The sequence below is a fragment of the Nocardioides deserti genome, assembly GCF_014266025.1.
GTDB classification, from domain to species: Bacteria; Actinomycetota; Actinomycetes; order Propionibacteriales; family Nocardioidaceae; genus Nocardioides; species Nocardioides deserti.
Window position 1 is genome coordinate 114,038 of record NZ_JACMYC010000008.1, and the last position, 56,219, is coordinate 170,256.

56 protein-coding genes and 1 pseudogene (2 of these 57 running past the window's edge) are annotated in these 56,219 nt (G+C 73.6%); 43 read left to right on the top strand and 14 right to left on the bottom strand.

Annotation, left to right across the window (positions count from 1 at the left end; genetic code table 11):
* The 5 genes from H7344_RS14550 to H7344_RS14570 form a co-directional block, all read left to right on the top strand.
* Window positions 1–491 carry the 3' portion of an acetoin utilization protein AcuC gene (locus tag H7344_RS14550; protein WP_186346726.1) on the top strand. Its footprint begins 706 nt before the window's first position, so the window shows 491 of its 1,197 coding nt (coding positions 707–1,197); the start codon falls outside the window, past its left edge; it ends in the stop codon at window positions 489–491.
* 149 nt (window positions 492–640) lie between these two features.
* Entirely contained in the window at window positions 641–847 is a 207-nt protein-coding gene (locus H7344_RS14555) for a helix-turn-helix domain-containing protein (RefSeq protein ID WP_154612902.1), read from the top strand.
* Between the two features lie 157 nt (window positions 848–1,004).
* A complete protein-coding gene (locus H7344_RS20770) occupies window positions 1,005–1,106 on the top strand; it encodes a 30S ribosomal protein bS22 (protein WP_008356322.1) in 102 nt (33 codons plus the stop codon).
* A 16-nt stretch (window positions 1,107–1,122) separates the two neighbouring features.
* Window positions 1,123–2,178, top strand: coding sequence for an NAD-dependent epimerase/dehydratase family protein (locus H7344_RS14565; protein WP_186346727.1), 1,056 nt, complete (start codon window positions 1,123–1,125; stop codon window positions 2,176–2,178).
* Window positions 2,171–3,322 (top strand): lysophospholipid acyltransferase family protein, encoded by a 1,152-nt coding sequence (locus tag H7344_RS14570; RefSeq protein WP_186346728.1) that lies wholly within the window; start codon window positions 2,171–2,173, stop codon window positions 3,320–3,322. The genes H7344_RS14565 and H7344_RS14570 overlap by 8 nt, the downstream gene beginning before the upstream one ends.
* Window positions 3,323–3,610: 288 nt before the next feature.
* On the opposite strand, the gene H7344_RS14575 is transcribed toward H7344_RS14570, so the two are convergent.
* The 3 genes from H7344_RS14575 to H7344_RS14585 all read right to left on the bottom strand — a co-directional run bounded on the left by H7344_RS14575 (window position 3,611) and on the right by H7344_RS14585 (window position 6,800).
* The gene (locus tag H7344_RS14575) at window positions 3,611–4,882 is read right to left on the bottom strand and encodes a DUF5667 domain-containing protein (RefSeq protein WP_186346729.1); all 1,272 of its coding nucleotides are present in this window, start codon (window positions 4,880–4,882) and stop codon (window positions 3,611–3,613) included.
* 141 nt (window positions 4,883–5,023) lie between these two features.
* Window positions 5,024–5,809 (bottom strand): sigma-70 family RNA polymerase sigma factor, encoded by a 786-nt coding sequence (locus H7344_RS14580; RefSeq protein ID WP_186346730.1) that lies wholly within the window; start codon window positions 5,807–5,809, stop codon window positions 5,024–5,026.
* Between the two features lie 106 nt (window positions 5,810–5,915).
* Entirely contained in the window at window positions 5,916–6,800 is an 885-nt protein-coding gene (locus H7344_RS14585; RefSeq protein WP_186346731.1) for an HAD family hydrolase, read from the bottom strand.
* Between the two features lie 51 nt (window positions 6,801–6,851).
* Between H7344_RS14585 and H7344_RS14590 the strand changes: the two genes are divergently transcribed.
* The 8 genes from H7344_RS14590 to H7344_RS14625 all read left to right on the top strand — a co-directional run bounded on the left by H7344_RS14590 (window position 6,852) and on the right by H7344_RS14625 (window position 15,022).
* Window positions 6,852–8,405, top strand: a complete 1,554-nt coding sequence (locus tag H7344_RS14590) for a class I adenylate-forming enzyme family protein (RefSeq protein ID WP_186346732.1) — start codon at window positions 6,852–6,854, stop codon at window positions 8,403–8,405.
* A 37-nt stretch (window positions 8,406–8,442) separates the two neighbouring features.
* Entirely contained in the window at window positions 8,443–8,712 is a 270-nt protein-coding gene (locus H7344_RS14595) for a glutaredoxin family protein (RefSeq protein ID WP_166192921.1), read from the top strand.
* Between the two features lie 182 nt (window positions 8,713–8,894).
* Window positions 8,895–9,560: a redox-sensing transcriptional repressor Rex gene (locus tag H7344_RS14600; RefSeq protein ID WP_186346733.1), complete on the top strand. Its 666-nt coding sequence runs from the start codon at window positions 8,895–8,897 to the stop codon at window positions 9,558–9,560.
* On the top strand, window positions 9,557–10,888 hold the full coding sequence (locus H7344_RS14605; protein ID WP_186346734.1) for a glutamyl-tRNA reductase: 1,332 nt from the start codon (window positions 9,557–9,559) through the stop codon (window positions 10,886–10,888). Before H7344_RS14600 ends, H7344_RS14605 begins: the two co-directional genes overlap by 4 nt.
* Window positions 10,885–11,877, top strand: a complete 993-nt coding sequence (gene hemC / locus H7344_RS14610) for a hydroxymethylbilane synthase (protein ID WP_229707176.1) — start codon at window positions 10,885–10,887, stop codon at window positions 11,875–11,877. The genes H7344_RS14605 and hemC overlap by 4 nt, the downstream gene beginning before the upstream one ends.
* Window positions 11,874–13,526, top strand: coding sequence for a bifunctional uroporphyrinogen-III C-methyltransferase/uroporphyrinogen-III synthase (locus tag H7344_RS14615; protein WP_186346735.1), 1,653 nt, complete (start codon window positions 11,874–11,876; stop codon window positions 13,524–13,526). The genes hemC and H7344_RS14615 overlap by 4 nt, the downstream gene beginning before the upstream one ends.
* Window positions 13,523–14,533 (top strand): porphobilinogen synthase, encoded by a 1,011-nt coding sequence (hemB, locus tag H7344_RS14620; protein ID WP_268238556.1) that lies wholly within the window; start codon window positions 13,523–13,525, stop codon window positions 14,531–14,533. The genes H7344_RS14615 and hemB overlap by 4 nt, the downstream gene beginning before the upstream one ends.
* A gap of 273 nt (window positions 14,534–14,806) precedes the next feature.
* The gene (locus H7344_RS14625; RefSeq protein ID WP_186346736.1) at window positions 14,807–15,022 is read left to right on the top strand and encodes a hypothetical protein; all 216 of its coding nucleotides are present in this window, start codon (window positions 14,807–14,809) and stop codon (window positions 15,020–15,022) included.
* Window positions 15,023–15,073: 51 nt separating this feature from the next.
* Here H7344_RS14625 and H7344_RS14630 read toward each other — a convergent pair whose 3' ends face one another.
* A complete protein-coding gene (locus tag H7344_RS14630; protein ID WP_186346737.1) occupies window positions 15,074–15,583 on the bottom strand; it encodes a DUF5956 family protein in 510 nt (169 codons plus the stop codon).
* A 427-nt stretch (window positions 15,584–16,010) separates the two neighbouring features.
* On the bottom strand, window positions 16,011–17,144 hold the full coding sequence (locus H7344_RS14635) for a lytic transglycosylase domain-containing protein (protein ID WP_313960338.1): 1,134 nt from the start codon (window positions 17,142–17,144) through the stop codon (window positions 16,011–16,013).
* Between the two features lie 335 nt (window positions 17,145–17,479).
* Here H7344_RS14635 and hemL point away from each other — a divergent pair, with 335 nt between their 5' ends.
* From hemL to ccsB, 6 genes are read left to right on the top strand one after another with little or no spacing between them, the layout of a single operon-like run.
* A complete protein-coding gene (gene hemL, locus H7344_RS14640) occupies window positions 17,480–18,799 on the top strand; it encodes a glutamate-1-semialdehyde 2,1-aminomutase (protein ID WP_186346739.1) in 1,320 nt (439 codons plus the stop codon).
* On the top strand, window positions 18,799–19,482 hold the full coding sequence (locus H7344_RS14645) for a histidine phosphatase family protein (protein WP_186346740.1): 684 nt from the start codon (window positions 18,799–18,801) through the stop codon (window positions 19,480–19,482). The genes hemL and H7344_RS14645 overlap by 1 nt, the downstream gene beginning before the upstream one ends.
* Entirely contained in the window at window positions 19,479–20,066 is a 588-nt protein-coding gene (locus H7344_RS14650; RefSeq protein WP_186346741.1) for a TlpA family protein disulfide reductase, read from the top strand. The genes H7344_RS14645 and H7344_RS14650 overlap by 4 nt, the downstream gene beginning before the upstream one ends.
* Window positions 20,059–20,820: a cytochrome c biogenesis CcdA family protein gene (locus tag H7344_RS14655; RefSeq protein WP_186346742.1), complete on the top strand. Its 762-nt coding sequence runs from the start codon at window positions 20,059–20,061 to the stop codon at window positions 20,818–20,820. Before H7344_RS14650 ends, H7344_RS14655 begins: the two co-directional genes overlap by 8 nt.
* Window positions 20,817–22,436 carry a cytochrome c biogenesis protein ResB gene (gene resB, locus H7344_RS14660; protein WP_229707175.1) on the top strand — a complete coding sequence of 540 codons (1,620 nt, stop codon included), beginning with the start codon at window positions 20,817–20,819 and terminating at the stop codon, window positions 22,434–22,436. Before H7344_RS14655 ends, resB begins: the two co-directional genes overlap by 4 nt.
* Window positions 22,433–23,473 carry a c-type cytochrome biogenesis protein CcsB gene (ccsB, locus tag H7344_RS14665; RefSeq protein ID WP_186346743.1) on the top strand — a complete coding sequence of 347 codons (1,041 nt, stop codon included), beginning with the start codon at window positions 22,433–22,435 and terminating at the stop codon, window positions 23,471–23,473. The genes resB and ccsB overlap by 4 nt, the downstream gene beginning before the upstream one ends.
* Here ccsB and H7344_RS14670 read toward each other — a convergent pair.
* On the bottom strand, window positions 23,435–24,004 hold the full coding sequence (locus H7344_RS14670) for a TlpA family protein disulfide reductase (protein ID WP_186346744.1): 570 nt from the start codon (window positions 24,002–24,004) through the stop codon (window positions 23,435–23,437). The genes ccsB and H7344_RS14670 overlap by 39 nt on opposite strands.
* Window positions 24,001–24,249, bottom strand: a complete 249-nt coding sequence (locus H7344_RS14675; protein WP_186346745.1) for a hypothetical protein — start codon at window positions 24,247–24,249, stop codon at window positions 24,001–24,003. Before H7344_RS14675 ends, H7344_RS14670 begins: the two co-directional genes overlap by 4 nt.
* 45 nt (window positions 24,250–24,294) lie before the next feature.
* Here H7344_RS14675 and H7344_RS14680 point away from each other — a divergent pair, with 45 nt between their 5' ends.
* Entirely contained in the window at window positions 24,295–24,555 is a 261-nt protein-coding gene (locus tag H7344_RS14680) for a DUF4229 domain-containing protein (RefSeq protein ID WP_186346746.1), read from the top strand.
* A 16-nt stretch (window positions 24,556–24,571) separates the two neighbouring features.
* On the opposite strand, the gene H7344_RS14685 is transcribed toward H7344_RS14680, so the two are convergent.
* A complete protein-coding gene (locus tag H7344_RS14685; protein ID WP_186346747.1) occupies window positions 24,572–24,709 on the bottom strand; it encodes a hypothetical protein in 138 nt (45 codons plus the stop codon).
* Window positions 24,710–24,732: 23 nt separating this feature from the next.
* Window positions 24,733–25,608, bottom strand: a complete 876-nt coding sequence (locus tag H7344_RS14690; RefSeq protein WP_186346748.1) for a 1,4-dihydroxy-2-naphthoate polyprenyltransferase — start codon at window positions 25,606–25,608, stop codon at window positions 24,733–24,735.
* Between the two features lie 66 nt (window positions 25,609–25,674).
* Here H7344_RS14690 and H7344_RS14695 point away from each other — a divergent pair, with 66 nt between their 5' ends.
* The 7 genes from H7344_RS14695 (at window position 25,675) to H7344_RS14725 (ending at window position 34,985) form a co-directional block, all read left to right on the top strand.
* Window positions 25,675–26,691, top strand: coding sequence for an AMP-binding protein (locus tag H7344_RS14695; RefSeq protein WP_186346749.1), 1,017 nt, complete (start codon window positions 25,675–25,677; stop codon window positions 26,689–26,691).
* A 35-nt stretch (window positions 26,692–26,726) separates the two neighbouring features.
* Entirely contained in the window at window positions 26,727–27,647 is a 921-nt protein-coding gene (locus H7344_RS14700; RefSeq protein WP_222130711.1) for an o-succinylbenzoate synthase, read from the top strand.
* On the top strand, window positions 27,644–29,221 hold the full coding sequence (menD, locus tag H7344_RS14705; protein WP_186346751.1) for a 2-succinyl-5-enolpyruvyl-6-hydroxy-3-cyclohexene-1-carboxylic-acid synthase: 1,578 nt from the start codon (window positions 27,644–27,646) through the stop codon (window positions 29,219–29,221). The genes H7344_RS14700 and menD overlap by 4 nt, the downstream gene beginning before the upstream one ends.
* Before the next feature lie 51 nt (window positions 29,222–29,272).
* The gene (locus tag H7344_RS14710; protein WP_186346752.1) at window positions 29,273–31,141 is read left to right on the top strand and encodes a Na+/H+ antiporter; all 1,869 of its coding nucleotides are present in this window, start codon (window positions 29,273–29,275) and stop codon (window positions 31,139–31,141) included.
* Window positions 31,142–31,210: 69 nt separating this feature from the next.
* On the top strand, window positions 31,211–32,224 hold the full coding sequence (locus tag H7344_RS14715; protein WP_186346753.1) for an extracellular solute-binding protein: 1,014 nt from the start codon (window positions 31,211–31,213) through the stop codon (window positions 32,222–32,224).
* Window positions 32,221–33,894: an ABC transporter permease gene (locus tag H7344_RS14720; RefSeq protein WP_186346754.1), complete on the top strand. Its 1,674-nt coding sequence runs from the start codon at window positions 32,221–32,223 to the stop codon at window positions 33,892–33,894. The genes H7344_RS14715 and H7344_RS14720 overlap by 4 nt, the downstream gene beginning before the upstream one ends.
* On the top strand, window positions 33,891–34,985 hold the full coding sequence (locus tag H7344_RS14725; RefSeq protein WP_186346755.1) for an ABC transporter ATP-binding protein: 1,095 nt from the start codon (window positions 33,891–33,893) through the stop codon (window positions 34,983–34,985). The genes H7344_RS14720 and H7344_RS14725 overlap by 4 nt, the downstream gene beginning before the upstream one ends.
* Here the strand turns inward: H7344_RS14725 and H7344_RS14730 are convergent.
* Genes H7344_RS14730 through H7344_RS14745 form a run of 4 tightly spaced genes read right to left on the bottom strand, consistent with a single transcriptional unit; the run spans window position 34,877 to window position 39,894 of the window.
* Entirely contained in the window at window positions 34,877–37,528 is a 2,652-nt protein-coding gene (locus H7344_RS14730) for an AMP-binding protein (protein ID WP_186346756.1), read from the bottom strand. The genes H7344_RS14725 and H7344_RS14730 overlap by 109 nt on opposite strands.
* A gap of 55 nt (window positions 37,529–37,583) precedes the next feature.
* Entirely contained in the window at window positions 37,584–38,774 is a 1,191-nt protein-coding gene (locus tag H7344_RS14735) for a cytochrome P450 (protein ID WP_186346757.1), read from the bottom strand.
* The gene (locus tag H7344_RS14740) at window positions 38,771–39,268 is read right to left on the bottom strand and encodes a GNAT family N-acetyltransferase (protein WP_186346758.1); all 498 of its coding nucleotides are present in this window, start codon (window positions 39,266–39,268) and stop codon (window positions 38,771–38,773) included. The genes H7344_RS14735 and H7344_RS14740 overlap by 4 nt, the downstream gene beginning before the upstream one ends.
* On the bottom strand, window positions 39,265–39,894 hold the full coding sequence (locus H7344_RS14745) for a LysE family transporter (protein WP_186346759.1): 630 nt from the start codon (window positions 39,892–39,894) through the stop codon (window positions 39,265–39,267). Before H7344_RS14745 ends, H7344_RS14740 begins: the two co-directional genes overlap by 4 nt.
* A 56-nt stretch (window positions 39,895–39,950) precedes the next feature.
* Between H7344_RS14745 and H7344_RS14750 the strand changes: the two genes are divergently transcribed.
* The 3 genes and pseudogenes from H7344_RS14750 to H7344_RS20775 all read left to right on the top strand — a co-directional run bounded on the left by H7344_RS14750 (window position 39,951) and on the right by H7344_RS20775 (window position 42,141).
* The gene (locus tag H7344_RS14750) at window positions 39,951–40,589 is read left to right on the top strand and encodes an MBL fold metallo-hydrolase (RefSeq protein ID WP_186346760.1); all 639 of its coding nucleotides are present in this window, start codon (window positions 39,951–39,953) and stop codon (window positions 40,587–40,589) included.
* 384 nt (window positions 40,590–40,973) lie between these two features.
* Window positions 40,974–41,588: pseudogene (locus H7344_RS14755) on the top strand (DUF222 domain-containing protein); the annotation flags it as partial.
* Between the two features lie 58 nt (window positions 41,589–41,646).
* Window positions 41,647–42,141 (top strand): HNH endonuclease signature motif containing protein, encoded by a 495-nt coding sequence (locus tag H7344_RS20775; RefSeq protein WP_229707174.1) that lies wholly within the window; start codon window positions 41,647–41,649, stop codon window positions 42,139–42,141.
* 287 nt (window positions 42,142–42,428) lie between these two features.
* Here H7344_RS20775 and H7344_RS14765 read toward each other — a convergent pair whose 3' ends face one another.
* Window positions 42,429–43,715: an isochorismate synthase gene (locus tag H7344_RS14765; protein ID WP_373286526.1), complete on the bottom strand. Its 1,287-nt coding sequence runs from the start codon at window positions 43,713–43,715 to the stop codon at window positions 42,429–42,431.
* 140 nt (window positions 43,716–43,855) lie between these two features.
* Here H7344_RS14765 and H7344_RS14770 point away from each other — a divergent pair, with 140 nt between their 5' ends.
* From H7344_RS14770 to nuoK, 13 genes are all read left to right on the top strand, one after another.
* Entirely contained in the window at window positions 43,856–44,494 is a 639-nt protein-coding gene (locus tag H7344_RS14770) for a hypothetical protein (RefSeq protein ID WP_186346762.1), read from the top strand.
* Between the two features lie 44 nt (window positions 44,495–44,538).
* On the top strand, window positions 44,539–45,228 hold the full coding sequence (locus tag H7344_RS14775) for a demethylmenaquinone methyltransferase (protein WP_186346763.1): 690 nt from the start codon (window positions 44,539–44,541) through the stop codon (window positions 45,226–45,228).
* Between the two features lie 280 nt (window positions 45,229–45,508).
* Window positions 45,509–45,868, top strand: coding sequence for an NADH-quinone oxidoreductase subunit A (locus tag H7344_RS14780; protein WP_166192994.1), 360 nt, complete (start codon window positions 45,509–45,511; stop codon window positions 45,866–45,868).
* Window positions 45,869–45,883: 15 nt separating this feature from the next.
* Complete coding sequence (locus H7344_RS14785; RefSeq protein ID WP_186346764.1) at window positions 45,884–46,438, top strand: NuoB/complex I 20 kDa subunit family protein; 555 nt, start codon at window positions 45,884–45,886, stop codon at window positions 46,436–46,438.
* On the top strand, window positions 46,435–47,175 hold the full coding sequence (locus H7344_RS14790) for an NADH-quinone oxidoreductase subunit C (protein ID WP_186346765.1): 741 nt from the start codon (window positions 46,435–46,437) through the stop codon (window positions 47,173–47,175). Before H7344_RS14785 ends, H7344_RS14790 begins: the two co-directional genes overlap by 4 nt.
* A gap of 88 nt (window positions 47,176–47,263) precedes the next feature.
* Window positions 47,264–48,604, top strand: a complete 1,341-nt coding sequence (locus H7344_RS14795) for an NADH-quinone oxidoreductase subunit D (RefSeq protein ID WP_186346766.1) — start codon at window positions 47,264–47,266, stop codon at window positions 48,602–48,604.
* A gap of 82 nt (window positions 48,605–48,686) precedes the next feature.
* Window positions 48,687–49,499 carry an NADH-quinone oxidoreductase subunit NuoE gene (nuoE, locus tag H7344_RS14800; protein ID WP_186346767.1) on the top strand — a complete coding sequence of 271 codons (813 nt, stop codon included), beginning with the start codon at window positions 48,687–48,689 and terminating at the stop codon, window positions 49,497–49,499.
* Window positions 49,496–50,848 (top strand): NADH-quinone oxidoreductase subunit NuoF, encoded by a 1,353-nt coding sequence (gene nuoF / locus H7344_RS14805; RefSeq protein WP_186346768.1) that lies wholly within the window; start codon window positions 49,496–49,498, stop codon window positions 50,846–50,848. The genes nuoE and nuoF overlap by 4 nt, the downstream gene beginning before the upstream one ends.
* On the top strand, window positions 50,845–53,256 hold the full coding sequence (locus H7344_RS14810) for an NADH-quinone oxidoreductase subunit G (RefSeq protein WP_186346769.1): 2,412 nt from the start codon (window positions 50,845–50,847) through the stop codon (window positions 53,254–53,256). The genes nuoF and H7344_RS14810 overlap by 4 nt, the downstream gene beginning before the upstream one ends.
* Window positions 53,253–54,593, top strand: coding sequence for an NADH-quinone oxidoreductase subunit NuoH (gene nuoH / locus H7344_RS14815; protein WP_186346770.1), 1,341 nt, complete (start codon window positions 53,253–53,255; stop codon window positions 54,591–54,593). Before H7344_RS14810 ends, nuoH begins: the two co-directional genes overlap by 4 nt.
* Entirely contained in the window at window positions 54,590–55,267 is a 678-nt protein-coding gene (gene nuoI, locus H7344_RS14820; RefSeq protein ID WP_186346771.1) for an NADH-quinone oxidoreductase subunit NuoI, read from the top strand. Before nuoH ends, nuoI begins: the two co-directional genes overlap by 4 nt.
* A complete protein-coding gene (locus H7344_RS14825) occupies window positions 55,264–56,151 on the top strand; it encodes an NADH-quinone oxidoreductase subunit J (RefSeq protein WP_186346772.1) in 888 nt (295 codons plus the stop codon). The genes nuoI and H7344_RS14825 overlap by 4 nt, the downstream gene beginning before the upstream one ends.
* Window positions 56,148–56,219, top strand: the 5' end (the start) of a protein-coding gene (gene nuoK / locus H7344_RS14830) for an NADH-quinone oxidoreductase subunit NuoK (RefSeq protein WP_186346773.1). Its footprint extends 231 nt past the window's final position; only the first 72 of its 303 coding nucleotides appear in the window; it begins with the start codon at window positions 56,148–56,150; its stop codon lies off the right edge, out of view. The genes H7344_RS14825 and nuoK overlap by 4 nt, the downstream gene beginning before the upstream one ends.

Here is a 56,219-nt window from a genome sequence, read left to right on the forward strand (position 1 = left end):
GCTGGCTCCGCGCGTTCCACGCCGTCGTGCCGCCGCTGCTGCGGGAGTTCGACCCCGAGGTCCTGGTGACCCAGCACGGGTGCGACTCCCACGCGCAGGACCCGCTGGCCCACCTCATGCTCAGCATCGACGGCCAGCGGGCGGCGTACCTCGCCCTGCACGACCTGGCCCACGAGGTCGCCGGCGGACGCTGGGTCGCGACCGGCGGCGGTGGGTACGCGCTGGTGGAGGTCGTGCCGCGGGCGTGGACCCACCTGCTCGCGATCGTCGCCGGCACGCCGCTGGACCCCAAGGTGGAGACGCCCGGCGGCTGGCGCGAGCACGTCCGCGGACGGCTGGACCGCACGGCGCCGTACCTCATGACCGACGGCCGGACCCCGGCCTACCGCGACTGGCGCGACGGCTACGACCCCGACACGTGGCTGGACCGGGCGATCCACGCGACCCGGATGGCGGCCTTCCCGTGCCACGGCCTGGACCCGATGCCGTAGGTCCGCGCAAGCGGACACGCCGGTCGGGCAGAAGTTTTTTCCGCCAGCCCTTCCCCACCAGTCACACCTGCCCCTATTCTCACCGAAGCGCGCCCGTGTGATCACCGCTGGGGAAGTCGGTGGCGGGCGCAGAGAAAGCACGGTGTGCCATGGCTGCCAACCCGCCCGGAGACATCTCCGACGCGAAGTTCCTCACCGTCGCCGAGGTCGCGGCGATGATGCGGGTCTCGAAGATGACCGTCTACCGCCTCGTCCACAACGGGGACCTCGCCGCCGTGCGCGTCGGACGGTCCTTCCGCGTGCGCGAGGAGGACGCGAACGAGTACATCCGGCGGAGCTTCTACGACGCCGGCTGACGCACGGGCCGGGCCGGGCCGGCGCCGCCGACGGACTGCTGGTCGGGGCGGGGCCCACGCCTCGGCACCGATTGCGGTGCGCTTCGGACCGGCCGTTAGGCTGTGCCGGTCCCTCGGGCGACTCCCGGGGTGGCGCACAGCTGTCGAAAGGTATCCCGTGGGTTCTGTCATCAAGAAGCGGCGCAAGCGCATGGCCAAGAAGAAGCACCGCAAGCTGCTGAAGAAGACGCGCGTCCAGCGTCGCAAGCTCGGCAAGTAGGCCTGCGCGCGGCGGAGTGGTGACCAGCGGCCGGGTCGTGCTCGTCACCGGGGTCTCCCGCGACCTCGGTCGGCGCTTCGCGCGCTCGCTCGCCGCTGAGCCCTCCGTCGGACGCGTCATCGGCGTCGACGTGGTCCCCCCGCGTGGGGACCTCGGCGACGTCTCGTTCGTGCGGGCCGACATCCGCAACCCGGTGATCGCCAAGGTCATCGCGAAGGAGGACGTCGACACCGTCGTCCACATGAGCGTCATCGCCACCCCCGCCAGCGCCGGCGGCCGGGGGACGATGAAGGAGCTCAACGTCATCGGCACGATGCAGCTGCTCGCTGCCTGCCAGAAGGCGTCGAGCGTCCAGCACCTGGTCGTGAAGTCGACGACGACGGTGTACGGCGCCAGCAACCGTGACCCGGCGATGTTCACCGAGGACATGGAGCCGCGTCGTGCCCCGCGCAGCGGCTACGCCAAGGACGTCGCGGAGATCGAGGGCTACGTCCGCGGCTTCGCGCGCCGGCGCTCGGACGTCCGGGTGTCGCTCCTGCGCTGCGCGAACGTGATCGGTCCGCACGTCACCAGCCCGATCACCTCCTACTTCCGGCTGCCGGTCATCCCGACCGTGGTCGGCCACGACCCGCGCCTGCAGTTCCTCCACGAGGACGACCTGCTCGCCGTGCTCCGCCACGCGACCGTGGAGGACGTCCCCGGCACGTTCAACGTCGCCGGCGACGGGGTCCTCATGCTCTCCCAGGCCGTACGCCGCCTGCGCCGCCCGACCGTCGCGCTGCCCGCTCCCGCGGTCGGCAGCCTCGGCTCGGTGCTCCGCCGGGCCCGGCTCGCGGACTTCTCGCCCGAGCAGCTGGCCTTCCTCACCTACGGCCGCGGCGTCGACACGCACCGGATGCGCGCCGTGCTCGGCTTCGAGCCGGCGTACACGACCGCGAAGGCGTTCGCCGACTTCGGCCGCTCGCTGCCGCCGACCGGAGGCCGCACCGACCGCGTGCTGGCCGCGGTCGAGGAGCAGCTCGAGCGGGGCGCGGCCCGGCCGTTGACGACCAGGGGAGCTCACCATGGGTGACGCCGAGATCATCCCGATCGGCACGCGCGGCCGTCCCGGTCGCGGCACCGGCAAGCAGCCGTCCTCGGCCGCCCGCGACCTGGCCGCCGGCCGCAGGCCCCGCCCGGCGGCGACTCCGTGCGACCCGCCCGCGACCGAGGCTGCCCCGCCGGTGCAGCCGGTGGAGCCGAAGCGGCCCGTGCAGCCGGTCGAGCCGGGCCTCGCCCCCGCGCCCCGGCCCGCCGTCACCACCGAGGAGCGCGACGCCCAGGGCATCCCGCTCTCGGACTGGCTGGCCGCCTTCCAGCACGCCGCCCGCGAGGTCTTCGGCGACCAGTGGGAGCCACAGCTGGCCCGGCTGCTCGCGTTTCTCCGCCGCCGCGTGACCGGTGACTACGTCGTCGACGAGTACGGCTTCGACGAGGAGGTCACCCAGCGCTTCTTCCTGGCCGCGCTGCGCCCGGTCGCGGAGAAGTGGTTCCGCATCGAGGTCCGCGGCGTCGAGAACATCCCCGCCGAGGGCGGCGCGCTCGTGGTCTCGAACCACTCCGGCACCATCCCGGTCGACGGCCTGATGACGATGGTCTCGATCCACGACCACACCGGCCGCTACCTGCGGCCGCTCGGCGCCGACCTGGTCTTCCGCACCCCACTGGTCAGCTCGCTGGCCCGCAAGAGCGGCGCGACGCTGGCGTGCAACGAGGACGCCGAGCGGATGCTGCGCGGCGGCGAGCTGGTCGGCGTCTGGCCGGAGGGCTTCAAGGGGATCGGCAAGCCCTACTCCGACCGCTACAAGCTCCAGCGCTTCGGCCGCGGCGGCTTCGTCTCGGCAGCCCTGCGCACCGGCGTGCCGATCATCCCGCTCTCCGTGGTCGGCGCCGAGGAGATCTACCCGCTCGTCGGCAACGTGCCGTCGCTGGCGCGGCTGCTCGGCCTGCCCTACGTCCCGATCACGCCGCTCTTCCCCTGGCTCGGCCCGCTCGGCCTGGTCCCGCTGCCCTCGAAGTGGCTGCTGGAGTTCGGCGAGCCGGTCCGCACCGACGAGTACGACGAGGGCGCCGCCGACGACCCGATGCTGGTCTTCAACGTCACCGACCAGGTGCGCGAGTCGATCCAGCAGACGCTGTACACGCTGCTCATGCAGCGCCAGTCCGTCTTCCGCTGACTTATCTGGGTCGGGCGTGTCGCTACGGAGCTTCGCTCCGTTGAATGGGACGGGCGTGTCGATACGGAGCTTCGCTCTGTTGGTGGGACGGGCGTGTCGCGACGGAGCTTCGCTCCGTGCCGCTGCGCGGCCGGCGCCACGCCGCCGTCCTGAGTGCCGCTGCGGGGCCGGCGCCACGCCGCCGTCCCGAGTGCCGCTGCGGGGCCGGCGCCACGCCGCCGTCCTGGGTGCCGCTGCGGGGCCGGCGCCACGCCGCCGTCCTGGGTGCCGCTGCGCGGCAGGCCCGGCTCAGGGAGCCTGGGTCCCCTTCGGGGGCGGCGGCTGCAGGAGGCTGCCGACGAGGTCGCCGACGCCACCGAGGACGTCCTCGATGACCTCGGGGAGCGTGGTCGGGGTGGACGTGGTCGTGCTGCCGGAGCCCTTACCCCCGTTGCCGCCGCCCCCGTTGCCGCCGAGGAGGCCGCCGATCACACCACCGAGGGTGGAGGGCTGGCTGGAGGGGGTGGTCGCGGGCGGCTGCTCGCCGCCGCCGAGCACGGGCGGGAGGGTCGGGGTGTCGGTGGGGACGGCCTGTCCGCCGTCGCCGGGGCCGGCCTTGCCCTGGTTGCCGCGGTCCTTGCCCTGGCCCCGGCCGGAGTCGCCCCGACGGTCCTCGGAGGCGCCCTGGGTGCTGGCGGGAGTGGTGAGCGCGCCGACGAGCCCGCCGAGGACGTCCTCGACGGCCTGGACCGCGAACGGCGGGATGATCGAGATGCCCTCGCCGCCGCAGACGGTGCACAGCGCGGCGGCCTCGGCGTCGATCTGGGTCAGCAGCTGCGCGGCCTGGATCAGCGCCGCGCGGGCGCCGTCGGGCAGTACGCTCTCGAGCCCGGCGAGCGCGTCCATGCTCGAGCCGGTGAAGTCGCGCAGCTCCGCGATCGCCGCGGCGTGGCCGTTCTCCTCGTAGTCGCTGATGAGCAGCTCGGACGCGGCGCTGGCCTGGTCGCTGAACTCCGCGAGCGTGCCCGCGATCGTCTCGGCGGTCGCGGCGTCGCGCGCGGCCTCGGACTGGCTGAGCTCCTCGACCTCCGCCAGGCGACCCTGCGCGTTGTCGAGCAGGTTCGAGCCCTTCTGGCTGTCGCTGACGCTGAAGCCGGTCTGGGCGTTCTCGATCGCGCGCTTGAGCGGGTAGAGCGTGTCGCCGGGCAGGGAGGTCTGGGCCGCGACCGCCATCGACGTGGTGGCACCGACGATCGCGAAGCCGCCGACCGCGGCGGCGATCCGCCGGTCCCGCGTCGTACGCCGCGGCGCCAGCGTCAGGCGGCGCTCGGTGTCGTCGCCGGCCTCGTCGCGGGTGCCGGTCGCGGACGGGACGAGCGCGGTGGCGGCCTCGGCCATCAGCCGCTCGCGCAGGTCGGCGACGAACGCCGGCCGCGCCTCCACGGGCGCGGCGGAGCGCAGCGCGCCCACGAGCTCCGCGAGCTCGACGGTCCGCGTGTCGTGCAGCTCGCGGGTCGAGGTGCCCTCGACCAGGGAGTTGAACTCCTCGGCACGTCGTCGCGCCGTGAACACGGGGCTCATCGGATCAGTCCTGTCGTCTCGGTCGTGGCCGCGCGGCCCTGCGCGGACACCCGGCTCAACGACGGGTCGACGAGCGAGGTTACGCGGCTCGCGAGGCGGCGAACGTCACGGAATGCGCGCGTGGGGAAGGGGACACCGGTGTCAGCCACGGAGTCCCTCCGGCATCAGCTTGGCGAGGTTGCGGACGCCGCGCAGCTGGAGCTGCTTGACGGCGCCGTCGCTGCGGCCGAGCACCGCGGCCGTCTCGGCGATGCTCATCCCCTGCAGGAAGCGCATGACCAGGCAGTCGCGCTGCTCGTCGGGCAGCTCGGTGAGGGCCTGGAGCAGGATCTCGTTGGTCAGGCTCGCCAGCACCGCGGTTTCCGGGCCCTCGGTGGCGTCGTCGTGCTGCCCCATGTCCTCGGTGGTCATCTCGAGGCGGGTGCGGCCGGCCTTGAAGTGGTCGGTGGCGAGGTTGCGGGCGATGGTCATCAGCCAGGCGCCGAAGTCCTTGCCCTGCCAGCGGAAGTTCTGCATCGACCGCAGCGCACGGAAGAACGTCTCGGAGGTGAGGTCCTCGGCCAGCGGCGCGGAGCGGGTCCGGTAGAAGAGGAAGCGGTAGACCGAGCCCTGGTAGTGGTCGTAGAGCAGCCCGAACGCCTCGGCGTCGCCGCCGCGCGCCAGCTCGACCAGGGCGATCAGCCGGGTGCGGTCGGCCTCGGACTCCTCCGAGGAGGTGGCCAGCGCGCCGTCGTCGTACGCCGGACCGCCGGGCCCCGGGCCGGGCGCGGCGCCGTCGTCGGCCATGGCCTCGGTGCGCAGCGCCTCGGTGAGCAGCAGCTGGGGGCCGCCGGCGACCTGCAGGGCCGTGCCGCCGAGCAGGAGGCGCGCGACGTCGCGGCGGAGGGCCTCGAGCCCGCGCGCGACACCAGCACCGTCCGACGGCATGACGACAACCCCTCCCGGCCTTCGGCTCCTCCCGAGCCGCCTCGATGGTAGGCCCGGTCACACCTCCGTGGGAACGAAACCGTCCAAGAGAGGTCCAGACCGGCCCTCAGCGACGGCGGGCGCGGAGCGCGACCCCGGCGGCGACGGTGCCGGTCGCCGCGCCGGTCACCGCGCCCAGGAGGAGGCCGGCCCGGGCGGCCTTGCGACCGGTGCGGTAGTCGCGGATCCGCCACCCCTGCTGTCGTGCGTGGGCTCGCAGCCGCGCGTCGGGGTTGATCGCGCAGCGGTCGCCGACGAGCTCGAGCATCGGCAGGTCGTTGTAGGAGTCGGAGTATCCCGAGCAGCGGGTGAGGTCGAGCCCCTCGCGAGCGGCGAGGGCCTTGACGGCCTCGGCCTTGGCCGGTCCGTGCAGCATGTCGCCGACCAGGCGGCCGGTGTAGACGCCGTCGACGTGCTCGGCCACGGTGCCCATCGCGCCGGTGAGCCCGAGCCGGCGGGCGATGATCGAGGCGATCTCGATCGGGGCGGCCGTGACCAGCCAGACCCGCTGGCCCTCGTCGAGGTGGAGCTGGGCCAGGGCCCGGGTGCCCGGCCAGATCCGGTGCGCCATCGCCTCCTCGAAGATCTCCTCGCCCAGCTCCTGCAGCTCTGCGACGGTGTGCCCGGCGATGAAGCTGAGGGCGGAGTTGCGTGCGTCGGCGACGTGGTCGGGGTCCTCGACACCGACCACGCGGAAGTAGGCCTGCTTCCAGGCCGCCCCGAGGATCTCGCGGCTGGTGAAGAACTTGCGCCGGTGCAGGCCGCGGGCGAAGTGGAAGATGCTCGCGCCCTGCATGACCGTGTTGTCGACGTCGAAGAACGCCGCCGCGGTGGCGTCCGCGGGCTGGTGCAGCGCCCGCTCGACCTCGGTGGCCGAGGCGGCGGCCTCGCCGGCGAGCGCGGACCGCTGACGCAGGTCGAGCGGGATGCGGGGGCGCTCCTGCGGGCTCACGCCGGCCAGCGTAGACCCGCGGGCGGGGCCTGGTTGTGGAAGTATCCGGCCATGCCTGCCGCCTCCGACCTGGCCGACCTCGTCGCCGTCGCGGCGGCGGAGAACCCCGGCAAGCTCGCGGTCGTCGAGGCCGGCGGCCGCAGCGCGACGTGGGCGCAGCTCGACGACGAGGTGGGCCGGGTCGCCACCGGTCTCGGGGCGGCCGGGATCGTCGCGGGGAACCGGGTGCTGCTCGTCGTCGGCAACCGGCTGGAGTTCGTGACGACCTACCTCGCGGTGCTGCGCGCGCAGGCCGTCGCCGTGCCCCTCAACCCTTCCTCGACGCCCGCGGAGCTGGCCCGGGTGCTGACCGACTGTGGTGCGCGGATGGTGGTGGCCGACCCCGACACGGTGGGCGCGGTCCGCGCGGCCGTGGCCGACGCGACCAACGTCCGCGTCGTGGTCGTCGGCGGCACGCTCCAGCCGGGGGAGCGGTCCTACGACCACTTGCGCGCCGACCGGGCGCGGCCGGTGCCGCCGCTGCGGGACCCCGACAAGCTCGCCGTCCTCCTCTACACCAGCGGCACCTCCGGTCTGCCGCGCGCCGCGATGCTCACGCACCGGGCCCTGCTCGCCAACATCGACCAGGTCGCCTCGGTCGAGCCGCCGATGATCCACGGCGACGACGTCGTGCTCGGCGTGCTCCCGCTCTTCCACGTCTACGGGCTCAACGCGGTGCTCGGCGGCGTGCTGCGCCATCGGGCCAAGCTGGTGCTCGTCGAGCGGTTCGACCCCGAGGGCACCCTCGACCTGGTCGAGGACGAGGCGTGCAGCGTGGTCCCGGTCGCCCCGCCGGTCTTCGCCCACTGGCGCGGGGTCGACGGGCTGGCCGAGCGCCTGGGCCCGGTGCGGCTGGTGCTCTCGGGCTCCGCCCCGCTCGCCCCCGAGCTGGTCGAGGAGTTCACCGAGCTGACCGGGGTGCCGGTCCACCAGGGTTTCGGGCTGACCGAGGCGGCACCGGTGGTCACGAGCACGCTGTGCTCAGGCGGCACGCCAGCCCGCGGCTCGGTCGGCGCCCCGCTGCCCGGCATCGACGTGCGGCTGGTCGACGCGACCGGGCGCGTGCTCGCGCCGGAGGGCGACCCCGGGGAGATCCAGGTGCGGGGCGCGAACCTGTTCAGCGGCTACTGGCCCGACGGCGCCGACGGCCCCGACGCCGACGGCTGGTGGAGCACCGGCGACGTCGGCATCCTCGACGAGGCCGGGGACCTCACGCTCGTCGACCGGGTCAAGGAGCTGGTCATCGTCTCCGGGTTCAACGTGTTCCCCGTCGAGGTGGAGGACGTGCTCAGGGACGCCGCGGGCGTGCTCGAGGCCGCGGTCATCGGCGTGCCCGACGAGGTCACCGGCGAGGCGGTCGTCGCGTACGTCGTCGCCGAGCCGGCCGCGGAGGCCGCGGCGGTCGAGGCGGCCGTGGTCGAGCGTTGCGAGACCCGCCTGGCGGCGTACAAGCGTCCCGCGCGGGTGGAGGTCGTCCCCGAGCTGCCGCTCACCGTCACGGGCAAGGTCCAGAAGGGCCGGCTGCGCCAGCTCGAGCGGCGCCGGGCGCTGGACCTGCTGGAGTGAGGCCGGCAGAGATGGCTGTCGGGATGAGGCCAGCGCGATGAGGCTGTGGCGACGAGCGGGGGCGGACGGGCCGCGGGTCACGCTCTACGGCAAGCCCGGCTGCCACCTGTGCGACGACGCCCGGACGGTGGTCGAGCGGGTCTGCGCCGATCTCGGCGTCGACTGGGTCGAGCAGTCGATCCTCGACGACCCGGCGCTGCGGGAGCGGTACGCCGAGGAGATCCCGGTGGTGCTCGTCGACGGGCGCCAGCACACCTTCTGGCGGGTCGACGAGGCGCGGCTGCGGGCCGCGCTCGGCGCTTCCTGAGGAGGACCTGAGAAGGCGCGGACCCCGCCGCGTGTTGGGCTTCTCACATGTGCTAGGCCGCGGGCCGGAACCGGCGTTGTCCGTTTTGTTCTCCCGTTCACAAACTCCTACAGTGGCAGGGCCGCTGAGCGAATCCGGGCCCGGCACGGCCCCCGCTGCGGCATGGCTGGGAAGAGCTGCACGTGACCGCACGGACTTCGACCGAGAGTGCTCGGGACATCCCCGAGGCCACGGTCGCGCGACTCCCCGTCTACCTCCGGGCGTTGACGACGCTCTCCGAGGCCGGGACGGGCACCTGCTCGAGCGAGGCGCTCGCGGCGGCTGCCGGCGTCAACAGCGCCAAGCTGCGCAAGGACCTCTCCTACCTGGGGTCCTACGGCACCCGCGGCGTCGGGTACGACGTCGACTACCTGCGCTACCAGATCGCGCGCGAGATCGGCGTGACCCAGGACTGGCCGGTCGTCATCGTCGGCATCGGCAACCTCGGACACGCGCTCGCCAACTACTCCGGCTTCCGCAGCCGCGGCTTCCGCACGGTCGCGCTGCTCGACGCCGATCCCACCCGCCACGGCGAGATGGTGGCGGGGATCGAGGTGCAGCCCTTCGACGACCTCGAGTCGATCGTCGCCGAGCACGGCGTCGCGATCGGCGTCATCGCCACGCCGGCGGTCGCCGCGCAGGCGGTCGCCGACCGGATGGTGGCGTGCGGCATCACCAGCATCCTGAACTTCGCGGCCGGTGTCCTCTCGGTGCCGGCCGGGGTCGACGTGCGCAAGGTCGACCTCTCCGTCGAGCTGCAGGTCCTCGCCTACCACGAGCAGCGCAAGGCCCAGGGGGAGCTCGCATGAGCGTCTTGGTCGTCGGCATCTCGCACAACACCGCGCCGGTCGCGCTGCTGGAGCGGCTCGCCATGACGCGCGACGAGGTGCCCAAGCTCGTGCACGACGCGTCGACCTGCGCGCACGTCAACGAGGCCACGGTGATCGCCACCTGCAACCGCCTCGAGCTGTACGCCGACGTCGACCGCTTCCACGGCTCGGTCGAGGAGCTCTCGACCCTGCTGGTCGACCGTGCGGGCGAGACGACCGGCGCGATGCTGCCGCACCTCTACGTGCACTACGACGACGGCGCCGTCTCCCACCTCTTCCAGGTGGCGGCCGGCCTGGACTCGATGGCCGTCGGCGAGGGCCAGATCCTCGGCCAGACCCGCGAGGCGCTGCGGATGGGCCAGGAGCTCGGCACGGTCGGCCCCGCCCTCAACGTGCTCTTCCAGCAGGCGCTGCGGGTCGGCAAGCGCTCGCGCGCCGAGACCGGCATCGACCGGGCGGCCCCGTCGCTGGTGACCGCCGCGCTCGAGCGCGTCGGCGGCGACCCGACCGCGCCGGACGACGAGCTCGACCCGACCGCCGACCTGCGCAGCTCGGTCCGCGGCAAGCGGGTCGTGGTCGTCGGTGCCGGTGCGATGGCCGGCCTGGCCACCGCGACCGTGGCTCGCCTTGGCGCCGAGGACATCGTGGTCGTCAACCGCTCCGCCGAGCGCGCCGAGCGGCTGGCCGGCGAGCACGGGGCGCGCCCCGCGCTGTTGGCCGACCTGGAGACCGAGCTCGCCGCCGCCGACCTGGTGGTCACCTGCGCCGGCGCGACCGGCGTCCTGGTGACCGCCGACATGGTGGCCTCGCGGCCGGTGCAGAAGCCGATCTCCTTCGTCGACCTCGCGCTGCCCCACGACGTCGATCCCGCCGTCGCCGACCTGCCGGGCGTCACGCTCGTCGACCTCGCCTCGCTGGCCGAGGCGCTGCACGCGTCCGAGGCCGGCCGCGAGGTGCTGGAGGTCCGCCGGATCGTCACCGAGGAGGTCGGCGCGTTCCTCGCCGCACGCCGCAGCGCCAGCGTCACCCCGACGGTGGTCGCGCTGCGCTCGATGGCGACCTCCGTGGTCGACGCCGAGATGACCCGCCTCGACCACCGGCTGCCCGACCTCGACCCCGCCATCCGCACCGAGGTGCTCCACGCGGTGCGGCGCGTCGCGGACAAGCTGCTCCACGAGCCGACCGTGCGGGTCAAGGAGCTCGCGAACGAGACCGGCGCGGTGTCGTACGCCGCCGCCCTCGCCGAGCTCTTCGCCCTCGACCCCGAGGCGGTCACCGCCGTCACCCGGCCGGAGGGACTGTCGTGAGTGCCGCGTCGTCCCGTCCCATCCGCGTCGGCACCCGCGCCTCGCTGCTCGCGACCACGCAGAGCGGCCACGTCGCCGACATGATCCGCGAGCGGCTCGGCCGCGAGGTCGAGCTGGTCGAGGTCCGCACCGACGGCGACCGCACCCAGGCCTCCGGCATCCCGCTGGCGGAGTACGGCGGGGTCGGCGTCTTCGTCGCCGCGCTGCGCGACGCGCTGGTCGCCGGCGAGGTCGACGTCGCGGTGCACTCGCTCAAGGACATCCCGACCTACCCCGCGCCCGGCATCACGCTGGCCGCCGTGCCGGTCCGCGAGGACCCCCGCGACGTCGTCGTCGCCCGCGACGGGCTGACCCTCGGCGAGCTGCCGGTCGGCTCCCGGGTCGGCACGGGCTCGCCGCGCCGCGTTGCGCAGCTGGCCGCGCTCGGCCTCGGTTTGGACCTGGTCGGGGTGCGTGGCAACGTCGACACCCGCATCGCCAAGGTCCGGTCGGGCGAGTACGACGCCGTCATCCTCGCCCGCGCGGGCCTGGCCCGGATCGGACGGCTCGAGGAGGCGAGCGAGGTGCTCGACCCGCTGCAGGTGCTGCCCGCCCCCGGGCAGGGCGCCCTCGCCGTCGAGTGCCGCAGCGACGACCCGCTGCTGGCCGAGCTCGTCGCGCTGGAGGACCCCGCCACCCGCGCGGCCGTCGACGCCGAGCGGGCCGTGCTCGCCACCCTCGAGGGCGGGTGCACCGCCCCCATCGGCGCGCTCGCCGAGGTCGTCGAGGGCGAGGACGGCGAAGAGCTGTGGGTGAGGGCCGTGGCGCTCTCGCCCGACGGGGCGCTGTCGGTGCGGATGTCCGCCTCCGGCAGCGCCGCCGACGCGGTCGGCGTCGGCACCCGGCTGGGCGGCGAGATGCTCGCCGACGGCGCCGGGGACCTCGAGCAGGACACGCAGGACCAGCAGGACCAGCCACACTTCGAGCCAGAACAGGTGCGCAACGCATGACGACCCGAGGCAAGACCACCACCGCCACCACTACGCCCGGCTGGGTGTCGTTCGTCGGGAGCGGGCCGGGTGACCCGGACCTGCTGACCGTGCGCGCCGCGGAGCTGCTCCGCACGGCCGACGTCGTTGTGACCGAGGCGCCCGAGCACGTCACGCTCGTCCGGACCGTCCTCGGCCTGGCCGAACCGGTCGAGGGCGAGGAGCCGACCGGCCCCGAGATCGTCGACGGTGGCTTCGGCGAGGACGGGCAGCCGCTGACCCACGCCGCCCGCGCGAAGGTCGTCGTCAAGCAGGCCAAGCGCGGCCTGCGCGTCGCGCGCCTGATGACCGGCGACCCGTTCCTCTACGCCTCCGGGCCCGAGGAGGCGCAGGCCTGCGCCAAGGCGTGCATCGGCTTCGAGATCGTCCCGGGCGTCTCCTCGGTGAGCGCGGTCCCGGCGTACGCCGGCATCCCGCTCACCACGAAGGACCACCGCGAGGTCGCCGTCGTGACGTGCGGCGAGAAGGTCGACTGGTCGCAGTACGCCGACGACCGCACGCTCGTGCTGCTCTCCGCCGTCGGCCAGATCGGCGAGATCTCGAAGGCGCTCGTCGCCGCCGGCCGCAGCCCGCAGACGCCGGTCGCGATGACCCGCGTCGGCACCACCACCGGCCAGTCGACTGTCTGCTCGACGCTGGCCGACATCGCCGCCGACGCCCGCGCCGCCCGGATGGCCCCGCCCGCGATCATCGTCGTCGGCGAGGTCGTCGACCTGCGCGAGACGCTGTCGTGGTTCGAGACCAAGCCGCTCTTCGGCTGGCGCGTGCTCGTGCCGCGCACCAAGGACCAGGCCGGCGTGCTGTCGGCCCGGGCCCGCGGCTACGGCGCGGTGCCCGAGGAGGTCCCGACGATCTCGGTCGAGCCGCCGCGCAACCCGCTGCAGATGGACAAGGCGGTCCGCGGCCTCGTCGAGGGCCGCTACGAGTGGATCGCCTTCACCTCGGTCAACGCGGTCAAGGCGGTGCGTGAGAAGTTCGAGGAGTACGGCCTCGACGCCCGCGCCTTCTCCGGCCTCAAGATCGCCGCGGTCGGCGACAAGACCGCCCAGGCCATCGCCGCCTGGGGCCTGCGCGCCGACCTGGTGCCGACCGGTGAGCAGTCCGCCGCCGGGCTGCTCGAGGTGTGGCCGGAGTACGACGAGGTGCTCGACCCGATCAACCGCGTCTTCCTGCCCCGCGCCGACATCGCCACGGAGAACCTCGTCGCCGGCCTGATCGACCTCGGCTGGGAGTGCGACGACGTCACGGCGTACCGCACCGTCCGCGCCACCCCGCCCCCGGCGCCGGTGCGCGACGCGATCAAGACCGGCAAGTTCGACGCGGTCGTCTTCACCTCCTCCTCGACCGTGCGCAACCTCGTCGGCATCGCCGGCAAGCCGCACCCCTCGACGATCATCGCGGTCATCGGCCCGCAGACCGCCAAGACCGCGGAGGAGCACGGCCTGCGGGTCGACGTGATGGCGCCCAAGCCGGACGTCGAGGTGCTCGTCGACGCGCTCGCCGACTTCGGTGCGTCCCGCCGCGCGGCGATGCTGGAGGCCGGCCAGCCGGTCACCCGCCCGTCCGAGCGCAAGCCCTCCGCACGGCGTACCAAGGCCTCCTCGCGGTGACCGAGGCCGCCGCCGAGGGCCTGGCCAAGGGGCTTCGTCCCGTCGTCCGCCCGCGGCGCCTGCGCACCACGCCGGCGCTGCGGCGGATGGTCGCGGAGACCTCGCTCGAGGCGCGGCAGCTCGTGCTGCCGCTCTTCGTGCGCGAGGGGATCGACGCCCCGGTGCCGATCTCCTCGATGCCCGGCGTCGTGCAGCACTCCCGCTCCTCGCTGCTGGGCGCGGTCGCCGAGGCGGCCGAGCTCGGTCTCGGCGGCGTCATGCTCTTCGGCATCCCGGAGGCCAAGGACGCCACCGGCTCCGGCGCGGTCGACCCCGCCGGCGTGCTGAACCTCGCGATCACCGACGTGGTCGCCGAGGTCGGCGACGCGCTCACGTTGATGAGCGACCTGTGCCTCGACGAGTTCACCGACCACGGGCACTGCGGCCTGCTCACCCCCGACGGGCGCGTGGACAACGACCGGACGCTCGAGCAGTACGCCGAGATGGCGCTCGCCCAGGCCGACGCCGGTGTCGACATGGTCGGTCCCAGCGGGATGATGGACGGCCAGGTCGCCGTCGTCCGCGCCGCCCTCGACGCTGCCGAGCACACCGACGTCTCCGTGCTGGCCTACTCCGCCAAGTACGCCTCCGCCTTCTTCGGCCCGTTCCGCGAGGCCGTCGACTCCTCGCTCGTCGGGGACCGCCGGACGTACCAGCAGGACCCCGCCAACGCCGTCGAGGGCGTCCGCGAGGCGCTGCTCGACGTCGAGCAGGGCGCCGACCTGGTCATGGTCAAGCCCGCGCTGGCCTACCTCGACGTCCTGCGCCGCGTCCGCGACGCCGTCGACGTCCCCGTCGCGGCGTACAACGTCTCCGGTGAGTACGCCATGCTCGAGGCCGCCGCTGCCAACGGCTGGATCGACCGCGAGCCGGCCATCCTCGAGTCGCTGACGTCGATCCGCCGGGCCGGCGCCGACGTCGTCCTCACCTACTGGGCCGCCGAGGCCGCCCGCCTGCTGCGCGCCTGACCCTGACCCTCGCCCTGCGCCGGGCGCAAGAACCGCGCAATTGCGCGGGAATGTCGGGGTTCGCAGCCGCTCGACGGGGCGCAAGAATCGCGCAATTGCGCGGAAATGTCGGGGTTCGGGTGCGGTGGGGTGCTGAAGCGGCGCAATTGAACGATCGTTGACCGCTCCTCGCGCTGGGCCGAGGTCCGCGGCCGCAGGGTCGCCGCCCCAGGCCGGGCTCGCCCGCAAGGAGTCCCACCACCGAGGCCAGCGTCACCTGGCCCGGCGAAGATCGTGCCCGCCGGAGTGCCGCACCTGTGGGCCGCCTGGCGCCAGGGCAAGGTCACCGAGCGCGGCGCCACCCACGCCGCCCGCGAGACCGCCTGCCTGGAGGTCGAGAACCGCCTCGAGGTCGACCGCTTCCTCGCCGCCGACCCCGACACCCTCGTCACCATCCACGAGGTCGACGCGCCACCCCTCCACCTTGACTACGACGTCCTCGCCACCTGAGCCGTGAGGCGGGACGCGGCCCTGGCGTCGGGCCGGGTGGCGCTGACTGCTCTATCCGCCGTTCGCGAACATCTCGTCGAGCCGCTGCTTGGTGGCGTCCACGAGCTCGGCGGTCGCGACTGCTGGAAGTCCAGAGGTCCGCGCGTGTTGCAGCAGGTCATCGAGCACGGCATCCAACGAGGACGCGATGACCGGTGGACGCAGCAGCCAGAGGCGACCAGCCGGGCGAGGAGGCAGGCCGCACTCAGCCAGGACGTGGTTGTGGTCCTGCTCGACCTCGAAGTAGTCGGCGGCTGCCCACGGCGATGCCGCTTCGTCCCTGCCGTTGAACTCGACGGTCTGACGGATGCGGCGGTCTCGGACCCAGGCTCGCGCCGAGCAGGGCCAGATGACGGGTAGGAAGCACCACAGCGGCGCGTCGGGCGCAGGTTCGAAACCAGCCAGGCCCGCTTCCTGGACTTCCGGCAGGGCCAGCGGGTCGTCGGACAACACTCCGCCGATGGCCACCCTCGGCGCGGGGTAGGGCTCGTCGTCGCCTGAGGTCCAGTCGGGAGCACCCACAGCCGAATCGTGCCAGGAAGCGCCCGAACGCGTGGGCGCGTGAGAGGCCGCGGCGCCGGAGAGCCTTGGGCTCGCCCGGCGGGGCTACGGTGCGGACGTGAGCAGCGCGGGACCGGACACGCGACCGCTCGGTGCCCTGGCGCTCGGCTTCGGGGTGCTGGCCGTCGCGTTGTCGTGGACGTACTTCTTCAGCCCGTACGCCTACCTCGCCGCAGCCGTCGCGCTGCTGCTCGGGCTGGTCGCGCGAGGTGGCGGGCGCGGCCGCACCATGGGGCAGCCGCGGTCGTGCTGGCCGCCGTCGCCGTCGTCGTGGCCAGCGCGGCGCTGTACGTCTTCGGCTGACCGGGACCTGCGCCGCCAGGCAGCAGACGGACGAGAGCCCCACCCGGCGTACGGATGGGGCCCTCGGGATCGGGACGGTGACGGGCTACGGGTTCGTGTAGCCCTTGACGCACTGGTCGAAGGGATCGTCCTTCTTGAAGATGTTGTCGAGATAGCCGTCGAGCGTGCACTGCACGACCGCCTGCGCGTAGCTCAGGATCCCGTCGACCGGGTCGATGCCGGTGGAGGGCAGCGGCGGGAGCGACGGGGTCGGGAGACCGGGGATGCCGAGGCCGCCCTTCGGGCCGTCCTTCTTGCCGTCGTCCTTGGTCCCGCCGTCGTCCTCCCCGGTGGCCGGGCCCTCGGTCGGCTGCGGCGCGGGAGTGGGTTGCGGCGCGGTGGTCGGGCCGTCCTGCGGCGCGATCACCGTCTGGCCGCCGCCGTCGTCGGAGCGCGGACCCTCGCCGGGGCCCCGGCCGGCGTCGGCCGGGGTGGGGGAGGGGGCGATGACGCCGGCCGCCACGGTGCCGTTCGGGATCGACATGAAGTCGCCTTCGAGGTAGGCGTCCATGATGCCCAGCACGAGCGAGACGTAGCTGTTGGAGTGGTTGTAGCGGTAGACCGCGGCCCGCTGGCCGCTGGTGGTGGAGAGGTCGTCGCTGCCGGAGCAGAGGTAGACCGCGGTGGCCAGCGCCGCGTCGTCGATGTCCTGCGGGTTGCGCTGCGAGTCGCCGTCGGCGTCGACGCCGACGACCGACCAGGTCGAGGGGATGAACTGCATCGGGCCGACCGCGCGGTCCCAGACGCCGTCGTTGTCGAACTGCCCGGCGTCGGTGTCGCGGATGGCCTGGGTGTTGTTCTTGCCGTTCAGCGCGATGCCGTAGATGCCGGGGCGGGCCACGCCCTCGTCGTCGAGCGCGTTGCCGCCGTACCGACCGTGGTCGGACTCGACGCGGCCGATCGCCGCGACCAGCTGCCAGGTGAGGTTGCAGGTCTTGTCGGCGGAGTTGATGACCGTCTCGGCCCGCTGGTACGCCGCGAGGGCGGCCGACGGGATCGCGTTGGTCGACGCGGTGCGCACCACCTCGGTGGTGTCGCCCTCGACGCCGGGTGCGACGGATCCGGTGGACCCCGACGACACGCTGGCCGGCGCCTGGATGGCCTCGGTCGGCACCGAGGTGCCGTCCGGCAGCGACTCGGCCACCGGGGTCTCCGCGGACACCGTGACGGGGGCTCCCACGCCCGCCAGGCTCGCGGTCCACGCGGTCGAGAGGACGGCGAGGGGCACGAGGGCCGTCGCTCGCTGCCAGCGACCGAAACGCTTGACGGACATAAAGGATTCACTCCCGGTAGTAGCCGACCCGACCGCGCTCCCTACGGCCGGGTGTGACGTCCACAACGAAGCGTGTCACAGCGGGGTTACGCACGTGTCCGCTTCGTGGGACATCGAGCCGCCTCCCACGCGGCCCGCCGGCAGGTTGCCCAACACCGCGTCGCGTGAAACCGGTCACCCGCGCCCGCTCGGCGTGGCGCACCCGACGTGCCCCGTTTCGCTGCCTCGGCGACAATGGCGGGGTGCCTCTCGACACCGCTGCCTCCGCCGAGCTCTTCGCCCGTGCCCGCGCGGTGACCCCGGGCGGCGTGAACTCCCCGGTGCGCGCGTTCAACGCCGTCGGCGGCACCCCGCGGTTCATCCGATCGGCGGCCGGCGCCTGGCTCACCGACCACGACGGCAACGAGTACGTCGACCTCATCTGCTCCTGGGGCCCGATGCTGCTGGGCCATGCCCACCCCGAGGTGATGGCCGCGGTCCAGACCGCCGTCGCGCGCGGCACGTCGTACGGCGCGCCGACCGAGCCCGAGGTCGAGCTGGCCGAGGAGATCGTGGCCCGCACACCGGTCGAGCGGGTCCGCTTCGTCTCCTCCGGCACCGAGGCGACGATGTCCGCGATCCGGCTGGCCCGCGGCTTCACCGGCCGCGACGTGGTCGTGAAGTTCGCCGGCTGCTACCACGGCCACGTCGACCCGTTGCTGGCCTCGGCCGGCTCCGGGCTGGCGACGTTCGCGGTCCCGGGCACCCCCGGCGTACCCGCCTCGTCGACCGAGCTCACGCTCGTGCTGCCCTACAACGACCGGACCGCGGTGGAGCAGGTGTTCGCCGAGCACGGCGACCGGATCGCCTGCCTCATCACCGAGGCCGCGCCGGGCAACATGGGCGTCGTCCCGCCCGAGGCGGGCTTCAACGCGTTCCTCGCCGAGACCTGCACGAAGCACGGCGCGCTCTTCGTCAGCGACGAGGTGATGACCGGGTTCCGCGCCTCGCGCCAGGGCCAGTGGGGCCTCGACGGCGCCGTCGAGGGCTGGCGCCCGGACCTGGTCACCTTCGGCAAGGTGATGGGCGGCGGCTTCCCGGCCGCGGCCTTCGGCGGCCGCGCCGACGTGATGGGCCACTTGGCGCCCGAGGGGCCGGTCTACCAGGCCGGCACTCTCTCGGGGAACCCGGTCGCGACCACCGCCGGCCTCACCACCCTGCGGCTGGCGACCGAGGAGGTCTACGACCACGTCGGCCGCGCCGCGGACGTCGTGAAGACCGCGGCCGCCGAGGCGCTGACCGCCGCCGGGGTGTCGCACACCGTGCAGTCGACCGGCACGATGTTCTCCGTGTTCCTGACCGAGGGCCCGGTCCGCGACTTCGACGACGCCTCCCGCACCTCCGCGGCGGGGTACGCCGCGTTCTTCCACGCGATGCTGGAGCGCCACGTCTACCTGCCGCCCTCGGCGTACGAGGCGTGGTTCCTGTCCTCCGCGCACGACGACCGCGCCGTCCAGACCGTGGTGGACGCACTGCCGCACGCCGCGCGCGCCGCCGCGGCCGCGATGGGAGGCGAGGCCTGATGGCGACCCCCGACACCGTCGTCCACCTGGTGCGCCACGGCGAGGTGCACAACCCCGAGGGCGTGCTCTACGGCCGCCGCGACGGCTTCCACCTCTCCGACCTCGGCCGGCAGATGGCCGAGAAGGTCGCCGCCGCCCTCCAGGAGCGCGACATCGTGCACCTGCGCGTCTCCCCGCTCGAGCGGGTCCGGGAGACCGCCCAGCCGCTCGCGCTGGCGCGCGGGCTGGAGCCGGTGGTCGACGAGCGGGTCATCGAGTCGACCAACGTCTTCGAGGGCGAGCGGTTCGCCGCCGGCGCCAACGCGCTCAAGGACCCCCGCAACTGGCGCTACCTGTGGAACCCGTTCCGCCCGTCGTGGGGCGAGCCCTACAAGCAGGTCGTCGCGCGGATGATGTCCGCGGTCCACGACGCCCGCATCGCCGCCACCGGCCACGAGGCCGTCGTCGTCTCGCACCAGCTGCCGATCTGGATCACCCGGCTCCACGTCGAGCGCCGCTCGTTCCTCCACGACCCGCGCAACCGCCAGTGCACGCTGTGCTCGGTCACCTCGCTCCACTTCGTCGGGGACCGGATCACCCAGGTCTCCTACAGCGAGCCCGCCGGCGACCTGATCCCCGTCCAGGACAAGGGCGCGCCGTTCTCGGCCGGCGGCGCCACCGAGGAGAAGAAGCCGCCGGCATGACGCGCACGCCGCTCGCCCGCCGGACCGTCGCTGCCCTGGCCGCGACGGTTGCCGCGGCGACCCTCGGCTCGACCCTGGCCGGGTGCACGTCGGTCGAGAGCACCGGCGACAAGGGCTACATCAGCGGCGACGGCGAGGTGCGCGTGCTGGAGCCGGCGCAGCGCGAGGAGCCGGTCGACCTGACCGGCACCGACCTGGCCGGCGACGAGGTCGACCTGGCCGACCTGCGCGGCACGCCGGTCGTCGTACCCGTCTGGGGCTCGTGGTGCGTGCCGTGCCGGGCCGAGGCGCCCGACGTGGTCGCGGCCGCCGAGGAGCTCGAGGGCGAGGCGGCGTTCGTCGGCATCAACATCCGCGACACCGAGGGCGGCGCCCGCGGCTTCGAGCGCGAGTTCGACGTGCCCTACCCCTCGATCGTCGACGACGGCCTCGCGCTGCTCGCCTTCACCGGCACCCTGACGCCCTACACCGTCCCCGCCTTCGTCGTCCTCGACGAGCAGGGGCGCATCGGCGGGAGCATCCTCGGCGAGCTGCCCTCCACGCAGACCCTGGTCGACCTGGTCGACGAGGTCGCGCGTGGGTGACTGGTTCCGCGACCAGGCGTTCTCCGGGTCGCTCGTCCTCGCCGTGCCCGTCGCCCTGGTGGCGGGCCTGGTGTCGTTCTTCTCCCCGTGCGTCATCCCGCTGCTGCCCGGCTACCTGTCGTACGCCACCGGGCTCTCCGGCGCCGACCTGGCCAGCGGCGAGGCGCAGACCCGTCGTGGGCGGATGCTGCTCGGGTCGCTGCTCTTCGTGCTCGGCTTCGCGGTCGTCTTCGTCTGCATCGGTGCCCTCTCGGGCCAGGTCGGCTACTGGCTGATCACCTGGCGCCGGGAGCTGACCGTGGGCCTCGGCCTGCTGACGATCGTCCTCGGGCTGGTCTTCGCCGGCGTGCTGCCGTTCCTCCAGCGGGAGTGGCGGGTGCACCGCGTCCCGGCGGTCGGCCTGGCAGCGGCGCCGCTGCTCGGCTTCCTCTTCGGCCTGGGCTGGACGCCCTGCATCGGTCCGACGCTGGCCGCGATCAGCATGCTGTCGGTCAACGAGGCGACGGTCGGGCGGGGCGCGCTGCTCTCCGCGATCTACGCGATCGGCCTCGGCATCCCCTTCATCGTCGCCGGCCTGGCCTACCGCCGCGCCCTCGGCGCGTTCGGCTGGGTCCGCCGGCACCAGACCACGGTCGTCCGCGCCGGCGGCGGCATGCTGGTGGTCGTCGGGCTGCTGCTGGTGACCGGCGTGTGGGACCAGGCGGTGACCTGGATCCAGTCCGAGGTCGTCACGAGCACGGAGACGTCACTGTGAGCGATCCCCGCGAGACCCAGTACGACAAGCTGCCCGCGGGCCGCCGCGCCGGCGAGCTGACGCTGCGCGAGCTGCTCCGCTTCGGCTGGCGGCAGATCACCTCGATGCGCACCGCGCTGGTGCTGCTCCTGCTGCTCGCGCTGGCCGCCGTCCCGGGCTCGATCGTGCCGCAGGAGGGCGTCGACGCGCTCGCCGCGTCGCGCTGGCGGGAGGACCACCCGCGGCTGGCGCCGGTCTACGAGTGGCTCGGCCTGTTCGACGTCTACGGGTCGGTGTGGTTCTCCGCGATCTACCTGCTGCTGATGATCTCGCTGGTCGGCTGCATCGTGCCCCGCACGCTCGTCTACTGGCGCGCCATGCGGGCCCAGCCGCCCCGCGCCCCCCGCAACCTGTCCCGCCTGCCCGACGCCACGTCGTACCGCACCGACGAGAGCGCCGACGAGGTCCTCGCCCGGGCCCGCACGGTCCTCGGCCGTCGGCACCGCGTGCGGAAGGCGGACGAGGGGGCGGCGGACGGGGCCGTCAGCGCCGAGCGCGGCTACCTGCGCGAGGCCGGCAACCTCGTCTTCCACCTCTCGGTGGTCGTGGTGCTGGTCGGCTTCGCGATCGGCGGCCTGTTCGGCTACCGCGGCGGCGTCATCCTCGTGACCGGCGACGGGTTCGGGAACACGCTGACCTCCTACGACGACTTCGTGCCCGGCAGCCTGTTCAGCCCCGACCAGCTCGACCCGTTCAGCTTCACCGTCGAGGACTTCGAGGTCGACTGGCTCCTGTCCGGCCGCGCGGCCGGCCAGGCGCGCGGCTTCAGCGCGGACGTGCGCTACCGCGAGACGCGGGACGCCGAGGAGGAGCGGTACGACCTCCGGGTCAACCACCCGCTCACCATCGGCGACACCGACATCTTCCTCATCGGCCACGGCTACGCGCCGGTCGTGACGATCCGCGACGGCGAGGGCGAGATCGCCTACAACGGTCCCACGATCTTCCTGCCCCAGGACCAGAGCCTGTTCTCCTTCGGCGTCATCAAGGCCCCCTCGGCCGAGCCGCAGGAGATCGGCCTCGAGGGCGTGCTCTACCCGACCTTCGGCATGACCGAGGACGGCGACCCGGTCAACCTGCTCGGCAAGGCGGTCGACCCGCTGCTGTCGGTGCTCGTCCACGCCGGCGACCTCGGCATGGACGAGGGCGCCTCGCAGTCGGTCTACGTCCTGGACAAGGGCGACACCGAGCAGGTGGAGGACGAGGACGGCAAGCCGCTGCGGCTCGACATGCGCCCCGGCGACACCGTCGAGCTGCCCGACGGCCTCGGCTCGGTCACCTTCGAGGGGCTCGAGGACTGGCAGCGCATCCAGATCAGCCAGACCCCCGGCAAGCTCATCGCGCTCGGCGGCGTCGTCATGGCGCTCGTCGGGCTGCTGGGATCGTTGTTCATCCGACCCCGCCGGGTCTGGGTTCGTGCCCGTCAGGACGGGGACGGCACACTGGTCGAGGTCGCCGCGCTCGACCGCTCCGGCGGCGGTGACGTCGCGCCGGTCCTCGAGGACCTGGTCGCGGCACTGCGCGGGGACGAGCGGGGCAACCAGCCCCCCGAGACGAAGAGGGACGGTACGTCGTGACCGATGCTGCGTGGGAGACGCTGAGCAACCAGGCGGTGGCCGTCTGTGGCGTCGTGTACTTCCTGGCGCTGATCAGCCACCTCGTCCAGTGGACGGCGCTGCGCAAGCTGCCGGTCGGGGCCGAGGCCCAGGCGCCGGTCGCCGTCGGGGCGGGTGCGCCCTCGGTCGTCGAGGACACCTCCGCACACGAGCCCGACGTCGAGCGGCGCACGGCGCTCTTCGGACGGCTCGGCCTCCTGCTCACGGTGATCGCCACCGCGGTGCACCTCGTGGCGCTCGTCGGGCGCGGCATGGCCGCGGACCCGAACCGGGTGCCCTGGGGCAACATGTACGAGTTCACGCTCTCGGGCACCTTCGTGGTCAGCCTCGGCTACCTGCTGCTCAACCGTCGCTTCGGACTGGCCTGGATGGCGCCGATCGTCGTCGGGTTCGTGGTGGTCGTCCTCATGGTCGACGTCGTCTGGCTCTACGACCCGGTCGCGCCGCTCTCGGAGGCGCTCTACTCCCCGTGGCTGGTCATCCACGTGGTCTCGGCGGTCATCGCCACCGGCGCGTTCACGCTCGGCGGCATCTGCTCCGTGCTCTACCTGGTCAAGGAGCGTCGCCCGGCCCGCACGACCGGCTACCTCGCGCGCGTGCCGGAGCCGGCCGCGCTGGACCGGATCTCCTACCGGATGCACGCCTTCGGCTTCCCGGTGTGGACCTTCGCGGTGCTCATCACCGGCCCGATCTGGGCGCACCAGGCCTGGTCGGCCTACTGGAGCTGGGACCCCAAGGAGGTCTGGGCCTTCATCACCTGGGTCGTGTACGCGGCGTACCTCCACGCCCGCGCGACCGCCGGCTGGAAGGGCCGCAACGCGGCGATGCTGGCGCTGCTCGGCCTGGCGACCCTGTGGTTCAACTTCATCGGGATCAACTTCTTCTCCACCACCAGCCAGCACTCGTACGCCGCGCCCGCGGTCGTCGAGGTCGGCCAGGCCGGGGTGGAGACGCCGGCGTCAGCCGGTGGCGAGCTCGGCCAGCCGCTCGGCCGATAGGTCCGCGGCCGACTCGAACTCTCCCGGGTGCGAGGCGACGACCTCGCCGTCGACGATGAGCACCGTCGAGGGCAGCCAGCTGGGGCTGACGGCCGGCGCGTAGCTGCTCATCAGCTCCATGTCGGGATCGCGCCAGCTCGGGTAGTCGGCGTCGAACTCCTCGAGGAACTCGACGGCCATGTCCTCGAACTGGTCGAGGGAGACGCCCACGACCTCGACGTCGTCGCGCTCGGCGACGTCCGCCAGCAGCGGCATCTCGGCCCGGCAGGGGACGCACCAGCTGGCCCAGAAGTTCAGCAGCACCGGCTTGTCGGTGTCGATCCTCTTCCCGGCGCCGCCCCGGGAGCCGACGGGGTCGCCCTGCGGCAGCTCGACCGCCTTGGGGCTGTCCAGCCGGGTCCAGCCCGGCCGGATCGGCCCCTCGTCGTCCTCGGGCGCCTCGCCGGCGGCGCAGGCGGTGCCGCTGACCAGCAGGGCGGCGGCGAGCAGGGCGCGGAGGGACCGACGGGGGCGGGTGGCCCGGCTGGTCACAGGTCGGGGTCCTCGGGGTGCTTGCGCTTGCGCTCGAGGTCGCGCAGGAAGTCCGGGTCGTCGTCGGGGCCGAGCGGGCGGGGCGGCTGGGCCGGGCCGGAGCCGCGGGGACCGCGCGGACCGCGGCCGCCGGACGAGCCGCTCGGGCCGCCGGCGATCGGCGGGGTGCCGCGTCGCTCGAGGAACCGCACGGCGGCGTACGTCGCGAGCGCGAAGAGCACGACGACGAGGAGGAACTTCAGCACACCTCCAATGTAGGTGGCGGCTCCACAACGCCTACCCTGGAGGTCGTGAAGGAGTTCGTGGTCTACACCGCCCTGCGCATCGCCCTGTTCCTCGGGTCGCTCGCGCTCGTCCTCGGCATCTGGTGGGTCGTCGCCGGCGAGGTGCCGGTGCTGTGGGCCGTCATCATCGCGTTCCTGCTCAGCGGGCTCGGCTCGCTGTGGCTGCTCAACGGCCCGCGGGAGGCGTTCGCGATGCGGGTCCAGGAGCGCGCCGAGAAGGCGTCGCAAGCCTTCGAGGAGATGAAGGCCAAGGAGGACGCCGACTAGGCGTTCAGCTGCTGGGTCAGCTGCGCTTGCGGGCGTTCAGCTGCCGCTGGACGCGCGCCTCGGACTGGCCGAGGACCTTGGCCAGCAGCGGCACGCGCATCTTCCACGCGACCACGGCGACGACGACGAGCGCGACGAAGATCAAGAAGCCCATGCCGCCAGCCTACGCAGCACGGGTCAGGCAGCGAGGAACAGCGGCACGGCGACCAGCACGGCCCAGGCCAGCTCGGCCGCGCCAGTGCGCTGGAGCACCGGGATGAGCGCGGGGCCGGTGGCGCCGCCGAGCACGGTGCGCGTCGCGGCGAGGCCCGGCACCAGGAAGAGCAGGCCGGCCAGCGCCGACCAGGTCGTCAGCGCCGCGGTGCCCACGACGGCGAGCGCCGCGACGGTGAGGAGCGCGGCGTACAGCAGCCGGGTCCCGCGGTCGCCGATCCGCACCGCGAGCGTGCGCTTGCCGGCGACGGTGTCGGTGGGGATGTCGCGCAGGTTGTTGGCGACGAGGATCGCGCAGGCGAGCGCGCCGATGCCGACCGCGGCGACGAGCGCGGCGGGCTCCCACGTCTCGGTCTGGACGTACGTCGTGCCGACCACGGCCACGAGCCCGAAGAACACGAAGACCATGACCTCGCCGAGGCCGAGGTAGCCGTAGGGGCGCGACGTGCCGGTGTAGCCCCAGGCCGCCACGACGCAGACCAGCCCGACGGCGACGAGCCACCAGGCGGTCGTGGCGGCGAGCACGATCCCGGCCACGCCGGCGACGCCGAAGGCGAGGAACGCCGCGCGCTTGACCGCCGACGGGCTGGCCGCGCCCGAGCCCACCAGCCGCATCGGCCCGACGCGGACGTCGTCGGTGCCGCGAACGCCGTCGGAGTAGTCGTTGGCGTAGTTGACCGCCACTTGCAGCGCCAGGCTCACCACCAGGGCGAGCAGCGCCTTCTCCCACACCCAGGCGTCGACGTACGCCGCGACGCCGGTGCCGGCGAGGACCGGCGAGACCGCAGCGGGAAGGGTGCGGGGCCGCGCGCCGGCGACCCAGTCGGATGCAGATGCCACGAGGGACGATTCAACCCGACCGGGCTGCGGGCCGCGCGCGGCGGGGCTCGGCGTAGCGTTCGCGGTGTGGTGCTGGCCGGTGGGACGCTCGAGTCGTGGCTCGCCGCGGAGGCCGAGCCCGAGCCGTGGGTCGTGGAGACGTCGGGGTCGACCGGGCGCCCCAAGCGCGTGGTCCTGCCGCGCTCCGCGGTGCTCGCGTCGGTGCACGCCTCGGCCCGCCGGCTCGGCGCGAGCGGCCAGTGGCTGCTCACGCTGCCGGAGGAGTACGTCGCCGGGCTGCAGGTCGTCGCGCGGTCGCTCGTGGCCGGCCACGCCCCGGTGCGGGTCGAGGACCACGGGTCGTTCGTGGCGGCCGCTGCGGCGATGACCGCCGAGCACCGGTTCGCCTCGCTGGTGCCGACGCAGCTGCGGCGGATGCTGGAGGAGCCGGCCGAGGCCGAGGCGCTCCGGTCGTTCCACACCGTGCTGGTCGGCGGCGGGCCGGTCGACCCGGCGCTGCGCCGACGGGCCGAGGAGCTCGGGGTGCGGGCCGTGGCGACGTACGGGGCGGCCGAGACGGCGGGCGGCTGCGTCTACGACGGCGTGCCCCTCGACGGGGTCGACCTCGCGATCGACGACGGCGGCCGGGTGCGGATCAGCGGCCCGACGCTGTTCGCGGGGTACGACGGCGACCCGGCGCTGACCGCCGAGGTGCTCGTGGAGGGGTGGTACCTCACCTCCGACGCCGGCCGCCTGGACGAGGACGGCCGCCTCCAGGTGCTGGGTCGGCTCGACGACGTGGTGGTCACCGGCGGGGTCAACGTGCCGGCGCCGGCCGTCGCTGCGCGGCTGCGCGAGCACCCGGACGTGCGGGCGGCCGAGGTGCTCGGCCTGCCGGACGAGGAGTGGGGCAACCGGCTGGTCGCGCTCGTCGCGTTCACGGGGCGCGGCGTGGCGCTCGAGGAGCTGCGCGACTGGGTCGGCGCCGAGCACCCGCGGACCTGGGCGCCCCGCCAGCTCGTCACGCTCGGCGACGTGCCGCTCCTGGCCAACGGCAAGCCGGACCGGCTGGCGCTGCGCGCGCTCGCCGAGGAGGCGTCGTGAGTGGCGTGAGCGGGCTCCGGGTCTTCAGCCTGCCGATGCGCACGCGCTTCCGCGGGATCACGGTCCGCGAGGGCGTGCTGCTCCGGGGAGAGGCAGGTTGGGGGGAGTGGTCGCCGTTCCTGGAGTACGACGCCGCGGTCGCCGAGCCGTGGCTGCGCTGCGCCGAGGAGGCCGCCGCGGGGGACTGGCCCGACCCGGTGCGCACCAGCGTGCCGGTCAACGTGACCGTGCCGGCCGTCGACGCGGAGCGGGCGCACGCGGTCGTGCTCGCCGGCGGTTGCTCGACCGCGAAGGTGAAGGTGGCCGAGCCCGGCCAGACGCTCGCCGACGACCAGGCGCGGCTCGAGGCGGTCCGCGACGCGCTCGGCCCGGCGGGCAAGGTCCGCATCGACGTCAACGGCCTGTGGAGCGTCGACGAGGCGCTCGAGCGGCTGCCGGTGCTCGACCGCGCGGCGGGCGGCCTGGAGTACGTCGAGCAGCCCTGCGCGACCGTCGAGGAGCTCGCCGCGGTGCGCCGGGCCGTCGACGTGCCCGTGGCCGCCGACGAGTCGATCCGCCGCGCCGCCGACCCCTACCGGGTCCGTGACCTGGAGGCCGCCGACGTGGCGGTGCTCAAGGTCCAGCCGCTCGGCGGCGTGCGGGCCTGCCTGCGGATCGCGGAGGACATCGGCCTGCCGGTCGTCGTCTCCTCGGCGCTGGAGAGCTCGGTGGGGCTCGCCGCCGGGGTCGCCCTGGCCGCGGCGCTGCCCGAGCTGCCCTACGCCTGCGGCCTCGCGACCGCCCAGCTGCTGGCGGCCGACACGACGACCGAGTCCCTGCTCCCGGTCGGCGGCGAGCTGCCGGCGCGCGTGCCCACCCTCGACCCCGGCCACCCGGTCGCCGACCCGGACCGCGTGGCGCACTGGGAGGCCCGGCTCGCCGAGGTGCGCGCCCTGCGCGAGGATCGGCGCTCGTGACCGGTCCCACGAGCTCGACCGACCTCGCCCGTGCGGTGGTGACCGCGCTGCTGGAGGCCGGCGTCACCGAGGTGGTGCTGTCCCCGGGGTCGCGCAACGCCCCGTTGTCCTTCGCGGTGCACGCCGCCGCGGAGGCCGGGCTCCTGCGCCTCCACACCCGGGTCGACGAGCGGACCGCTGCCTTCCTCGCCCTCGGGTTGACGAAGGTCGGCGCCCGCGCCGCCGTGCTGTGCACCTCCGGCACGGCCGTCGCCAACCTGCACCCGGCCGTCCTCGAGGCCGCCCACACCGGCCTCCCGCTCGTGGTGCTCACCGCCGACCGTCCGGCCCGGCTGCGCGGCACCGCCGCCAACCAGACCACCGACCAGGTCGGCGTCTTCGGCCGGCTGGTCACCACGCGTGACCTGCCCGACGACGCACTCGTCCTCGCCGACGACGGGCCGACCCACCTCAACGTGCAGCTCGACGAGCCGCTCGTGCCGGCCGACCGGTGGGTGCCGCCCGCGGTCGAGCGCCCCGCCCGGCCCGAGCCGCGGCCCGCCGCCGAGGAGGTGCTGCCCCTCGGCCCGCGCACGGTGGTCGTCGCGGGAGACGACGCCGGCCCGCCGGCGCGGGTGCTGGCCGAGCGCGCGGGCTGGCCGCTGCTGGCCGAGCCGACGTCGGGCTCGCGCACCGGCGACAACGCGCTGCGCTGCTACCGGCTGCTGCTCGACACCGACCTCGGCCGCAGCGTCGAGCGGGTCGTCGTCGCCGGCCACCCGACCCTGTCCCGGCCGGTCACCCGGCTGCTCTCGCGCGCCGACGTCGAGGTGGTCTCGGTGCCCGCCCGCGGGGCCTGGCCCGACCGGCCGTTCCCCGTCGACCGCGTCGTCACCCGGCCGGTGGTCGAGGGCCGCGACGACCCGGCCTGGCTCGAGGCCTGGCGCGAGGCCGACCGCTCCGTGGCGCGGCAGCTCGACCGGCTGCTGGCGGCCGAGCCCGGGCTCACGCCGCACGAGGTGGCGGCGGCCGTGAGCCGCGGCGTACCTCCTGGGGGTCTGTTGTACGTCGGCGCCTCCAGCCCGGTCCGCGACCTGGACCTCGTGGTCGCGCGGTACGACGTCGGCGACCGGCGCAAGGTCGTCGCCAACCGCGGGCTCGCCGGCATCGACGGCACGATCTCATCGGCGATCGGCGCGGCGCTCGGCCGGCCGCACGGCAGTCGCAACCTGGCGCTGATGGGCGACGTGACGTTCCTGCACGACAGCGGCGCGCTCGTGCTCGGCCCGCGCGAGGTGCGGCCGGACCTCACGATCGTGGTGGTCAACGACGACGGCGGCGCGATCTTCTCGATGCTCGAGCAGGGCGCGCCGGAGCACGCCGACCCGTTCGAGGTCCTCTTCGGGACCCCGCACGGCGTCGACCTGGCCAGCCTCTGCGCCGCCACCCGCACCCCGCACTGGCGGGTCGACACGGTGGCCGAGCTCGAGCACGCACTGGCCAGCCCCAACGGTGGCATCGAGGTCGTCGAGGCGGTCGTCGACCGGCGCACGCGCCGCGACCTGGACGAGCGGATCCGCGCACTGCGGCCGTGACTCCCGCCCGGCCGTCGGGCGGGCCGACAGTCGGGGGAGCACAATGGCGCGGTGGACATCGCCCTGCTGCTGTGCGGCATCGCCGTGGCGGTCCTGGTGGGGACGTCGGTGGCCGAGAAGGTCCGCGTCCCCGCCCCGCTGCTGCTGACCGCGATCGGGGTCGCGGCGTCGTACGTCCCCTCGGTGCCTCAGGTCCACCTCGAGAGCGACGTCGTCCTCATGGGGTTGCTGCCGCCGCTGCTGTACGCCGCGGCGCAGTCGACGTCGCTGGTCGACTTCAACGCCAACCGGCGCCCGATCCTGCTGCTCTCGGTCGGCCTCGTGGTCTTCACCGCCGCCGGTGTGGGGGCGGCCGCGAAGCTGGTGCTGCCCGACCTGCCGTGGGCCGTCGCCCTCGCGCTGGGTGCTGTCGTCGCCCCGCCGGACGCCGTCGCCGCCACGGCGATCGGCCGGCGGATCGCCCTGCCGAGACGCGTCGTGACGATCCTCGAGGGCGAGTCGCTGCTCAACGACGCCACCGCGCTGGTCGCGCTGCGCACGGCCGTCGCGGTCGCGGCCGGCACCGGCCTCGACGCCTGGGGGATCACCCTCGACTTCGTGCTCGCCGCGGGCGGCGGGCTGCTGGTCGGCGGAGTGCTGTTCCTCGTCGTCGCGAAGGTGCGGCGGCTGGTGACCGACCCGGTGATCGACAGCGCGATGTCGCTTGTGGTGCCGTTCGTGGCGTACCTGACCGCCGAGGAGCTGCACGCCTCCGGCGTCCTCGCGGTCGTCGTCGCGGGGCTCCTGCTCGCGCACAAGGCACCGGTGCTGCAGAGCGCGCAGTCGCGGATCGCCGAGCGGCTCAACTGGCGCACGATCGCGTTCGTCCTGGAGAACACCGTCTTCCTGCTCATCGGCCTCCAGGCGAAGTGGATCGTCGAGGGCGCCGCCGCGAGCCCGATCGGCTGGGGCCGTGTCGTGGGGCTGTGCCTGGTGACGCTGGCCGCGGTGGTCGTGCTGCGGATGCTGTGGGTCTTCCCGACCCGCTACGGGCTGGTCCGCCCCGGGCCGGACCCCGACACAGGGCGGCCGCCGCCGTGGACCTACACCCTCATCCTCGGCTGGGCCGGCATGCGCGGGGTGGTCACGCTGGCGGCGGCGTTCGTGCTGCCCGAGGACACGCCGTACCGCGAGGTGCTGCTGCTCGCCGCCTTCACCGTCGTCGCCGGCACGCTGTTCGTGCAGGGGCTGACCCTGCCGTGGCTCGCCCGTCGCCTGCACGTGCCCGCCCCGGACCCGGCCGAGGACGCGCTCGCCCGCGCGACGCTGCTCCAGCAGGCGTCCAAGGCTGCGTTCGAGGAGCTGGACCGGCTGGAGTACGACGACGCGCACGGCGTCGTCGACCTGATCAGGCAGCGGATCGACCAGCGTAACTTCGCCGCCTGGGAGCGGCTGGCCACCGTGGCCGACGAGGAGAGCCCCAGCGACCTCTACGCCCGGGTGCGGATGGCGATGATCGAGGCCGAGCGGCGCCGGGTGCTGGAGATCCGCGGGTCCGGGTCGACCCCCTCCGACGTGGTGGCCGACGTGCTGGCGATGCTCGACGTGGAGGAGTCGATGCTGACCGTCGCGACCGCGGAGCGCGCCGAGCTGCGCGTCGTCCAGCGCGGGTCGCGGCGCACCGGCGAGGGGTGCGAGGACCTCGAGCGGCACCCGGCCGTGGAGACCGTGGAGGACCCGGCCTGCGAGGGCTGCCTCCGGGACGGGACCCGGTGGGTCGCGCTGCGTCAGTGCCTGGCCTGCGGGCACGTCGGCTGCTGTGACTCCTCACCCCACCAGCACGCCACCGAGCACTTCCACGACACCAGCCACCCGGTCATGCAGTCCGCCGAGCCCGGCGAGGACTGGCGCTGGTGCTACGTGCACCACACGACCGCGTGATGGGACATGGCGCGAGGTGAGGCTACCCTTACCCCGCTCTGCCCCGTCTCCTGCTCTTGAGGACCACCCATGCGCCGTCCGCTCGTCCTGCTCGCCGCCCTGCCGCTGCTCGCCACCTCCGCCTGCGGCTTCCTCGGCTCCGACGAGGAGGCCGACATCCAGGTCTACTCCGCCCGTCACTACGACCTCGAGCAGGCCTTCGAAGCCTTCACCGAGGAGACCGGGCTGACGGTGGAGTTCCTCAACGGCGACGACGACGAGCTGCTCGAGCGGCTCAAGGCCGAGGGGGAGGGCACCCCGGCCGACGTCTTCATCACCGTCGACGCGGGCATGCTGTGGAACGCCGCCGAGCAGGGCCAGCTCGCCCCGATGGACTCCCCGGTCCTCGAGGAGGCCGTGCCGGCGGACCTGCGCGACCCCGAGGGCCGTTGGGCGGGCCTGGCGATGCGGGCCCGGACCGTCGTCTACGACCCCGAGGCGGTCGACCCCTCCGAGCTCGACCCCACCGACACCTACGCGGCGCTCGGCGACCCCCGCTGGCGGGGCCGCGTCTGCATGCGCGACGAGACCGCGTCCTACACCCAGTCGCTGGTGGCGAGCCTGATCGACCTCCACGGGCGCGAGCGGGCCCAGGAGATCGTCGAGAGCTGGGTCGCCAACGACGTGCAGATCATGAGCAACGACGTCGAGCTCCTCGAGACGATCGACGCCGGCGGCTGCGACGCCGGCATCAGCAACCACTACTACCTCGCCCGGATGCTCGAGGAGGACCCGGACTTCGGCGTCGCCCTGTACTGGGCCAGCCAGGAGGGTGAGGGCGTCCACGTGAACATCTCCGGAGCCGGGGTCGTCGAGGGCTCCGACGCGCCGGAGGACGCGCAGCGGCTCATCGAGTGGCTCGCCACGGACGGCCAGAGCCAGTTCGTGGACGGCAACCACGAGTTCCCGGTCAACCCCGAGGTCGAGCCGGAGGAGCTCATCGCGGGGTTCGGTGACTTCGAGCGGATGCCGGTCGACGCGGCGGCGTACGGCTCGCTCAACGCGGAGGCCGTCGAGGTGCTCGACGAAGCCGGCTACCGGTGACCGTGCTCCTGGCCCGCCGCGTCGGCGGGGCAGGGCGACCGGGCTGGTCGCTGCTCGTCCTCCTGGTCGCAGCGGCGGTCGCGAGCCCCGTGGTCGGCGTCTCGGGCTACGCCGTCGCGCAGGGCGGCGTGCGGGCCCCCGGCGGCACCGGCGCGATGATCGTGACGACCGCGGTGCTGCTCGGCCTCGTCGCGGCCGGCACGGCCGTGCTCGGGACCGGGCTTGCGTGGCTGGTCACCGCCTACGACTTCCCGCTGCGCCGCACCCTGGGCTGGCTGCTGGTGCTCCCGCTCGCGATGCCCGCCTACATCCTCGGCTTCGTCTACCTCTCCACGTTCGACTACGCCGGGCCGGTGCAGACCTGGCTGCGGTCGGTCCTCGGCGACGACCTCGGGATCGGTGTGAGCGGGATACCGGTCCGGTCGATCGGTGGCGCCGCGGTGGTGCTGGTGCTCACGCTCTACCCCTACGTCTACCTGATGACGCGGGCGGCGCTCGCCGAGACCGCGCCGACGGCGCACGACGCGGCCCGAAGCCTGGGCGCCGGCCCGGGCCGAGCCTTCCGGACCGTGCTGCTCCCGCTGGTCAGGCCGTCGCTGGCCGCCGGCTTGGCCCTGGTGATGATGGAGACGCTGACCGACTTCGCCACCGTGCAGTACTTCGGCGTGCGGACGCTCTCCGTGGGGGTCTACCTCGCGTGGAAGGGGTCCTTCGACGTCGGCTCGGCGATCGCGGTCGCGATCCTGGTCCTCGTCGCGGCCGTCGTGGTGCTTGCGGTGGAGCGGCTGCTGCGCGGGCGCGCCCGCTACTCCCAGCGTGGCGGACGGGGACGCGGCCTCGCTGAGCGGCGGCTCACCGGCCTCCGCGCGGCGGCGGCGACCGGGACCGCGCTGCTGGTGGTCGCGCTCGCGTTCGGCCTGCCGGTCCTCCGCCTCGGCGCCTGGGCGGCGGCGGCCCTGGCGGACGACCCCGGCGCGCTGGTCGACGAGCGGTTCGTCGACCACCTCGGCTCGAGCGTCTCCGTGGCGGCCGTCGTCGCGGGCACGTGCGTGCTGGTGTCCCTGCTCATGGCGCACGCGCTGCGCCTGGGCGGCGGGCGGGTGGTGCGCGGCGCCGCGCAGGTCACGACGTTCGGGTACGCCGTGCCGGGCGCGGTGGTGGGCATCGGTGTGCTGGTGGTGTTCCAGGCCGCTAACGACGCGCTCGTGGCGCTCGGCGCGGAGGGCGGGACCGGGCTGCTCGCGACCGGCTCGGTCCTCGGCGTCCTGGCGGCGTACGTCGTCCGCTTCACCGGTCCGGCCTACCAGGCCGTCGACGCGAGCTTCTCGCGCGTCCCGCCCACGGTCACCCAGTCCGCCCTCGCCCTGGGCGCCGGGCCCACCCGGCTGCTCAGCCGCGTGCACCTCCCGCTGGTGCGCCCGGGCGTGGCGGTGGCGTTCACGCTGGTGGTGGTGGACGCCGTCAAGGAGCTGCCGCTGGTGCTGCTCCTGCGGCCGTTCGGGTTCACGACGCTGTCGGTGTGGGTCTACGAGCTGGCCTCGGAGAACTTCTGGGAGCGGGCGGCGCTGCCCGCCCTGCTGATCGTGGCCCTGGCCCTGGCGCTGGTGCCGGTGGCCCTGCTGAACCGGTCCTCGCGCCCGGTCGACCCGATGGCGCGGGTGGGCGGATGAGCGCCCCGGGTGCCGACGCGGCGCTGCGACTCGAGGGCGTCGACAAGCACTACGGCCGCGTGCACGCCGTGCGGGCGCTGGACCTGTCGCTCGCACCCGGGGAGGTGCTGACCGTCATCGGGCCGTCGGGGTGCGGCAAGTCGAGCCTGCTGCGCCTGGTGGCCGGGCTCGAGCGGCCCGACGCGGGACGGGTGAGCGTGGGCGGCGTGGTTGTGGCCGAGCAGCGGCGGTTCGTGCCTCCGGAGGCCCGCCACGTGGGGCTGGTGTTCCAGGACCATGCCCTCTTCCCACACCTCGATGTCGGCCGCAACGTGGCCTTCGGCCTCGCCGGTCTGCCGCGCGCCGAGCGCGCGGCACGCGTCGCCGAGGCGCTCGCGCTCGTCGGGTTGGGCCACCTGGCCGGACGGCACCCGCACGAGCTGTCCGGCGGCGAGCAGCAGCGCGTCGCGCTGGCGCGCGCGCTGGCCCCACGCCCGGCGGTGGTCCTGCTCGACGAGCCGTTCTCCAGCCTCGACGAGAACCTGCGCGCCCAGGTCCGCGGCGACACCCTGGCCGCCCTGCGCGAGACCGGCAGCGCAGCCGTGGTGGTCACCCACGACCAGGCCGAAGCGCTGTCCATGGCCGACCGGCTGGCGGTGATGCGTGCCGGCGTCGTGGAGCAGGTCGGTTCACCGGCCGAGGTCTACGAACGCCCGGTGAACCGCTTCGTCGCGACGTTCATGGGGGAGGCCGACTTCCTGCCCGCCCACGTCCACGACGCGCTCCTCACCTCGGAGATCGGTGCGGTCTCGACCGTGCCCGGCTGGGGCGGGGTCGACCTCGACGTGGAGGTCATGCTGCGGCCGCACGAGGTGGCGCTTGGCGTCGACCCGACCTCGACCAGCCGGGTCGAGCGCACGGAGTACCACGGGGGGTTCGTGCTGCACCACGTGCGGCTCGCGTCCGGGCGCGTGCTGCGCTCCTGGCAGCAGCACGGGGTGCGTCACCCGGTGGGCACGCCGGTCGCCGTCAGCGTGGTCCCCGGCGCCCGGCCGGTGCTGCTGTCCGGCGACGTCGCGATGACCGAGCCGCCCCCGGGCGCCGTGCGCTGAGGCTCCGGCCGCCGGGGCGCACGCAGACCGCTTCCCACCCGGCCGGCCGCGGCGGTGGTTGCCGTCCAGGCGTGCTGCGCCGCGATCCCGACCGCCAGCGACGCCAGCAGGGCCAGGAGGGGCCACCGGTCCTCGAGGTGGGGGTAGACCTGCCAATGGGTCAGGTAGGTCCACAGCGACGCGCCAGCCACGGTGCCGCACGCGCGGGCCACCGCGGACGGCAGGCGCACGGTCGGCACCCACACCAGGACGAGCAGGCCGACCACGACCGCCGCCTCGCGGGCGGGGTCGCCGAAGAACCCGGGCACCGTGGACGCCAGCAGCAGCGAGACGACCGCCCGGTGCTGCCAGGAGGTCGCGCGGGCCGCCGCCCAGCCCAGGGCGACCAGCCACACCACGACGTGCGCGCGGTGGATCTCGTCACCACCACGCAGGGACACCAGGTCGTAGCGGGTCGTCAGCGCCGCGACGGCGAGCGCGACCGGGAACCAGAACGGCCAGCGCCGCTCGAGCTGGTGCACCCCCGGCAGTGCTACGAGGACGGCCGTGGCGAGCAGGAGGGCGACGACCGCCTCGACGAACCACAGGTGCCACGCCGGCTCGGACCACGACGGCGGCCCGGCGACGCCGTTGAGGAGCAGCGCGGTGCGCCACGGGTACGCCCCGGCCACGATCGTCATGGTGCCGACCCAGACCACCGTCGGCACGGCGATCCGGGCCGTGCTGCGCAGCAGCCGTCGGGCGCGCTCGGACGCGGAGGCGCCGGTGAGGTGGAACCGGGCGAGGTTGAAGCCGACCAGCCCCAGCAACAGGTGAGCGCCGCCGGTCAGGTCGAGGAGGTTTCCGTGGGTGGCGACGATCGCGGTGATCGCCAGCGCCCGGAGCAGCACGCCCGTCTCGACCGACCGGTTGCGCGGTCGCGGCCGCCGTGCCGCGTCACCGTCGCGCCGCAGCGCCTCCAGCTCGCCGACGGGACGCGCGTGCCAGCCGGCCGGCAGCGAGCCCAGCAGCTCCTCCAGGCGCACCGTCATCTCGACGTACGACAGCGAGTCGCCGCCGAGGGAGGCGAAGGTGTCGCCGTCGTCGACCCGCTCGGCACCCAGCACCAGCGCGAAGGTGCCGCGGACGTCTTCGGGCGCCGGCGGCCGGGCGTCCGCCGCGAGCGCCAGGACGGCGCGGGTGTCGGGCTTGCCGCTGGCCAGTCGCGGGAGCTCGAGGACGACGACGACCCGGACGGCCGACGGCGGTAGGGACGTGATCGCCCGCACCTTCGCGCCGACCCGTGCCTCGAGCCGTCGGTCCTGCCCGGGTCGTCCCGCTCGCCCGGGCGGCTGCACGGCGACCACGAGCCGCTCGTCGTCTGAGGCGCAGCTGGCCACCAGCCCGTCGTCGGCGAGCAGGTGGTCCACCCGGTCGAGGTCGACGCGCAAGCCGTAGACCTTGGCGAACCTCGCGGCCCGTCCGACGACCTCGACCAGCCCCGCGTCGTCGATCCGGGCGAGGTCGCCGGTGCGGAGCTCGGCCACCTCGCGAGGCCGCGCCAGGTCGGCCGGTGTGGTGGCGTACCCGAGCATCACGTTGGGGCCCGCGTAGACGAGCTCCCCGACCCCGGTCGACGGGTCCGGCGCGTCGATGCGCAGCCGACCACCGGGCACGGCGACGCCGACGGCGCTCGGGTGCTCCAGGGCCAGGTCGGGTGGGAGGTACGCCATCCGGGCGGTGGCCTCGGTCTGCCCGTACATCACGAACAGGTCGAACCCCTGGCGCTGGCCGAGCTCGGCGTACCGGCACACCCGCTCGGGCGCCATCCGGCCGCCGGCCTGGGTGAGGTACCGCAGGGACGGCAGCGCCTCGGCGCCGAACCCCACCCGGTCGAGAAGCTCGAAGGTGTGCGGCACCCCCGAGAGGGAGGTGACCCGCTGCTCGCGCACGAGGTCCCAGAAGCAGGCGTCGACCACGGAGAGCGACGTCAGCACGACCCGGGCGCCGCGGACCAGGTGGCTGTGCAGGACCGAGAGGCCGTAGCAGTAGTGCAGGGGCAGCGTCGTCACGGCCACGTCGCTGTCGCGGACCGAGAGGTACTCCGCGATCGCCTCGGCGTTCGCCTGCACGCCCTCGGCGCCGAGCCGCACCAGCCGCGGGGAGCCGGTGGTCCCGGAGGTGGACAGCAGCAGCGCGAGGTCGGGGTGGAGGTCGTGCGCGCTGCGCTCGCGGCGTTCCTCGACCCGGCCGCCGCGCACCACGACGTCGGGGTCGTACGCCGCCACCAGCTCCGCCACGGACTCGTCCCGGTCCGCGGTCAGCAGGACCACGTGGCCGGCCGCCAGCGCTCCGAGGTGGGCCACCACGGTGCCCAGGTCGTTGCCGGCCGCCACCAGGACCAGCCGGCGGGTCCCGCCGAGAGCCCGGCCGACCTCGTCGACGCGCGCCGCCAGCGCGGCGTAGCTCAGGACGCGGGTGCCCTCGACGAGCGCCGGACGGTCGCCGAATCGGGCGAGGTCGGTCGCGAGGGCGACCCGTCGTGTCGGAGGACGGGAGAGCACCCACTGAGGATAGGCGAACCTAACCTTGCTGCGGGCATCGTACGAGACGCTGATCTCAGTGGCTCGGTGTGAACCGGATCGGGAAGGACAGCGCGCCGGTGTTGCCGGAGACCGGCAGCCACCGCCCCGGGCCGTCGGGGACGGCGTCGGGCATCCGGCGCGCCAGCAGCGGCAGCGCGACGGCCATGTCGGTGCGCGCGACGTAGTGGCCCAGGCAGTGGTGGATGCCTGCGCCGAAGCCGTGGTGCGGCGGCCGCTCGGCGGTGATGTCGAACGCCGGCTCCGGCACCGCGCGCGGATCCGTGCCGGCGCTGTGGGAGAGCACCTGCACGATGCCGCCGGCGGGGACGTGCAGGCCGTCGAGGTCGACGTCCTCGACCGCCTCGCGGGTCACCCAGGTGACGGTCGGGTTCACCCGCATGACCTCCTCGACCGCATTACGGCCCAGCTCGGGACGCTCGGCGAGCAGCCGCCACTGGTCGGGGTGCTGCAGCAGGGTCTGCACGGCCAGGCCGATCTGGTTGCGGGTGGTCTCCATGCCGGCGAAGGCCAGGAAGACGAGCGCCACGTCGAGCTCGCGGCGGCTGAGCCGCTCGGCGCCGTCCGCGCCCTGGCTGGCCTGCACGAGCGCGGTCACCAGGTCCTCGCGTGGGTGGGCCGCCCGGTCGGCGACGACCTCGTCGAGGTAGCCGGTCAGCCCCTCGATCGCCGCCTCGATCCGCGGCACCTGGTTGCCGACGTCGATCGAGAACGACGCGCCGAGGTCGTCGGCCCAGTGCGCCACCTGCTCCCAGTGGGACTCGTCGAGCCCGAGCAGCCGGCAGATGATCCGGGCGGCGTACGGCTCGGCGAGCTCGCTGATCAGCTCCACCTCGCCGCGTGGGGCGAACGCGTCGACGAGCTCCTCGGCGAGCTCCTGGAAGCCGGGCACCATCGCCTCGATCGAGCGCTTCTTGAACGCCGGGAGCATGAGCCGCCGGATCCGCGCGTGGTCGTCGCCCTCCAGGCTCAGCAGCGTCTCGCCCCACCAGTCGCTGAAGAGGCCGGAGTGGATGCCGTTCTGCTCCGGCCACCGGGCGTTGCCCTGGCGGAACCGCCGGTCGCGCAGCAGCGCCGACGCCTCGGCGTACCGCAGCACCGCCCAGCCCCACGTCGTCTCGACGTACCAGTCCTGCTCGCGGGCCGCGTGCACCTCCGCCGACGTGACGTCGAACGTCGGGTCGCCGAGGTCGAAGTGCCGCCTCACGGCCGCACCATGCGGATGTGGAGGCCCTCCTCGGCCTGCTCGAACGCGCCGTCGGGGTGGTAGCCGTGGTTCTCGTAGAACCGGATGGCGCGCTTGTTGGGCTCGAGGACCCACAGGTACGACGGCGCGCCGCCGATCGTCGCCTCGAACAGCAGGTGGCCCAGGCCGGTGCCCCACCAGTGCGCCCGCACGTAGAGCGCCAGCAGCGGCAGCCCCAGCTCGTCGGGCTCGCCCGCGCCGGCGAAGCCGACCAGGCCCTCGGGCGCCTCGGCCACCAGCGTGCGGTCGTGGAGCGCGACCATCTCGCGCCACACCTCGATCCGCTCGGCGAGGTGCTCCTCCCGGTCGGCGCGCACCTTCTCCGGCACCAGGTGCGCGTAGGACTCGTCCCAGGAGTCCACGTGCAGCTGTCCGAGCGCCTCGGCGTCGTCGAGGACGGCCGGGCGGATCGTCACGCCGTCCGCGTGGTCCTCGGGGTGGGGGGTGGAGCTCATCCGACCATCGTATGGAGGGCCAGCCCAGCGACCACGACCGCGGACCCCAGCCCGGTCAGCAGGCGGCCGTGCGGACCCGTCACCGCGCGGCCCAGCAGCGCGCCCCCGCCAGCGAGCAGCAGCTGCCACGACGCGCTCGCCACCAGCGCGGCCACCACGAACACCGTCCCCTCGGCCGCACCGTCGGTCAGGTCGCGGCCCAGCACGACGGCGGCGAAGTAGACCACCGTCGTCGGGTTCACCGCCGTGATCCCCACGAAGAGCGCGTACGCCGTGCGCGGGCGCAGCGGGACCACCTCAGGGTCGGCGCCGTCCCGCGCGCCAGGGCTTTGGAGAGCGGGGCGCAGGGCCCCTCGGGCCATCAGGGCCGCCACGACGAGCAGCACCAGGCCAGAGCCGGTGCGCAGGGCGTCCTGGGCGGGGGCGAGCAGCGCGGACAGGGCCGTCCCCGCGACGACCGCCAGCGCGGCGTACGCACCGTCGACGGAGGCGATCCCGAGTGCCGCCGCCGCGCCCGTGCGCCAGGAGGTCCGGGCGGTGAGCGCGACAAGGTACGCGCCGACCGCGCCGATCGGCACCGCGATCGCCCAGCCGGTGACCAGACCGGAGACGACGACCTCGCGCACGGCCCCGATGGTGAGGGCTATGGGCGTGCTCCCGCACGCGCTTTACGGTGGGCGTCATGCGGATCACCAAGCTCGGGCACGCCTGCGTACGGATCGAGCACGAGGGCACGACCGTCGTCCTGGACCCCGGTGGCTTCACCGCCCCGGACGCCGTCGACGGCGCCGACGCGGTGCTCGTCACCCACGAGCACCCCGACCACTACGTCGCCGACACGTTGCGCCGGGCGGACGCGCCCGTGCACACGATCGAGGGCGTCGCCGCGCACGTCCGCTCCGACGCTCCGGACCTGGTCGAGCGGCTGCAGGTCGTCGCGCCGGGGGAGTCGTTCACCGTCGGGTCCATCTCGGTGCGGGCCGTCGGCGAGCTGCACGCGGTGATCCACCCCGAGCTGCCGCGGATCACCAACTCCGGCTACCTGCTCGACCTCGGCGGCACGAAGGTCTTCCACCCCGGCGACGCGCTCACCGGCCCGGGCGAGCCGGTCGACCTGCTGCTCGTCCCCGTGTCCGCGCCGTGGCTCCGCGTCGCCGAGGCCATCGACTTCGCCCGCGAGGTCGGCGCCCCCCGCAACCTCGCCATCCACGACCGGGTCTACTCCGAGGCCGGCCTCGGCATCGTGGACGGCCACCTCCAGCGCTTCCTCGAGCCCGCCGGTCAGACCTACACCCGCCTCCCCGACGGCCACGACCTCTGACGCGCCCCTCCCGCTGGTCGAGCAGCGAGCCCTGGCGAGCGTCGACCAGACCCCTGGCAGCCGACCTTCGGCCTCGAGGCCGTGGGTGGTCGCGGTGAGAGCAGCGATGAGGGGAGGTACGCCGTTGCTCACGGCTGCTTCCCGGCTCACGGCGGGCGGCCGGTTGGGGAGGGTCGCCAGGCCCGTCTCGAAACGCGGCGGGAAACTCATCAGATGTGGCGTCCACATAGTGGCTGACCTGGGGAAACAGCGCCGTCACTGTCGGTGGTCGCTGCTTGAGTGGACCCATGGCCAAGGAGTTCCGACACAGTGCGCACCCGGTGTGGCGCGCGGTGGCGAAGCCCGCCCAAGAAGGTCACGGCTGCAGGTTCGCAGGTGTGGTCGATGTCGGATGACGAGGTCGCCGAGGCGCTCCTCGAGGCCACCCGGCTGCGTGCTCGCGTAGAGGCGCTCGAGCTGCGCCTCGCGGCCGAGGCCGACCGTCGCGCCGTCGGCGACAAGGTCGGTGCCACCGATACCGCGTCCTGGTGGAGCCACGAGACGAAGCAGGACCGGCCCGCAGCGAAGCGACGCATGCGGCTGGCCGAGTCCATCGACCGCCATTCACTCACCGCAGCCGCTGTGGCCGGGGGCGCGATCAGCGCTGACCACGCCCGGATCATCACCGAGTGCGTCGACCGGCTGCCCGACGACCTCGAGGACCCGACCATCCCCGAGCGCGCCGAGAAGCACCTCCTGACCGAGGCGCTGGACCTGGACCCGAAGTCGCTGGCGATCCTCGCCAAGCACGTCCTGACCGTCGTGGCACCCGAGATCGGCGAGGAGCGCGACGCCCGAGCGCTGGAGCGCGAGGAGCGCGAGGCACGCGCGAACGCGTGGCTGACGATGGCGCCGGACGGGAAGGGCAGCTACCGCGGGAAGTTCTCCATCCCGACCCTGCAGGGCGCGATGCTGAAGAAGATGCTGCTCGCGTTTGCGGCGCCGAAGCATCAGGCCAGCAAGAAAGCTGACGAGGACGCGCCGGAGGTCCTTGGAGCGCCGACCGTCATCGGAGCGGATGGGGGATGCGTTCTGCGAGCTCATCGAACGCCTGCCAGCGGACGAGCTGCCGAAGGTGGGCGGTCTCAACGCCTCCATCGTGGTGTCGATCGACTTCACCGGGCTGAAGAGCGGCGTCGGCCGGGCGGTCCTCGCGACCGGCGAACCCATCTCTGCCTCCCTGGCCCGGCGGATGGCGTGTGAGGCCGGCTTGATCCCCGCCGTGCTGGGTAGCCGGTCCGAGCTCCTCGACCTCGGCCGCACCGCCCGCCTGTTCAACGGCGCCCAACGCCTCGGCCTCGTCGTCACCCAACGGGTCTGCACCGTCCTCGGCTGCGACTGGCCCGCCCACCTCTGCCACGCCCACCACGACGACAGCTGGTTCTCCGGCGGCGAGACGAACTTCGACGAGGCAAGGCTGCTGTGTCCCCGCCACCACGCCCGCATCCACGACCCACGGTTCGAGACCACGATCCACCCCGACAACCAGGTCACCTTCCACATGCGGACCTAGATGTGATGACCAGGCACCTGCCCGCCGACCGCAACCCACCCGTCGCCCCCTTTGCCCACCGCAACCACAGCGGTCGACCTCAGTGCGCCGTGAGCCGGGAAGCAGCCGCGCCCAAGCGCCTCGACCACGACGGCGCGCAACCAGCCCTCTCCATGACTCTCCTTGCAGCGCACCACCCGCCGGCCGGACGACCACCGCGAGAGGACGACCACCGCGAGACCCTGCGCACCTCACTGGGTCTCGTCGACGCTCGCCAGGGTTCGCTGCTCGACCAGCGGGGGGAGTGGTCAGTCGGCGAGGGCGTCGCGGACGGGGACGAACTTGGCCTGCGACTCGGCGAGCTCGGACTCGGGATCGGAGTCGGCGACGACCCCGCAGCCGGCGAAGAGTCGGACGGTGTCGCCCTCGTGGAAGCCCGAGCGCAGGGCGATGCCCCACTCGCCGTCGCCGGAGGCGTCCATCCAGCCGACGGGGCCGGCGTACCGACCGCGGTCCATGCCCTCGATCCGCGCGATGAGCGCGGTCGCCTCGGGGGTGGGGGTGCCGCCGACGGCGGCGGAGGGGTGGAGCGCCTCGGCGAGCTGCAGCGAGGAGACGGTGGCGGCGTCGTGCACGACGCCGTTGACGTCGGTGGCCAGGTGCATGACGTTCGGCAGGTGCAGCACGAACGGCGCCTCGGGGACGTTCATCGATGAGCAGTGCGGCTCGAGCGCGTCGGCGACCGAGCGGACGGCGTACTCGTGCTCCTCGAGGTCCTTCGACGACCGCGCCAGCGTCGCGGCCAGCGCGAGGTCGCGCTCGTCGTCGCCGGTGCGGCGGATGGTGCCGGCCAGCACGCGCGAGGTGACCAGGCCGCGCTCGCGGCGCACCAGCATCTCGGGCGTCGCGCCGAACATCCCGTCGACGTGGAAGGTCCAGCACATCGGGTAGCCGCTCGCGAGCCGCCGCAGCGGCCAGCGCACGTCCAGGGGGTCGGCGGCGGTCGCGATCAGGTCGCGGGCGAGCACCACCTTCTCCAGCTCCCCGCCCGCGATCCGGGTGACGGCGTCGGCGACGACGGTCATCCAGCGCTCGCCGTCGAGCGCGCCGTCGGCGAAGGTCAGCCCGACGGGCGGAGGGGGTACGTCGCGGACGCGGACGTCCGCGTCGACCTCCGGTCCGTCGGCCGGCGAGACGGTGGTGACCCAGGTCCGGTCGCCGCGGCGACCGACGACGACCGACGGCACGACGAGCACCGAGTCACCGGGCTCGTCGGCGAAGGCGAACGTCCCGAAGGAGACCAGGCCGGTCCCCGGCTCCTGCACCTCGTCGACCACGTCCGTGCGGGCAACGGTCTCGCTCCACCACTTCGCGGCGTCGGCGAAGCGGGTGGGCCCCTGCGTCCGCAGCTCCGCGGCCACGCCCCAGCCGACGAGTCCCTCGCCGCGGCGCAGCCAGGTGACCGGCGCGTCCGCGGGGAGGAGGTCGAGCAGCGAGCTGCCCGGCGACGAGGGGGAGTCCGGCTCGATCGCCGTGGTCCGCGCGACCAGCCGGCCTGCGGACACCTGCTCGTCCGGAGCCGTACGGGTGGTCACCCGCCGAGCCTACCCGCGGGTCCGGCGCCGACCGCCGCCCAGGCGGACCCGCTCAGGAACGCCTCAGGGCGGCCGGTTAGCGTCCCGGGGGCGCCCGAGAGCGTCGCCCCGCCCCACCGCCAGCACCCAGGAGAACCCTCGTGAGCAGCCCCGCCACCCCGTCCGCCAAGTCCTCCGTGCTCGGCCTCGTCGCCGGCCTGGTGGTGCTCGCGCTGCTGGTGGTCTTCGCCGTCCTGCTGCCCAAGACGGTCGACGGCGACGCCGGCGCCGAGGAGCCGATCGGCCTGCCCGACACGCTGCCGGGCGGCTACACGGCCTCCGACCTGGACGAGGCGTTCGCCGAGCAGTACGACGCCGAGCAGGCCGGAGTCGTCGCCGACCGCGAGTCCGCGTCCCGCGAGCGCACCGACGAGGTGCTGGACGAGGTCTACGACTACGCGGCCGAGACCCGCGTCTACGCCAGCGAGGACCTGTCGACGGCCGTCTCCGTGCAGGCCTTCCGCGCCGCCGGCGGCGCGTTCGCGCCGGAGCGCATCAGCGAGGCCGACGCGGCCGCCGCCGGCGGGGCCACCCAGGAGCTGGTCCGCGAGGGCGACGCGGTGTGCATCGTGCAGCGCGCGGCGGCCGACCCCGCCGCCGGCGCCCCGCAGGGCGACACCCCGTCGTACGTCTCCTGCCAGCGCAGCGAGGACGACCTGACCGTCCAGGCGGCGGCCGGGGCGATGACGCCCGAGGACCTCGTGGCCCTCGTCGACGCCGCCTGGGACGCGGTCGCCTGAGCCGCGGGTACGCCGTGGGGACAGCGGCGCCGTAGGGTTCCGTCGTGGCCCGCGCAGAGCTCGACAAGCAGCCGACCGATGTCCGTCGGATGTTCGACGCGGTGGCGCGTCGCTACGACCTGACCAACGACGTCCTCTCGCTCGGGCAGGACCGCCGCTGGCGGCACGAGGTCATCGAGGCGGTCGACGCCGGCTGGGGCGACCTGGTGCTCGACCTGGCCGCCGGCACCGGCACCTCGAGCCAGCCCTTCGCGGACCGCGGCGCCACCGTCGTGCCGTGCGACTTCTCCCTCGGCATGCTCCGCGTCGGCAAGAAGGCGCGGCCGGCCCTGCCGTTCACCGCCGGTGACGGGACGCGGCTGCCGTTCGCCGACGACACCTTCGACGCGGTCACGATCTCCTTCGGCCTGCGCAACATCGTCGACCCGCTGGCCGGCCTGCGCGAGATGCGGCGGGTGACCAAGCCCGGCGGGCGCCTGGTGGTCTGCGAGTTCAGCCACCCCACGCACGCCGGCTTCCGCACCGTCTACCTCGAGTACCTGATGAAGGCGCTGCCGGCGATCGCCCGCACGGTCTCCTCGGCGCCGGACGCCTACGTCTACCTGGCGGAGTCCATCCGCGCCTGGCCGGACCAGCGCGGCCTGGCCGACCTCGTCGCCGAGGCCGGCTGGCAGCGCCCCGAGTGGCGCGACCTCTCCGCGGGCATCGTCGCCCTCCACCGCGCGTCGAAGTAGCCGCGCCGGCCCGTCTCCGGGCCACCCTCGCCCCGGCGTGTTCTCCACCACGCCGGGCGTGCACGCGCGCGTTCCCGCAGGTCAGGATGGGGATGCATATCGGCAACGTCCGCATGCCCTAAATGCCCAGGTCAGACCGGGTGCAGCCGGTTCCCACCCCCGGCGTGCGCCATCCCGGGACGAGTGGCACTATGTGTCCCGCACCACTTAGTGATTCGGTTCACAAGGTCACATGTGGGCGGAGAAGCGACGCTGATCGACGTTCCGAACAGGAGTGCCCGTGGAGCTGTACACACCGGTGCTGGCCCTCGTCGTGCTGGCCGGGCTGTTCGCGGTCGGCTCGGTCGCGATGAGCGCCCTGGTCGGGCCGAAGCGCTACAACCGCGCACGGCTCGACAGCTACGAGTGCGGCATCGAGCCCACCCCGCAGCCGATCGGCGGCGGGCGGTTCCCGGTGAAGTACTACACGGTCGCGATGACCTTCATCATCTTCGACGTCGAGATCATGTTCCTGGTCCCGTGGGCGGTCTACTTCGACCAGCTCCACTGGTTCGGCCTGGTCGCGGTCGTCCTCTTCCTCTTCAACATCACCATCGCCTACGCCTACGAGTGGCGCCGCGGTGGACTCGACTGGGACTGACCGAGGGGCTGCACGATGGGTATCGAAGAGAAGCTGCCGAGCGGCGTGCTGCTGACCACGGTCGAGGGCGTGGCCGGCTACATGCGCAAGGCGTCGTTCTGGCCGGCGACGTTCGGCCTCGCCTGCTGCGCCATCGAGATGATGACCAGTGGCGGCCCGAAGTACGACCTGGCGCGGTTCGGTATGGAGGTCTTCCGGGCCAGCCCCCGCCAAGCCGACCTGATGATCGTGGCCGGCCGGGTGAGCCAGAAGATGGCGCCGGTCCTGCGCCAGATCTACGACCAGATGCCCGAGCCGAAGTGGGTGCTGGCGATGGGCGTGTGCGCCTCGAGCGGCGGCATGTTCAACAACTACGCGATCGTCCAGGGCGTCGACCACGTCGTGCCCGTCGACATGTACCTCCCCGGCTGCCCGCCGCGCCCGGAGATGCTCATCGACGCGATCCTCAAGCTCCACGACCAGGTGCAGCAGACCAAGCTCGGCCCGAACCGTGCCGCCGAGGTCGAGGAGCGGGAGAACGCCGCGCTGCAGGCGCTGCCCACCTCCGAGATGAAGGGGCTGCTGCGATGAGCGGTGACGAGCCCGGCAAGGCGCCCGACCAGCGCGCGGTCGACGAGTCCCCGGAGAACGCGCCCGCCACGCTCGACCCCGAGGTGCGCGCCGTCGGCGCCCGCCACGGCATGTTCGGGACCAAGGGGTCCGGCGACACCAGCGGGTACGGCGGTCTGGTGCAGCCGGTGGTGTACCCCGGCCTCGCCCGTCGCCCGCTCGACGGCTGGCACGAGGAGGTCGCGTCCGCGCTCGACGCGGCCCTCGCCGCCGCCGGCGTGTCCGACGCGGTCGAGGGGATCGTCGTCCACCGCGGCGAGATCACCTTCCACGTCCGCCGCGACGGGCTGCCCGCGGTCGCCCGCGCGCTGCGCGACGACCCGTCGCTGCGTTTCGAGGTGCTCAGCGGTGTCAGCGGCGTGCACTACCCGGATGACAAGGACCGCGAGCTGCACGCGGTCTACCACCTGCTGTCGATGACGTGGAACCGCCGGATCCGCGTCGAGGTGGCCGTCCCCGACGCCGACCCGCACCTGCCGTCGGTCGTGGCGACGTACCCCACCGCCGACTGGCACGAGCGCGAGACCTACGACATGTTTGGCCTGGTCTTCGACGGCCACCCCGCGCTCACGCGCATCCTCATGCCCGACGACTGGCCGGGCCGCCCCCAGCGCAAGGACTACCCGCTGGGCGGCATCCCCGTGGAGTACAAGGGCGGCACCGTCCCGCCGCCCGACCAGCGACGGAGCTACAACTGATGTCACCCCACGACGTTCTCGACCTCCCCCGCTTCGCTCCTCCGGCCGACAACGCCGCGGGGACCCCGACGTCTCGGAGTGATCAGTCATGACCGCTGACCAGGACATGTACGCGAGCTCGACCGAGACCACCGAGGGCCGGGTCTTCACCGTCTCCGGCCAGGACTGGGACCAGATCGCCGAGGGCCTCGCCGAGGACGACAGCGACCGGATCGTCGTCAACATGGGCCCCCAGCACCCGTCGACCCACGGCGTGCTGCGGCTGATCCTCGAGCTCGAGGGCGAGACGGTGACCGAGGCCCGCTGCGGCATCGGTTACCTCCACACCGGCATCGAGAAGAACATGGAGTTCCGCTCCTGGGTCCAGGGCGTCACGTTCTGCACCCGGATGGACTACCTCTCCCCGTTCTTCAACGAGGCGACCTACTCCCTGGGCGTCGAGCGGCTGCTGGACATCGAGGACCAGGTCCCTGAGAAGGCCGACGTCATGCGGGTGCTCCTCATGGAGCTCAACCGCATCTCCTCCCACCTCGTCGCGATCGCGACCGGCGGCATGGAGATCGGCGCGCTGACCGTGATGACGGTCGGGTTCCGCGAGCGCGAGCTGGTGCTGGACCTCTTCGAGCTGATCACCGGCCTGCGGATGAACCACGCGTTCATCCGCCCCGGCGGCGTCGCCCAGGACCTCCCGCCCGGTGCGCTGGACGAGATCCGCGCGTTCGTGGCGCTCATGCGCAAGCGCCTGCCGGAGTACGCCGCGCTGTGCAACGCCAACCCGATCTTCAAGGCCCGTCTCGAGAACGTCGGCACGCTCGACCTCGAGGGCTGCGTCGCGCTCGGCCTGACCGGCCCCGTGCTGCGCAGCACCGGGTACCCCTGGGACCTGCGCAAGTCCGAGCCGTACTGCGGCTACGAGACCTACGACTTCGACGTGCAGACCTGGGACACCGCCGACTCCTACGGCCGCTTCCGCATCCGTCTCAACGAGATGTGGGAGTCGCTGAAGATCGTCGAGCAGGCCGCGGACCGGCTCGCCGGGCTCGAGGGCGCGCCGGTGATGATCGAGGACAAGAAGATCGGCTGGCCCAGCCAGCTGGCCATCGGCAGCGACGGCATGGGCAACTCCCTCGACCACATCCGCCACATCATGGGCGAGTCGATGGAGGCGCTGATCCACCACTTCAAGCTGGTGACCGAGGGCTTCCGGGTCCCGGCCGGCCAGGCCTACGTCCCGGTGGAGTCGCCCCGCGGCGAGCTCGGCGCCCACGTCGTCTCCGACGGGGGCACACGCCCCTTCCGCGCGCACTTCCGCGACCCGTCGTTCACGAACCTGCAGGCGACCAGCGTGATGAGCGAGGGCGGGATGATCTCCGACGTCATCGTCGCGATCGCCTCCATCGACCCCGTCATGGGAGGTGTCGACCGATGATCTCCACCCCACGAAGTTCTTCGCTCCTCCGCTTCGCTCCCCCGCGAACAACTCCGCGGGGGCCCCGAAAGGTCGATGGTTGATGGGCACGAAGTTGAATCACGAGTCGCTGGCGGAGCTCCGCGAGATCGCGGCCCGCTACCCCCAGCCGCGCTCCGGCCTGCTGCCGATGCTGCACCTGGTGCAGTCGGTCGAGGGACGGATCACCCCGGAGGGGATCGAGGCCTGCGCCGACGTGCTGGGCATCTCCGCGGCCGAGGTCAGCGGCGTCGCGACCTTCTACACGATGTACAAGCGCAAGCCGGTCGGCGACTACCACGTCGGCGTCTGCACCAACACGCTGTGCGCGGTGATGGGCGGCGACGAGATCTTCGCCCGGCTCAAGGACCACCTCGACGTCGGCAACGACGAGACCACCGCCGACGGCAAGGTCACGCTGGAGCACCTCGAGTGCAACGCGGCCTGCGACTACGCCCCGGTGATGATGGTCAACTGGGAGTTCGTCGACAACCAGACCCCCGAGTCGGCGGTGCAGCTGGTCGACGACCTGCGCGCCGGCAACGAGGTCCGCTCCACCCGCGGTCCGCGCATCTGCACCTGGCGCGAGGCCGCGCGCGTGCTCGCGGGCTTCCCCGACGGCCGCGCCGACGAGGGCCCGGGTGCCGGCCCGGCCTCGCTGGTCGGCCTCGGCATCGCGACCGAGCGCGGCTGGTCCGCGCCGGACGCCGACCGCGCCGACCGCGCCGACGGGTCGACCGACCACCCGGTCGCGGAGGAGCCCCGCCAGGAGGCGGCGGCCACCGCCGACGCCGGCACCAAGGAGGCGGAGGCCGCCGTGGTCGAGAAGGAGAGCCCGACGACCGGGACGGCCGCGGAGAAGGGAGACGCCCGATGAGCAGCGCTGCGACCGGGACGACCGACACCCTCACCCCCGTGCTCACCGCGGGGTGGGCCGACGAGCGGTCCTGGACCCTCGACGCCTACGCCCGCCGCGGCGGGTACGCCGCGCTCGACAAGGCGTTCGCGATGGGTCCCGACGCCGTGATCGAGGCGGTCAAGGACTCCGGCCTGCGCGGCCGCGGCGGCGCAGGCTTCCCGACCGGGATGAAGTGGTCCTTCATCCCGCAGGAGAACCCGAACCCGAAGTACCTCGTCGTCAACGCCGACGAGTCCGAGCCGGGCACCTGCAAGGACATCCCGCTCATGATGGCCAGCCCGCACACGCTGGTCGAGGGCGTCATCCTCAGCAGCTTCGCCATCCGCGCGCACACGGCGTTCATCTACATCCGCGGCGAGGTCCTCCACGTCATCCGCCGGGTCCAGGCCGCCGTCGCCGAGGCGTACGCCGCCGGGCACCTCGGTCGGGACATCCACGGCTCCGGCTACGACCTCGACGTCGTGGTGCACGCCGGCGCCGGCGCCTACATCTGCGGCGAGGAGACCGCGCTGCTCGAGGGCCTCGAGGGCCGCCGCGGGCAGCCGCGCCTGCGCCCGCCGTTCCCCGCCGTGGCCGGCCTCTACGCCAGCCCGACGGTCATCAACAACGTCGAGTCGATCTCGTCGGTGCCGAGCATCATCGCCAACGGCGCCGAGTGGTTCTCCAGCATGGGCACCGAGAAGTCCAAGGGCTTCGGGATCTTCTCCCTCTCCGGCCACGTGCAGCGCCCGGGGCAGTACGAGGCGCCGCTGGGCATCACCCTGCGCCAGCTCATCGACCTCGCCGGCGGCATCCGCCAGAAGCCGGACGGCCAGGGCCACGAGCTCAAGTTCTGGACACCCGGCGGCTCGAGCACGCCGCTGCTGACCGCCGAGCACCTCGACGTGCCGCTGGACTTCGAGGGCGTCGGCGCGGCCGGGTCGATGCTCGGCACCCGTGCGCTCCAGATCTTCGACGAGACCGTCTGCGTGGTGCGGGCGGTGCTGCGGTGGACGGAGTTCTACAAGCACGAGTCCTGCGGCAAGTGCACCCCGTGCCGCGAGGGCACGTGGTGGCTGGTGCAGACGCTCGCCCGCCTCGAGAAGGGCCAGGGCAGCGAGGCCGACCTCGACCTGCTGCTCGACCAGTGCGACAACATCCTGGGCCGCTCCTTCTGCGCGCTGGGCGACGGCGCCACCAGTCCGATCTCCAGCTCGATCAAGTACTTCCGCGAGGAGTACCTCGCCCACCTCACGCACGGCGGCTGCCCGTTCGACCCGGCCGCCTCGACCGCGTGGGCCGACCGCACCGTGGGAGCGACGGCATGACCCTGCAACAGGACCGGACCGACCTGGTCTCCCTCACCATCGACGGCGTCCAGGTCAGCGTCCCGAAGGACACGCTGGTCATCCGCGCGGCCGAGCAGGTCGGCATCCAGGTCCCGCGCTTCTGCGACCACCCGCTGCTCGCGCCGGTCGGCGCGTGCCGCCAGTGCCTGGTCGACGTCCCCGACGCCGGCAACGGCCGCGGCTTCCCCAAGCCGCAGGCCTCCTGCACGCTGCCGGTCGCTGAGGGCATGGTCGTCAACACCCAGGCGACCAGCGAGGTGGCCGACAAGGCGCAGCAGGGCGTCATGGAGTTCCTGCTCATCAACCACCCGCTGGACTGCCCGGTCTGCGACAAGGGCGGCGAGTGCCCGCTGCAGAACCAGGCGATGTCCAACGGCCGCGGCGAGTCCCGCTTCGCGGCCTCCGGCGGCGTCAAGCGCACCTACCCCAAGCCGATCAACATCTCCGCGCAGGTGCTGCTCGACCGCGAACGCTGCGTGCTCTGCGCCCGCTGCACCCGCTTCTCCGAGCAGATCGCGGGCGACCCGTTCATCGCCCTGGTCGAGCGCGGCGCGCTGCAGCAGGTCGGGATCTACGAGAAGGAGCCCTTCGAGAGCTACTTCTCCGGCAACACCATCCAGATCTGCCCGGTCGGCGCGCTGACCAGCGCGGAGTACCGCTTCCGCTCGCGCCCCTTCGACCTCGTCTCCACCCCGGCCGTCGCCGAGCACGACGCCTGCGGTTCCGCGATCCGCGTCGACCACCGTCGTGGCAAGGTCATGCGCCGCCTGGCGGGCAACGACCCCGAGGTCAACGAGGAGTGGATCACCGACAAGGACCGCTTCGCGTTCCACTACGCGCAGCAGCCCGACCGGCTGACCTACCCGCAGGTGCGCGACACCGACGGCTCGCTGCGGCCCGCGTCGTGGCCCGAGGCCTTCGCGGTCGCCGCCCGGGGCCTGGCCGACGCCGGCGCCGTGGGCGTGCTGCCCGGCGGCCGGCTCACCGCCGAGGACGCCTACGCCTACAGCGTCTTCGCGCGCGTCGCGCTCGGCACCAACGACGTCGACTTCCGCGCCCGCCCGCTCTCGGCCGAGGAGGCGGACTTCCTCGCCTCCGAGGTCGTGCTGACCGGCCCGTGGGACGGTGCGGTGACGTACGCCGACCTCGAGGCCGCGCGGACCGTCGTCCTGCTCGGGCTCGAGCCGGAGGACGAGGCCGGCGCGATCTTCCTGCGGCTGCGCAAGGCGTCCGGGCGGGGCACGCGCGTGCTCTCGGTCGCGCCCTTCAGCAGCCGCGGCCTGCGCAAGATGAACGGCGTGCTGGTGCCGGCGGTGCCCGGCACCGAGGCGCAGGCGATCGAGGCGCTGGCCGAGCACTCCGAGCACGGCCTGGACAAGGACACGGTCCTGCTGGTGGGGGAGCGGCTCGCGACCTCGCCCGGCGCCCTGACCGCGGCGGCCGCGCTCGCCCGGCGTACCGGCGCCCGGCTCGCGTGGGTGCCACGCCGGGCCGGCGACCGCGGTGCGGTCGAGGCCGGCTGCCTGCCGACCCTGCTGCCCGGCGGCCGCCCGGTCGCCGACCCCGCCGCCCGCGTCGACGCCGCCACCACCTGGGGCGTCGACTCCCTGCCCGAGGCCCCCGGCCGCGACGCCGACCAGATCGTGGCCGCGCTCGTCTCCGGCGAGCTCGGCGGCGTGGTCGTCGGCGGCGTGGACCCCGACGACACCGCCGACCCGGCCGCGACCCGCGCCGCGCTGCGCGCCGCCCGCTTCGTGGTCGCGCTGGAGGTCCGCGAGACCGACGTGACCCGCGAGGCCGACGTGGTCCTCCCGGTCGCGCCGGTCAGCGACAAGGCCGGCACGTTCATCACCTGGGAGGGCCGCCCGCGGCCCTTCGACGCGGTCTTCACCAATCCCGCCTCGCTGCCCGACCTCCGCGTCCTCGCCGGCATCGCCGAGGAGCTCGCGGTGCTCGGCCGGGGCCGCCCGCTCGGCTTCCGCACGGTCGCCGACGTCCGCGCCCGGATGGAGGAGCTCGGCGGCTGGGACGGCGAGCGACCGGCCCCGCGCGCGGAGCTGGTGGCGTCCGCCGCCACCGCGAGCGACGGCCTGGTGCTCGCGACCTGGAAGCAGATGCTCGACCTGGGCTCGATGCAGGACGGCGACGCCGCCCTGCGGGCGACCGCCCGGATGCCCGTGGCGCGGATCAGCGCAGCGACCTACGACGCCGTCGGGCCGACCGTCACCATCACCGGTGACCGCGGCTCGGTGACGCTGCCGGCCGAGATCACCGACGACCTGGTCGACGGCGTGGTCTGGGTGCCGGCGAACTCCTTCGGCGACGGGGTGCTGGCCGGCCTGGCCTCACCCGGGTCCCGCGTGAGCCTGAAGGGAGCAGGCCGATGACCTCGCTCGTGGCGCCGCTGCTGTCGACGCTGGCCGTCGACGACCTCTCGGCGTTCGGCAACGACCCGCTGTGGGTCGTCCTCCTCAAGACCCTGCTGATCTTCGTGGTCCTGGTCCTGCTGACGCTGTTCAACATCTGGTGGGAGCGCCGGGTCGTGGCCCGGATGCAGCACCGGATCGGCCCGAACGTCAACGGGCCCTTCGGCCTGCTGCAGTCGCTGGCCGACGGCGTGAAGCTGGCGCTGAAGGAGGACATCATCCCCAAGGCCGCCGACAAGGTGGTCTTCCTCCTCGCCCCGGTCCTGGCCGTCATCCCGGCGTTCGTGACCTTCAGCGTCATCCCGTTCGGGCCCGAGGTGCGGATCCCGTTCACCGACACCGTCACCCCGCTCCAGCTGACCGACATGCCGGTCGCGGTGCTGTTCGTGATGGCGATCGCCTCGATCGGCATCTACGGCATCGTGCTGGGCGGCTGGTCCAGCGGCTCGACGTACTCCCTGCTCGGCGGCCTGCGCTCGAGCGCCCAGATGATCTCCTACGAGGTCTCGATGGGCCTGGCGCTCGTCTCGGTGTTCCTCTACGCCGGCTCCGCCTCGACCTCGGAGATCGTCGACGCGCAGGACTCGCTGTGGTTCGGGCTGGTGCTCGCACCGTCGTTCGTCATCTACGTCATCTCGATGGTCGGCGAGGTCAACCGCGCACCCTTCGACCTCCCCGAGGCCGAGGGCGAGCTGGTCGGCGGCTTCCACACGGAGTACTCCTCGCTGAAGTTCGCCCTGTTCTTCCTCGCCGAGTACATCAACATGGCGACCGTCTCGGCGGTCGCGACCACGCTGTTCCTGGGCGGCTGGCGCGCGCCGTTCTGGATCGACCGGGTGTGGGCGGGCGCCAACGAGGGCTACGTCCCGCTGATCTGGTTCTTCGGGAAGATGCTGTTCTTCATCTTCCTGTTCATCTGGCTGCGCGGGTCCCTGCCGCGGCTGCGCTACGACCAGTTCATGAACTTCGGCTGGAAGGTGCTGATCCCGGTCGCCCTGGGCTGGACCGTCGCCGTCTCCGTCATCCGCGCGGTCACGCTCGACGGCGGCCTCGACCGGCAGTACGTCCTGGTCGCGCTCGCCGTGCTGGCCGCGGTGTTCCTCGCCGTCATGTTCTTCGGCCAGGACAGCGACGAGCCGGCCGCGCGGACCACCCGCCCGGCGCCCGAGCCGACCGGCGGCTTCCCGGTCCCGCCGATGCCCGCCGGCGGCCCCGTCCGTGGTGCCGCCCGACCGTTGACCTTCGCGACCCCTGCCACCCAGGGGAGCGCCGCCGAGGCGGAGGAGGAGAGCCGATGACCGACGCACCGAGCGGCAGCTCGCCGGACCGGTCGGGCGAGCTGCCCAACGACCAGCCGACCGAGAAGCAGCGCTTCTGGGACCCCGTGGCCGGCTTCGGCGTCACGCTGCGGACGATGTTCAAGAAGGTGGTCACCGAGCAGTACCCCTTCGAGAAGCAGCCGACCGCCCCGCGCTTCCACGGCCGCCACCAGCTCAACCGCTGGCCGGACGGCCTGGAGAAGTGTATCGGGTGCGAGCTGTGCGCGTGGGCGTGCCCGGCCGACGCGATCTACGTCGAGGGCGCCTCGAACGTCGACGCTCTGCCGAACGGGGAGGGTGACGGCTCCGGGCGCTACAGCCCCGGCGAGCGCTACGGCCGCGTCTACCAGATCAACTACCTGCGCTGCATCCTGTGCGGGCTGTGCATCGAGGCGTGCCCGACCCGCGCGCTGACGATGACCAACGAGTACGAGCTGGCCGACGACAACCGCGCGGACCTCATCTACGAGAAGTCCGACCTGCTGGCCCCGCTGCTGCCCGGCATGGAGCAGCCGCCGCACCCGATGCTGCTCGGCTCCGACGAGGGCGACTACTACCGCGGCACGTTCGCCGCGCCCCCCTCCCCGTCCACGTCGACCGCTCCGGCGACCACGGTCGACGACGACGCCACGCTGCGGGAGGCCGGCCGGTGACCGCGTTCTGGATCCTGGCCCCGGTGATGGTGGTCTGCGCGCTCGGCATCCTCGTCGTGCGCAAGGCCGTCCACGCGGCGCTGCTGCTCGCGACGGTGATGATCAGCCTGGCGGTGCTGTACGCCGTGCTCGAGGCGCCGTTCCTCTTCGTCGTGCAGATCATCGTCTACACCGGCGCCATCCTCATGCTGTTCCTCTTCGTCGTCATGCTCGTCGGCGTCGACGCCTCGGACTCGCTGGTGGAGACGATCCGCGGCCAGCGGAGCGCGGCCGTCGTCGCCGGGATCGCCCTGGGCGCCCTCCTGCTGGTGGGCGTCAGCCAGCTCTCGCTCGGAGCGACGGTGGGCCTCGAGGAGGCCAACGCCGGCGGCAACATCGAGGGCCTGGCCGACCTGCTGTTCTCCCGCTACGTCCTGGTCTTCGAGGTCACCGCGGCGCTGCTGATCACCGCCGCGCTCGGCGCGATGGTGCTGGCCCACCGCGAGCGGACCAGCGCCAAGCCGGGCCAGGCCGAGCTGGCCGCACAGCGGGTGCGCGACTTCGGCACCAAGGGCCTCCACCTCGGACCGCTGCCGGCGCCGGGCGTCTACGCCCGCCACAACGCCGTGGACACCCCCGCGCTGCTGCCCGACGGCACGCCGGCGGAGACGTCGGTCTCGCAGACCCTCGCGGCCCGCGGCACGATCCGCCACGCCCCCGACCTGGCCGACGACATCGAGGACGTCCAGCGCGCGCTGGGCGGGCCTGCCGGCGGCGCCGGCACGCCCGCGGACACCTCGGCCGGCTCCGGGCACAACACCGAGAACCCCAGCACCGGCAACGCGACGGGAGCCGGCGGCCCCGGCGCGTCCGGCACCGGGACCGACGAGGAGGCCCACCGATGACCGACGTGACGCCGTACGTCGTGCTGTCGGCGATCCTGTTCAGCATCGGCGCCGTGGGCGTGCTGACC

What these genes read in the sequence shown, in the direction of transcription:
- H7344_RS14555 (WP_154612902.1), top strand. Translation starts at nt 641, where the DNA reads ATGGCTGCCAACCCGCCCGGAGACATCTCCGACGCGAAGTTCCTCACC.
- H7344_RS14570 (WP_186346728.1), top strand. Translation starts at nt 2,171, where the DNA reads ATGGGTGACGCCGAGATCATCCCGATCGGCACGCGCGGCCGTCCCGGT.
- H7344_RS14575 (WP_186346729.1), bottom strand. Translation starts at nt 4,882, where the DNA reads ATGAGCCCCGTGTTCACGGCGCGACGACGTGCCGAGGAGTTCAACTCC.
- H7344_RS14580 (WP_186346730.1), bottom strand. Translation starts at nt 5,809, where the DNA reads ATGCCGTCGGACGGTGCTGGTGTCGCGCGCGGGCTCGAGGCCCTCCGC.
- H7344_RS14590 (WP_186346732.1), top strand. Translation starts at nt 6,852, where the DNA reads ATGCCTGCCGCCTCCGACCTGGCCGACCTCGTCGCCGTCGCGGCGGCG.
- H7344_RS14595 (WP_166192921.1), top strand. Translation starts at nt 8,443, where the DNA reads ATGAGGCTGTGGCGACGAGCGGGGGCGGACGGGCCGCGGGTCACGCTC.
- H7344_RS14605 (WP_186346734.1), top strand. Translation starts at nt 9,557, where the DNA reads ATGAGCGTCTTGGTCGTCGGCATCTCGCACAACACCGCGCCGGTCGCG.
- H7344_RS14615 (WP_186346735.1), top strand. Translation starts at nt 11,874, where the DNA reads ATGACGACCCGAGGCAAGACCACCACCGCCACCACTACGCCCGGCTGG.
- H7344_RS14645 (WP_186346740.1), top strand. Translation starts at nt 18,799, where the DNA reads ATGGCGACCCCCGACACCGTCGTCCACCTGGTGCGCCACGGCGAGGTG.
- H7344_RS14650 (WP_186346741.1), top strand. Translation starts at nt 19,479, where the DNA reads ATGACGCGCACGCCGCTCGCCCGCCGGACCGTCGCTGCCCTGGCCGCG.
- H7344_RS14685 (WP_186346747.1), bottom strand. Translation starts at nt 24,709, where the DNA reads ATGGGCTTCTTGATCTTCGTCGCGCTCGTCGTCGTCGCCGTGGTCGCG.
- H7344_RS14700 (WP_222130711.1), top strand. Translation starts at nt 26,727, where the DNA reads ATGCGCACGCGCTTCCGCGGGATCACGGTCCGCGAGGGCGTGCTGCTC.
- H7344_RS14715 (WP_186346753.1), top strand. Translation starts at nt 31,211, where the DNA reads ATGCGCCGTCCGCTCGTCCTGCTCGCCGCCCTGCCGCTGCTCGCCACC.
- H7344_RS14725 (WP_186346755.1), top strand. Translation starts at nt 33,891, where the DNA reads ATGAGCGCCCCGGGTGCCGACGCGGCGCTGCGACTCGAGGGCGTCGAC.
- H7344_RS14740 (WP_186346758.1), bottom strand. Translation starts at nt 39,268, where the DNA reads ATGAGCTCCACCCCCCACCCCGAGGACCACGCGGACGGCGTGACGATC.
- H7344_RS14750 (WP_186346760.1), top strand. Translation starts at nt 39,951, where the DNA reads ATGCGGATCACCAAGCTCGGGCACGCCTGCGTACGGATCGAGCACGAG.
- H7344_RS20775 (WP_229707174.1), top strand. Translation starts at nt 41,647, where the DNA reads ATGGGGGATGCGTTCTGCGAGCTCATCGAACGCCTGCCAGCGGACGAG.
- H7344_RS14785 (WP_186346764.1), top strand. Translation starts at nt 45,884, where the DNA reads ATGGGTATCGAAGAGAAGCTGCCGAGCGGCGTGCTGCTGACCACGGTC.
- H7344_RS14790 (WP_186346765.1), top strand. Translation starts at nt 46,435, where the DNA reads ATGAGCGGTGACGAGCCCGGCAAGGCGCCCGACCAGCGCGCGGTCGAC.
- H7344_RS14795 (WP_186346766.1), top strand. Translation starts at nt 47,264, where the DNA reads ATGACCGCTGACCAGGACATGTACGCGAGCTCGACCGAGACCACCGAG.
- nuoE (WP_186346767.1), top strand. Translation starts at nt 48,687, where the DNA reads ATGGGCACGAAGTTGAATCACGAGTCGCTGGCGGAGCTCCGCGAGATC.
- nuoF (WP_186346768.1), top strand. Translation starts at nt 49,496, where the DNA reads ATGAGCAGCGCTGCGACCGGGACGACCGACACCCTCACCCCCGTGCTC.
- H7344_RS14810 (WP_186346769.1), top strand. Translation starts at nt 50,845, where the DNA reads ATGACCCTGCAACAGGACCGGACCGACCTGGTCTCCCTCACCATCGAC.
- nuoH (WP_186346770.1), top strand. Translation starts at nt 53,253, where the DNA reads ATGACCTCGCTCGTGGCGCCGCTGCTGTCGACGCTGGCCGTCGACGAC.
- nuoI (WP_186346771.1), top strand. Translation starts at nt 54,590, where the DNA reads ATGACCGACGCACCGAGCGGCAGCTCGCCGGACCGGTCGGGCGAGCTG.